The organism is Deltaproteobacteria bacterium (genome assembly GCA_028818775.1).
In the GTDB taxonomy this organism is placed as follows: Bacteria; Desulfobacterota; Binatia; order UBA9968; family JAJDTQ01; genus JAJDTQ01.
In genome coordinates this window covers 1-55,719 of record JAPPNE010000048.1, presented here as the reverse complement: position 1 = coordinate 55,719, position 55,719 = coordinate 1, and the positions used below count along the sequence as shown (strand labels likewise).

51 protein-coding genes, 3 tRNA genes, 1 other RNA gene and 1 pseudogene (1 of these 56 only partly in view) are annotated in these 55,719 nt (G+C 66.8%); 37 read left to right on the top strand and 19 right to left on the bottom strand.

The features are described from left to right. A protein-coding gene (locus OXU42_04985) for an aminomethyltransferase family protein (GenBank protein ID MDE0028744.1) crosses the window boundary here: on the bottom strand, positions 1-638 show its 5' portion. Its footprint begins 424 nt before the window's first position; only the first 638 of its 1,062 coding nucleotides appear in the window; its start codon is at positions 636-638; its stop codon lies beyond the left edge, outside the window. Positions 639-740: 102 nt separating this feature from the next. On the opposite strand from OXU42_04985, the gene OXU42_04980 reads away from it, so the two are divergent. From OXU42_04980 to phnE (OXU42_04960), 5 genes are all read left to right on the top strand, one after another. Next, complete coding sequence (locus tag OXU42_04980) at positions 741-1,688, top strand: selenium metabolism-associated LysR family transcriptional regulator (protein ID MDE0028743.1); 948 nt, start codon at positions 741-743, stop codon at positions 1,686-1,688. Between the two features lie 67 nt (positions 1,689-1,755). Beyond that, positions 1,756-2,619 (top strand): putative selenate ABC transporter substrate-binding protein, encoded by an 864-nt coding sequence (locus OXU42_04975; protein ID MDE0028742.1) that lies wholly within the window; start codon positions 1,756-1,758, stop codon positions 2,617-2,619. After that, positions 2,616-3,434, top strand: coding sequence for a phosphonate ABC transporter ATP-binding protein (locus OXU42_04970; protein MDE0028741.1), 819 nt, complete (start codon positions 2,616-2,618; stop codon positions 3,432-3,434). Before OXU42_04975 ends, OXU42_04970 begins: the two co-directional genes overlap by 4 nt. A gap of 4 nt (positions 3,435-3,438) precedes the next feature. Further along, entirely contained in the window at positions 3,439-4,290 is an 852-nt protein-coding gene (phnE, locus tag OXU42_04965) for a phosphonate ABC transporter, permease protein PhnE (GenBank protein ID MDE0028740.1), read from the top strand. Between the two features lie 26 nt (positions 4,291-4,316). After that, positions 4,317-5,171, top strand: coding sequence for a phosphonate ABC transporter, permease protein PhnE (phnE, locus tag OXU42_04960; GenBank protein MDE0028739.1), 855 nt, complete (start codon positions 4,317-4,319; stop codon positions 5,169-5,171). Positions 5,172-5,193: 22 nt separating this feature from the next. Here the strand turns inward: phnE (OXU42_04960) and OXU42_04955 are convergent, their stop codons facing one another. Then, positions 5,194-6,228: an alcohol dehydrogenase catalytic domain-containing protein gene (locus OXU42_04955; protein ID MDE0028738.1), complete on the bottom strand. Its 1,035-nt coding sequence runs from the start codon at positions 6,226-6,228 to the stop codon at positions 5,194-5,196. Positions 6,229-6,395: 167 nt separating this feature from the next. Between OXU42_04955 and OXU42_04950 the strand changes: the two genes are divergently transcribed. Both OXU42_04950 and OXU42_04945 read left to right on the top strand, forming a co-directional pair. Next, positions 6,396-6,485: transfer RNA gene (locus tag OXU42_04950), tRNA-Ser, on the top strand. Between the two features lie 120 nt (positions 6,486-6,605). After that, positions 6,606-7,745: a DUF1295 domain-containing protein gene (locus OXU42_04945; protein MDE0028737.1), complete on the top strand. Its 1,140-nt coding sequence runs from the start codon at positions 6,606-6,608 to the stop codon at positions 7,743-7,745. Between the two features lie 54 nt (positions 7,746-7,799). On the opposite strand, the gene OXU42_04940 is transcribed toward OXU42_04945, so the two are convergent. Next, positions 7,800-8,036 carry a hypothetical protein gene (locus OXU42_04940; GenBank protein MDE0028736.1) on the bottom strand — a complete coding sequence of 79 codons (237 nt, stop codon included), beginning with the start codon at positions 8,034-8,036 and terminating at the stop codon, positions 7,800-7,802. A 240-nt stretch (positions 8,037-8,276) separates the two neighbouring features. On the opposite strand from OXU42_04940, the gene ffs reads away from it, so the two are divergent. The 4 genes from ffs to recR all read left to right on the top strand — a co-directional run bounded on the left by ffs (position 8,277) and on the right by recR (position 11,215). After that, positions 8,277-8,374: signal recognition particle sRNA small type (gene ffs / locus OXU42_04935), an RNA gene on the top strand. A gap of 116 nt (positions 8,375-8,490) precedes the next feature. Further along, complete coding sequence (gene dnaX / locus OXU42_04930; GenBank protein MDE0028735.1) at positions 8,491-10,248, top strand: DNA polymerase III subunit gamma/tau; 1,758 nt, start codon at positions 8,491-8,493, stop codon at positions 10,246-10,248. Between the two features lie 23 nt (positions 10,249-10,271). Next, positions 10,272-10,598 carry a YbaB/EbfC family nucleoid-associated protein gene (locus OXU42_04925; GenBank protein MDE0028734.1) on the top strand — a complete coding sequence of 109 codons (327 nt, stop codon included), beginning with the start codon at positions 10,272-10,274 and terminating at the stop codon, positions 10,596-10,598. Beyond that, on the top strand, positions 10,595-11,215 hold the full coding sequence (gene recR, locus OXU42_04920; GenBank protein ID MDE0028733.1) for a recombination mediator RecR: 621 nt from the start codon (positions 10,595-10,597) through the stop codon (positions 11,213-11,215). The genes OXU42_04925 and recR overlap by 4 nt, the downstream gene beginning before the upstream one ends. 305 nt (positions 11,216-11,520) lie before the next feature. Here the strand turns inward: recR and OXU42_04915 are convergent. The 5 genes and pseudogenes from OXU42_04915 to OXU42_04895 form a co-directional block, all read right to left on the bottom strand. After that, positions 11,521-12,462, bottom strand: a pseudogene (locus tag OXU42_04915) (GTP-binding protein). 62 nt (positions 12,463-12,524) lie between these two features. After that, positions 12,525-14,825 carry a xanthine dehydrogenase family protein molybdopterin-binding subunit gene (locus OXU42_04910; protein MDE0028732.1) on the bottom strand — a complete coding sequence of 767 codons (2,301 nt, stop codon included), beginning with the start codon at positions 14,823-14,825 and terminating at the stop codon, positions 12,525-12,527. Further along, a complete protein-coding gene (locus OXU42_04905; GenBank protein MDE0028731.1) occupies positions 14,818-15,315 on the bottom strand; it encodes a (2Fe-2S)-binding protein in 498 nt (165 codons plus the stop codon). Before OXU42_04905 ends, OXU42_04910 begins: the two co-directional genes overlap by 8 nt. Before the next feature lie 24 nt (positions 15,316-15,339). Continuing rightward, a complete protein-coding gene (locus OXU42_04900; GenBank protein MDE0028730.1) occupies positions 15,340-16,254 on the bottom strand; it encodes a xanthine dehydrogenase family protein subunit M in 915 nt (304 codons plus the stop codon). A gap of 19 nt (positions 16,255-16,273) precedes the next feature. Beyond that, positions 16,274-17,647 (bottom strand): dihydroorotase family protein, encoded by a 1,374-nt coding sequence (locus tag OXU42_04895; protein MDE0028729.1) that lies wholly within the window; start codon positions 17,645-17,647, stop codon positions 16,274-16,276. Between the two features lie 232 nt (positions 17,648-17,879). On the opposite strand from OXU42_04895, the gene OXU42_04890 reads away from it, so the two are divergent. Both OXU42_04890 and OXU42_04885 read left to right on the top strand, forming a co-directional pair. Further along, positions 17,880-19,028, top strand: coding sequence for an ABC transporter ATP-binding protein (locus OXU42_04890; protein MDE0028728.1), 1,149 nt, complete (start codon positions 17,880-17,882; stop codon positions 19,026-19,028). A gap of 94 nt (positions 19,029-19,122) precedes the next feature. Continuing rightward, entirely contained in the window at positions 19,123-20,610 is a 1,488-nt protein-coding gene (locus OXU42_04885) for a UbiD family decarboxylase (protein MDE0028727.1), read from the top strand. Positions 20,611-20,749: 139 nt separating this feature from the next. On the opposite strand, the gene OXU42_04880 is transcribed toward OXU42_04885, so the two are convergent. From OXU42_04880 to OXU42_04860, 5 genes are all read right to left on the bottom strand, one after another. After that, positions 20,750-21,253 (bottom strand): hypothetical protein, encoded by a 504-nt coding sequence (locus tag OXU42_04880; protein MDE0028726.1) that lies wholly within the window; start codon positions 21,251-21,253, stop codon positions 20,750-20,752. Positions 21,254-21,513: 260 nt separating this feature from the next. Next, on the bottom strand, positions 21,514-22,380 hold the full coding sequence (gene metF / locus OXU42_04875; protein ID MDE0028725.1) for a methylenetetrahydrofolate reductase [NAD(P)H]: 867 nt from the start codon (positions 22,378-22,380) through the stop codon (positions 21,514-21,516). Beyond that, a complete protein-coding gene (locus tag OXU42_04870; protein MDE0028724.1) occupies positions 22,377-24,599 on the bottom strand; it encodes a xanthine dehydrogenase family protein molybdopterin-binding subunit in 2,223 nt (740 codons plus the stop codon). Before OXU42_04870 ends, metF begins: the two co-directional genes overlap by 4 nt. A 20-nt stretch (positions 24,600-24,619) precedes the next feature. Then, positions 24,620-25,648 carry an amidohydrolase family protein gene (locus OXU42_04865; GenBank protein ID MDE0028723.1) on the bottom strand — a complete coding sequence of 343 codons (1,029 nt, stop codon included), beginning with the start codon at positions 25,646-25,648 and terminating at the stop codon, positions 24,620-24,622. Positions 25,649-25,687: 39 nt separating this feature from the next. Next, entirely contained in the window at positions 25,688-26,404 is a 717-nt protein-coding gene (locus OXU42_04860) for an HAD-IA family hydrolase (protein MDE0028722.1), read from the bottom strand. A gap of 123 nt (positions 26,405-26,527) precedes the next feature. Between OXU42_04860 and OXU42_04855 the strand changes: the two genes are divergently transcribed. The 6 genes from OXU42_04855 to efp are packed head-to-tail and all read left to right on the top strand — an operon-like array spanning position 26,528 to position 29,565. After that, positions 26,528-27,328: a 3'(2'),5'-bisphosphate nucleotidase CysQ gene (locus OXU42_04855; protein MDE0028721.1), complete on the top strand. Its 801-nt coding sequence runs from the start codon at positions 26,528-26,530 to the stop codon at positions 27,326-27,328. 1 nt (position 27,329) lies between these two features. After that, positions 27,330-27,674 carry a hypothetical protein gene (locus OXU42_04850; protein MDE0028720.1) on the top strand — a complete coding sequence of 115 codons (345 nt, stop codon included), beginning with the start codon at positions 27,330-27,332 and terminating at the stop codon, positions 27,672-27,674. A 39-nt stretch (positions 27,675-27,713) separates the two neighbouring features. Continuing rightward, a complete protein-coding gene (locus tag OXU42_04845) occupies positions 27,714-28,202 on the top strand; it encodes a Rieske 2Fe-2S domain-containing protein (GenBank protein MDE0028719.1) in 489 nt (162 codons plus the stop codon). Positions 28,203-28,223: 21 nt separating this feature from the next. Beyond that, on the top strand, positions 28,224-28,583 hold the full coding sequence (locus tag OXU42_04840) for a Rieske 2Fe-2S domain-containing protein (GenBank protein ID MDE0028718.1): 360 nt from the start codon (positions 28,224-28,226) through the stop codon (positions 28,581-28,583). Positions 28,584-28,599: 16 nt separating this feature from the next. Beyond that, the gene (locus OXU42_04835; GenBank protein MDE0028717.1) at positions 28,600-28,944 is read left to right on the top strand and encodes a histidine triad nucleotide-binding protein; all 345 of its coding nucleotides are present in this window, start codon (positions 28,600-28,602) and stop codon (positions 28,942-28,944) included. 60 nt (positions 28,945-29,004) lie between these two features. Continuing rightward, positions 29,005-29,565: an elongation factor P gene (gene efp, locus OXU42_04830; protein MDE0028716.1), complete on the top strand. Its 561-nt coding sequence runs from the start codon at positions 29,005-29,007 to the stop codon at positions 29,563-29,565. Here efp and coaE read toward each other — a convergent pair. Then, positions 29,498-30,151, bottom strand: coding sequence for a dephospho-CoA kinase (coaE, locus tag OXU42_04825; GenBank protein MDE0028715.1), 654 nt, complete (start codon positions 30,149-30,151; stop codon positions 29,498-29,500). The two genes, efp and coaE, sit on opposite strands and share 68 nt — an antisense overlap. Positions 30,152-30,255: 104 nt before the next feature. On the opposite strand from coaE, the gene OXU42_04820 reads away from it, so the two are divergent. Together OXU42_04820 and OXU42_04815 are read left to right on the top strand one after the other, a co-directional pair. Then, positions 30,256-31,368 carry a DegT/DnrJ/EryC1/StrS family aminotransferase gene (locus tag OXU42_04820; GenBank protein MDE0028714.1) on the top strand — a complete coding sequence of 371 codons (1,113 nt, stop codon included), beginning with the start codon at positions 30,256-30,258 and terminating at the stop codon, positions 31,366-31,368. A gap of 15 nt (positions 31,369-31,383) precedes the next feature. Then, entirely contained in the window at positions 31,384-33,204 is a 1,821-nt protein-coding gene (locus OXU42_04815; protein ID MDE0028713.1) for a long-chain fatty acid--CoA ligase, read from the top strand. A gap of 2 nt (positions 33,205-33,206) precedes the next feature. On the opposite strand, the gene OXU42_04810 is transcribed toward OXU42_04815, so the two are convergent. Beyond that, a tRNA-Cys gene (locus OXU42_04810) sits at positions 33,207-33,282 on the bottom strand. 188 nt (positions 33,283-33,470) lie between these two features. On the opposite strand from OXU42_04810, the gene OXU42_04805 reads away from it, so the two are divergent. The 4 genes from OXU42_04805 to ispD all read left to right on the top strand — a co-directional run bounded on the left by OXU42_04805 (position 33,471) and on the right by ispD (position 36,901). Then, entirely contained in the window at positions 33,471-34,844 is a 1,374-nt protein-coding gene (locus tag OXU42_04805) for a YfhL family 4Fe-4S dicluster ferredoxin (protein MDE0028712.1), read from the top strand. 61 nt (positions 34,845-34,905) lie between these two features. Continuing rightward, a complete protein-coding gene (rimI, locus tag OXU42_04800) occupies positions 34,906-35,325 on the top strand; it encodes a ribosomal protein S18-alanine N-acetyltransferase (GenBank protein MDE0028711.1) in 420 nt (139 codons plus the stop codon). Positions 35,326-35,592: 267 nt separating this feature from the next. Next, positions 35,593-36,078, top strand: a complete 486-nt coding sequence (locus OXU42_04795) for a CarD family transcriptional regulator (protein MDE0028710.1) — start codon at positions 35,593-35,595, stop codon at positions 36,076-36,078. Between the two features lie 133 nt (positions 36,079-36,211). Continuing rightward, complete coding sequence (gene ispD, locus OXU42_04790) at positions 36,212-36,901, top strand: 2-C-methyl-D-erythritol 4-phosphate cytidylyltransferase (protein MDE0028709.1); 690 nt, start codon at positions 36,212-36,214, stop codon at positions 36,899-36,901. Positions 36,902-36,924: 23 nt separating this feature from the next. Here ispD and OXU42_04785 read toward each other — a convergent pair. After that, a tRNA-Glu gene (locus tag OXU42_04785) sits at positions 36,925-37,002 on the bottom strand. 65 nt (positions 37,003-37,067) lie between these two features. Continuing rightward, positions 37,068-37,988 (bottom strand): cysteine synthase A, encoded by a 921-nt coding sequence (gene cysK / locus OXU42_04780; GenBank protein MDE0028708.1) that lies wholly within the window; start codon positions 37,986-37,988, stop codon positions 37,068-37,070. Between the two features lie 255 nt (positions 37,989-38,243). Here cysK and OXU42_04775 point away from each other — a divergent pair, with 255 nt between their 5' ends. From OXU42_04775 to mutM, 7 genes are all read left to right on the top strand, one after another. Further along, positions 38,244-38,675, top strand: coding sequence for a DUF1844 domain-containing protein (locus OXU42_04775; GenBank protein MDE0028707.1), 432 nt, complete (start codon positions 38,244-38,246; stop codon positions 38,673-38,675). After that, positions 38,672-40,075, top strand: coding sequence for a DegQ family serine endoprotease (locus OXU42_04770; protein MDE0028706.1), 1,404 nt, complete (start codon positions 38,672-38,674; stop codon positions 40,073-40,075). Before OXU42_04775 ends, OXU42_04770 begins: the two co-directional genes overlap by 4 nt. A 12-nt stretch (positions 40,076-40,087) precedes the next feature. Further along, on the top strand, positions 40,088-42,349 hold the full coding sequence (locus tag OXU42_04765; protein MDE0028705.1) for a PBP1A family penicillin-binding protein: 2,262 nt from the start codon (positions 40,088-40,090) through the stop codon (positions 42,347-42,349). 29 nt (positions 42,350-42,378) lie between these two features. Next, the gene (locus OXU42_04760) at positions 42,379-43,035 is read left to right on the top strand and encodes a tetratricopeptide repeat protein (GenBank protein ID MDE0028704.1); all 657 of its coding nucleotides are present in this window, start codon (positions 42,379-42,381) and stop codon (positions 43,033-43,035) included. A 91-nt stretch (positions 43,036-43,126) separates the two neighbouring features. Next, entirely contained in the window at positions 43,127-44,122 is a 996-nt protein-coding gene (gene tsaD, locus OXU42_04755) for a tRNA (adenosine(37)-N6)-threonylcarbamoyltransferase complex transferase subunit TsaD (protein MDE0028703.1), read from the top strand. Positions 44,123-44,174: 52 nt separating this feature from the next. Further along, entirely contained in the window at positions 44,175-44,981 is an 807-nt protein-coding gene (rsmA, locus tag OXU42_04750) for a 16S rRNA (adenine(1518)-N(6)/adenine(1519)-N(6))-dimethyltransferase RsmA (GenBank protein MDE0028702.1), read from the top strand. A 102-nt stretch (positions 44,982-45,083) separates the two neighbouring features. Beyond that, a complete protein-coding gene (gene mutM / locus OXU42_04745; protein MDE0028701.1) occupies positions 45,084-45,905 on the top strand; it encodes a bifunctional DNA-formamidopyrimidine glycosylase/DNA-(apurinic or apyrimidinic site) lyase in 822 nt (273 codons plus the stop codon). A gap of 10 nt (positions 45,906-45,915) precedes the next feature. On the opposite strand, the gene OXU42_04740 is transcribed toward mutM, so the two are convergent. Together OXU42_04740 and lhgO are read right to left on the bottom strand one after the other, a co-directional pair. After that, a complete protein-coding gene (locus tag OXU42_04740) occupies positions 45,916-46,548 on the bottom strand; it encodes a gamma carbonic anhydrase family protein (GenBank protein MDE0028700.1) in 633 nt (210 codons plus the stop codon). 7 nt (positions 46,549-46,555) lie between these two features. Next, on the bottom strand, positions 46,556-47,788 hold the full coding sequence (gene lhgO, locus OXU42_04735) for an L-2-hydroxyglutarate oxidase (GenBank protein ID MDE0028699.1): 1,233 nt from the start codon (positions 47,786-47,788) through the stop codon (positions 46,556-46,558). Positions 47,789-47,942: 154 nt separating this feature from the next. On the opposite strand from lhgO, the gene uvrB reads away from it, so the two are divergent. From uvrB to OXU42_04710, 5 genes are all read left to right on the top strand, one after another. Then, positions 47,943-49,973, top strand: coding sequence for an excinuclease ABC subunit UvrB (gene uvrB, locus OXU42_04730; protein MDE0028698.1), 2,031 nt, complete (start codon positions 47,943-47,945; stop codon positions 49,971-49,973). Between the two features lie 154 nt (positions 49,974-50,127). Next, positions 50,128-51,975 (top strand): excinuclease ABC subunit UvrC, encoded by a 1,848-nt coding sequence (gene uvrC / locus OXU42_04725; protein ID MDE0028697.1) that lies wholly within the window; start codon positions 50,128-50,130, stop codon positions 51,973-51,975. 12 nt (positions 51,976-51,987) lie between these two features. After that, complete coding sequence (locus tag OXU42_04720; protein MDE0028696.1) at positions 51,988-53,583, top strand: ComEC/Rec2 family competence protein; 1,596 nt, start codon at positions 51,988-51,990, stop codon at positions 53,581-53,583. Positions 53,584-53,710: 127 nt separating this feature from the next. After that, positions 53,711-54,964 carry a histidine--tRNA ligase gene (gene hisS, locus OXU42_04715; GenBank protein ID MDE0028695.1) on the top strand — a complete coding sequence of 418 codons (1,254 nt, stop codon included), beginning with the start codon at positions 53,711-53,713 and terminating at the stop codon, positions 54,962-54,964. Positions 54,965-54,992: 28 nt separating this feature from the next. Beyond that, the coding region (locus OXU42_04710; protein MDE0028694.1) for an OB-fold nucleic acid binding domain-containing protein at positions 54,993-55,719 on the top strand (727 nt) is incomplete at its 3' end.

Below are 55,719 nucleotides of genomic sequence, written 5' to 3'. Positions count from 1 at the left end.
GCGCGGGCCGCGGGCAGCTCGGCCAAACCCTGGAGATGGTCCTTCGGCACCATGAGGTCGAACCCGGGCTCGCCCGTGTGCGATGCCTGGATGACGCGGAGGCGTCCGCCTGCGTGCGCCACTTCCGCGTGGGACAGCTTTTCCGCCGGCGCCGCGTCGAGGCCCAGAACGCCCGCCAAGCCTGTGGCGGCCTCCGGACCCTGGAGGGATACCACCGAAGCCGAGGCGGAGAGATCGACGATCTCCACCTCGTCCGCGATCAGGTAGCGGTTCAAGTGCTCCACCACGCCCGACGCCAAGGGTTCGTCCAGCATCACCAGGAACCCGTTCTCCGTGCGCAGCACGCTCACGTCCGCCAGGATCTTCCCCTGGATGTTCAGCACGGCCGCGGGCACGCCGGTGCCGGGTTTCAGGTCCTGGACGTCATTGGAGAGCATCCCCTGGAGCCACTCCACGCTGTCGGGTCCGGTCACTTCGAGGACCGCGCGGTCCGCCAGGTCCAGCCAGCCCGCGTGCGTGCGCACGGCGTCGTACTCCGCGGCGGGGTCGCCGAAGTGGTCCGGCAGGGTCCAGCCTTCTCTTTCGACGAAGCGTGCGCGGTTCTCTTTGTGGAAGTCGGCGAGGGGCGATATCTTCATGGCGAGACTACACTAACCGGGTTGGTTGTGCATGGCAACGGGCTCCGACTTTCGAATATGCCTGGCTCCGACGGGGCGCGCGAGACACGGGGGAGAGAGAGTATGGCCAAGACTTCCAGAGACCTGGACCTGCGCAAGCTCGAGGTCTTCTACTGGGTGGCGGAGCTGCGCAGCTTTTCACTCGCGGCGGAGCATTTTTCCCTCAGGCAGCCCACGGTGACCGCGCACGTCCAGTCCCTCGAGCAGCAACTGGGCTGCAAGCTCTTCAGGCGCTCCGGCGGCAGGTTCGACCTGACTTCCACGGGATGGATGCTGTACGAGCAGGCCGGCGCCGTGCTGAAGCTCAAGAACCAGGCGCTGGCGGCGCTGGACCGCATCCAGGGGAAGGTGGAAGGGGAGTTGCGGCTGGGCGGCAGCAACGTCCCGGGGGAATACATCCTGCCGGGCGTGCTGGGAAGCTTCGTGGCGCGCTTTCCGGACGTGCGTCCGGTGCTCCGCATCGGCGATTCGGCGGCCATCGTGGCGGCGATCCTCGACGGCACGCTGGAGCTGGGCTTCACGGGCTTCCGTACGCGCGACGAGCGGCTCAGGTATCGCAAGACGTGGCAGGACGAGATGATCGTGGCGGTGCCCGCGAACCACCGCTGGGCGGGCCTGAAACAGGTGGCGCTCCAGGACCTCGGCAAGGAGCCGTTCATTTCCCGGGAGGGCGGGTCCGGGACCCTGCGCTCGTTCCTGCAGCTCGTGGTCAGGCGCGGCGAGGAGCCAGAGCGGTTCCTCAAGGTGGGAATGGAGCTCGGCAGCACCGCCGCGGTCAAGGAGGCGCTCATGGAGGGGTTCGGGTTCTCCGTCCTTTCCCGCGCCGCCATCAGGCGCGAAGTCCAGCAGGGCCTGATCAAGGAGGTGCGCGTCAAGGGCCTGGACCTGGTGCGCCCCTTCTACCAGGTGACCCACCGCGAACGCCCGCTGGCGCCGGTGCCGCGGGCGTTCGTGCAGTTCCTGAACCGTGCGCCACGGACCCGTCTATGGGAACCCGTGGCTCATAGCTAACGTCTATTTGACATATAGGTCATCTTGATATCCACTCAACCGAAACAATACTCCGGGAGGTATCGCGATGAGAAGTAAGTTGGCGCGGCTGCTGGCCGTGATGGTTCTGGTTGTCTGGACGGTATGCGGGATTGCCGCGGCGGACACGCTGCGGGTGTCGGCGATCCCGGACGAGGATCCGCAGGAGCTGTTGCGCAAGTACAAGCCCTTCACCGACTATATCGCAAAGGAAGTGGGCGTGGAGGTCAAGTTCGTTCCGGTGGTGGACTACGCGGCCACCGTGGAAGGGTTGGCGGCGAACCGCCTCGACATCGTCTGGTACGGCGGCTTCACCTCGGTCCAGGCAGTTGAGCGCGCCCAGGGGGCCACACGGCTGGCCATGCGCGAGGAGGACGCGAGCTTCAAGAGCGTGTTCGTCACGCGTACGGACTCCGGCATCAAGGAACTGGCCGACCTCAAGGGCAAGACCTTCGCTTTCGGCAGCGTCAGCTCCACCTCCGGGCACCTGATGCCGCGTCACTTCCTCAAGGCGGCCGGCGTGGAGCCCGAGCGGGATTTCAACAAGTTCGGCTTCAGCGGTGCGCATGACGCCACCGCCGCCTGGGTCGCGGCGGGCCGGGTAGACGCCGGCGCCCTCAACTTCCTGGTGTGGAAGAAGCTGGTCGACAACAAGAAGATCGACACCGGAAAGGTCCACGTGTTCTGGACTACGCCGCCGTACGTCGACTACGTGTGGGTGGCCCGGGGCGGCGTTTCCGAGGAGGTCCGCGAGAAGTTCAAGCAGGCGCTCCTGAAGCTCGACTACGCCAAACCCGCACACAAGGAGATCATGGACCTGCAGCGCACCCGCAAGTTCATTCCCGCCAAGGATTCGGACTGGGACGGCATCAGGAAGGCGGCCATCGCGGCCGGCATGCTGAAGGTGAATTGACGGCGCCGCACCAATACCACCTGGAGAGCGTCCGCAAGGAATTCGGACGCCGCCAGGTGGCCCTGGAAGGGTTCGACCTGACGGTGGCCCAGGGCGAGCGGGTCGCCCTCATCGGACCCAGCGGGGCGGGGAAGACCACGCTCTTCCGCATGCTCAACTGCACCATCCGGCCCACCTCGGGCCGGCTGCGCATCGACGGCGAGGAGGTGCGCGAGCTGTACGGCCGCCGTCTGCGGGAGATGCGCCGGCGCATCGGCACCATCTACCAGCAGCACAACCTGGTGCCGCGCCTGCGCGTGGTCCACAACGTGCTTTCCGGGCGGCTGGGGAGCTGGTCGCTGCTAGGCTCCCTGGCGTCCCTGGTGCGCCCCGCTCACCTGGAGGCCGCCCACCGGGCGCTCGCCGACGTGGGCATCGCCGAGAAGCTCTTCAGCCGCACGGACGAGCTGTCCGGCGGGCAGCAGCAGCGCGTGGCCATCGCCCGCGTGCTGATGCAGGACCCCGAGGTGATCCTGGCCGACGAGCCCGTGTCGTCGGTGGACCCGTCCCTGGCCGAGACCATCATCAAGCTGCTCATCGCCATCAGCGAGCAGACACGCAAGACCCTGATGGTGAACCTGCACAGCACAGACCTCGCCCTGTCCTACTTCCCCAGGGTCGTGGGCATGAAGCAGGGCGTGAAGCTCTTCGATACCGCTACGGCCGACGTGACCCCCGAGCTTTTGCAGGAGCTTTACTCCGGCCACGCACCGGCAAACGGCGCCAACGGCCGCGCGTATGGACCGGAAGAGGAACATCCGCGCGTCGAGATCTGACTCGGTGTCCACCAGCGCTCTTTCCCGGACCTTGGGGTCCCGATCCGTCTTCCCCTACGTATTCGGCGGTCTTTTCCTGATTTTGCTGGCGGATAGCTGGCGCCGGGCCGAAGTCGACCTGGGAATCTTCTTCGAGGCCGAGGGCCGCGAGCACTTGTGGCGGTTCGTCACCGGCATGTATCCGCCGGAGCTGTCCTGGGAGTTCCTGGAACTCATGGTGCGGCCGACCATCGAGACCATCCAGATCTCGGTCATGGGAACGCTGATCGCGGTGCTGATCGGCTTTCCGCTGGGCCTGCTGGCCACCAGCACCTTCAGCTTCCAGGGCATCCTCCATGAGACCGAGTTCCGCAACGCCGGCCTGAGACACGGCCTCAAGGTCTGCCTCTACGGCTTGGCGCGGGCATTGCTGAGCCTGTTCCGCTGCATCCCGGAGTTCGTCTGGGCCTTCATGTTCGTGCGCGCGGTGGGCCTGGGGCCGTTCCCCGGCGTGCTCGCCATCGGCGTGGCCTACGGCGGCATGCTCGGCAAGGTGTATTCCGAGATTTTCGAATCGGTGAACGAGCGGCCGCTGGAAGCCATCCAGTCCACGGGCGCGGGGCGCCTGCAGATCTTCTTCTACGGCTGGTTCCCGCAGGTGCTGCCCAACATCACCTCGTACACCCTGTACCGCTGGGAGTGCGCCGTGCGGACCTCGGCCATCCTGGGCCTCGTGGGCGCGGGCGGCATCGGCCAGCAGATCCAGATCTCCATCCGCATGTTCAACTTCCACGAGGTCACGACCCTGCTGCTCATCCTCTTCGCGCTGGTGGCGGGAGCGGACTACGTGAGCGCGAAGGTGAGGTCGCTGCTGTGACGCCGTCGCATCAAACCGCGGCGACGATGGACGAGGTGCGGGCGCTCAGGGCCGGAGCGCGCGAGCGCTCGCGCGTCTCCACCTATGTGATGCTGGGCCTCCTGGCGGCTCTCTTCGTATGGAGCTATCAGGGATCGGAGATCAACCTCGGCATGCTCTTCAGCGCCGACGGCGGCGGCGCCATCGCCGAGTACGTGCAGCGGCTCTTCCCACCAGACCTCTCGTCCAAGGTGGTGGCCGATGCCGTGGCCGGGGCGTGGGAAACCCTGGCCATCTCCCTGGTCGGCACCGTGCTGTCGGCGGTCATCGCACTGTCGCTGGCCTTCTTCGGCGCGCGCAACCTCGTGTACGCGGGCCTGCTCTACGAGATGGAGCCCCGGCGGAGCTTCGGTGCACTGCGGCGTATTCCGTACCTCGCGGCCAAGGCGATCCTGAACTTCCTGCGCACCATCCCGGAAATGCTGTGGGCGCTGGTCTTCGTCTTTCTTGTGGGACTGGGCCCGTTTCCGGGCGTGCTGGCTCTCGGCGTGCACACCGGCGGGGTGCTCGGGAAGCTCTTCGCCGAAGTGCTGGAGGACGTGGACCTGCAACCCGTCGAGTCGCTCCAGTCCACCGGCGCCGGCAAGATACAGATCCTGTTCTACGGCATCCTGCCCCAGGTGTTGCCGCAGTTCATCTCCTACACGCTCTACCGCTGGGAGGTGAACATCCGCGTCGCCGCCGTGCTGGGCTTCGTCGGCGCCGGCGGCCTCGGCCAGCGCATCCACATCGCCATGAGCCTGTTCCTGGAACAGCAGCTCCTGACGCTGCTCATCGCCCTGTACGTGCTGGTGACGGGGGTGGACTACCTGAGCGCGTATCTGCGGCGGCGGGTCGTGTGACACGCGCCAACGGCGAGCCGCGTCAAGGCCGCACCACTACCTTGAGCGCCTCCCGCGCCATCATCGACCGCAAAGCCTTCTCCAGGTCCTGGAGCGGCACCTCCGCGGACAGAAGGGGACGCGGGTCCAGCGTCTTCCGGCTCAGCATCTCCAGGGCTTGAGCGACCGTGGCCGGCCGATGATGATATGAGCCCATGACGGTAAGCTCGTTGTAGTGGACCGAAGCCGTGTCCAAGGGAATCGTCGTCCCCGGCGCGCAGCCGCCGAACAGGTTGACCACGCCTCCGGGGCGCACGCAGGCCACCGCGTCCTGCCACACCTCGGGTATGCCGGTGGCGTCTATGGCACAGTCGAAGCCGTCGCCATGCCGTGAACGGGCTCGCAGGAGGTCGGCCGCGCCGCCGCCACGGGCCACCGCCACCGTGTCCCGCGCGCCAAGGGTCCGCGCCACGTCGAGCCGGTGCGGGTTGGGGTCAGCCGCCACCACGCCGTGGCCGCGGACCGCTAGCACCGCGGTAAGCAACAGCCCGATGGGTCCCGCTCCGTGGACGAGGACGTCGGCGCCGTCGTCCAGCCTGCTGGCGTCGACCCCATGGATCACGCAGGCTAACGGCTCCACCAGCGCCGCTATCTCGTAGGGAAGGGCCGGATCAAGACGGTACGTGCTGACCTCGACGAACCGCCTGGAAATCCGGATGTACTCCGCGTAGGCGCCGTTGATATACTCAAGGTGGCGGCAAAGGTTCTCCCGCCCCGCCTCGCAGTACGCACAGCGCCCGCACGGCGCCGAGTTGGCCACCACCACCCGGTCGCCCGTCTCGTAACCGGACACGCCGGCACCCAGCGCCTCCACCGACCCCGCGAATTCATGCCCGAACGGCGTCGGCGCCCGCAACATCCGCGGATGCCCGCCCCGCCGAAACACCTTCACATCCGTCCCGCACGTGGTCGCCGCTCGAATTCGCACCAACAACTCCCCCTCGTCGGGCGCAGGTACGGGTTCTTCGCGCACTTCGATACGCTCGGGACCGAGCAGGTATACGACCCTGTGTTTCATGGCAGTGAAGGACGCGCGAGGCCTCCCCACGGCCTAGCACCGATGAGGCGGGGAGGCAATCCGGGAGGGGAAGGGCAGGCGGAAGCGTGCCGCTCGGTGAACGCCCCGTCAAACCGCGGCTGAGTTCCCAACCGACAAACGCCATGCTACGCTAGAGATCCAACCGCGGAGAGGTGGCCGAGTCCGGTTGAAGGCGCCTGACTCGAAATCAGGTTTACCTACGGGTAACGGGGGTTCGAATCCCTCCCTCTCCGCCAACAATTATCACGTTCAACCGCAAACCCCGCTTTCCACAGCTGCACCGTGTTCACTTGGTCGTGCTACTTGGCTACGTACGGGTTTCTGAACTGGGAAAATGGAGGATGAGACATTCCCTCATGATTGAATGGCTCGGCATTGGCCACCTCTTCGAGCTTTCCCGAACGGAAGCGACTGCCGGGTTCCTCACCCCGCTGGCGGTCTTCGCCGTGTTCTTCCTGGCGCAGCTCGTGCTGCCGGGAAGGCGGGTTCCGGGCTATGTCATCAATCCGGAGACCGGTGAGCCCCGCAACTACCGGCTGAACGGCCTCCTGGTGTTTGCCATCGCGCTGATCGTGTGGGCTTTCGAGCTCACCGGGATGCCGCGAGACTGGTTCTACCGCTCCTCGATCTATGCCGTGGCCGGCGGGTCGGTCTTCGCCACCATCGTTACCGTCATTGCGGTGCTCAGCCAGCCGCAAGGCAAGGTGAAGAACCCCATCCTGGCGCTGTGGTTTGGCCGGGCCCAGGAGTTGTCGTTCTTCAAGGAACGCTTCGACGTAAAGATGTATCTCTATGTCGTGGGCGGGACGATGTTGTCGCTCAACGCCCTGTCCGGGGCCGTGTACCACTACGAGCTCTTTGGCGAAGACGCCAATCCGGGCGTTTTCCTGTACGCGGCATTCTTCACGTTCTACATACTGGACTACTGCATCTTCGAGCGCGTCCAGCTCTATACCTACGACCTGATCCACGAGAATCTCGGGTTCAAGTTGTTCTGGGGCTGCTTCGTGGTTTACGGATGGCTGTTCATCCTCCCTTTGTGGGGCATGGCCGCTTATCCGGACCCCGGATTCTCGCCGGCGTGGACGTATGTCTGGCTCATCGGAACGGCCGCGCTGTTCCTGTTCGGCTGGGGCATCTCACGCGGCGCCAACATGCAGAAATACACGTTCAAGCGATGGCCCGATCGCCGGTTTCTCGGCTTCATAGAGCCCGAGTACATCCAGGCCGGTGACCGCAAGATCCTGTGCAGCGGCCTGTGGGGCGTCGCCCGCCACTTCAACTACCTGGGCGAGGGGTTCCTTGCCCTGTCGATCGCCCTGTCGTTCGGCTACTTCACCAATCCGTGGGCCTGGACCTACTTCGTCTTCATCGTCTCGCTGTTCACCTACCGTCAACTCGATGACGACAAGCACTGCGCCGAGAAATACGGCGCCGACAAGTGGGCGGAGTACCAGGCACGGGTGAAGTACCGGATCGTTCCCGGCGTTTACTGAGGGACGTCCCGCGCCGCGGTTTGCGCGTTGATTGTTCGCGCAAGGGGAGTTCGCCTAAGCCCGATTCTTGACAGCTTCCTCGACCCTCGCCAACCGAACGTCGATGGAATGCACGTCCTTACGGAGTGAATGCACGTCCTGACGAACTGCATTCAAGTCGTCACGCAGGGCGTTCAGGTCGTCACGTAGCGGCCTCAGACTGTGCAACATGATCTGGTAGAAGAGTGCGGCCACGGCGACCAACGGAACGGAAAATGCACCTGCCATCTTGGCAATGTCGATGTATTCCATTTGATGCAAGCCCTCTTTGAAAGGTCAGGAGCAGGCCAAATTTGAATGTAGCGTATAGAACCAGGTCCCGTCAAACAGTTGGAGAAACCTGCCTGCGATTCGCCGGGAACACTTGACGGTACCCAGGGCCGGGATGTATTGACGTGGCCGGGTTTTCGTTGGCCGTGCGAGGCAAAATCTGTTAGATACAGGTTCCCCTCGGGGCGACGGAAGTGGTTGCCCAGGATGTTGATTGCTGGCAGTCGGGTCCCGTGCAAGTGGGTCCCGCAAACCCCGTCAGGTCCGGAAGGAAGCAGCGGTAGCGGACCGCCCCTGTGCCACGGGGAAGCCTGGCTGTCGGCAATGAGCATCCAGCCGCGCAAGCGGGAGCCGTCGCGGAGGCGCGGCGGATCGGTCACTTTCTGAGGGGTGCCTCGAAAGCCTGCCGCGGGCACCCGGAGCGGTCCTTAGGGTCATGTCCTACCTTGTCCTGGCGCGCAAGTGGCGTCCGCAGAGCCTCGCGGACATGGTGGGACAACAGCACATCGCGCGCGTCCTCACCAACGCCATCCAGAGCGAACGCATCGCCCATTGCTATCTGTTCACCGGAGTGCGCGGCGTGGGCAAGACCAGCGCCGCGCGCATCCTGGCCAAGGCATTGAACTGCGTGAACGGACCTACGCCGACGCCGTGCAACGAGTGTCCGAGTTGCCGGGAGATCGCGGACGGGGGCTCCCTCGACGTCTACGAGATCGACGGCGCATCGAACCGAGGCATCGACGAGGTCCGGCAAATCATCGAGAACGTGCGCTATAAGCCCGCCGCTGCACGCTTCAAGGTCTACATCATCGACGAGGTGCACCAGGTCACCAGGGACGCCTTCAACGCGCTCTTAAAGACCCTGGAGGAGCCACCGGACTTCGCCAAGTTCATCCTCGCCACCACCGAGGTGCACCGCCTTCCGGAGACCATCCTGTCGCGCTGCCAGCGCTTCGACTTCCGGCGCATCGGAGTTCAGGACATCCACGAGCGCTTGCGGCAAATCGCGGAGGTGGAGGGGCTGAACATCACGGACGGAGCGTTGACGCTCCTGAGCCGCGCGGCCCAGGGCAGCATGCGCGACGCCCAGTCGCTATTGGAGCAGGTGCTCTCGTTCGCGGACCCGGAAGCGGACGGTACCGTGGACGAGCCGCTGCTTCGGGACATCCTGGGAGTGGCCGAGCGGCGCGTGCTGTACGAGGTTTCCGCGGCGATCATCGCCGGGAACCCCGCGGCGTGTCTCGACCTGGTGGCGGAGGTGGCTACCCACGGGGTGGACCTGGCCGCTCTGTCGCGGGAGCTGGTGGAGCATTTCCGCAACCTCCTGGTGCTGCGCCTGATGGATGCGCGGACCGCGACGCCGGGCGCAGGTCCGGATACGGGGTCCCGACGGCTCATGGACCTGACCGCCGAGGAAATGGCCTTGCTGCGCGAGCAGGCTCGGGACGTCGACCCCGAGACCCTCATCAACTTCTACCGCTTCGTGGTGCAGGGCGACGACATCGTGTCCCGTTCACCCTATCCGCGGTTCGATCTCGAAGTAGCGCTGGTGCGGGTGGCGACGCTTCCGCGCACCGTGAACATCACCGACGCCATCGACGAGTTGCGACGGCTGGAACGGAAGCTCGACGCCGGCGCGTCCGACGAGCCCGGGGGGGCGGCTGAGCGGGAGCAGAGGTCAATGGGAGTCGACATGCGGCCGGGCAGGGCAGCGTTTCGCGAGGAGGCCCCGCGCCCCGCCGTGGCAGCCCCCCAGGATGCGATGCCGCCCCAAGCCGACCCGGCGACACCGCCGGACCGTAGCGCGGAAGACACGAGGACACCCGCGCCGCCGCTCGCGGACGAGCCCACCGAACCGACCCCCGCCGGCTGGAACGGGTTCGTGGAATTCGTCAACGGCGAGAAGCCCATGCTGGGCTCCTCCCTGCAACAAGCCAGGTTGCTGGAACTCTCGGGCGACAACGTGAGGCTGGGACTCGAAGAGGGCTTTCATCTAAGGTATCTTGCAGACAGGGAGACGGTAGCGTTGCTCGAAGGGTTCCTTGCACGCTACTTCAAACGCCCGATGACCGTCGCCGTGGCGGCGGATTCGGGCGGGCAGGGCGGCACCGGGACGGCCCAGGACGGTGACGACGACGGCACGGTGGACATCGTCGACGAGGCACAGCGGATCTTCGGGGGTTCGGTCAAGTAGCGTACCGTGAAGGGAGTGGTTTCATGAGTGAGGGTTTCGGCGGCATGGGCGGGCTGATGAAGCAGGCCCAGGAAATGCAGGCGAAGCTTGCGAAGATCCAGGAGGACCTGGCCAAGAAGACCGTGGAGGCCACCTCCGGCGGCGGCATGGTGCGGGTCACGGTCAACGGGCAGTTCATGCTCTCCTCCATCAAGGTGGACCCCGCGGTCATCGATCCCGAGGAAGTGGAGATGCTGGAGGACCTGGTGCGGGCGGCGGTCAACGAGGGACTCAGGCGCGCCCGCGAGATGGCCTCCGAAGAGATGAGCAAGCTCACCGGAGGGTTCAAGATTCCCGGGATCACTCCATGAACGGTTACCCGGCACCGCTGGCCCGGGTCATCGAGCAGTTGTCCAAGCTGCCCGGCATCGGCGAGAAGACGGCCGGCAGGCTCGCCTTCCACCTGCTGAAGGAGCGCAAGGAAGCGGTGCTGGCGCTGTCGGGCAGCATGGAGAAGCTCAAGCAGGAGATGGGCCTCTGTCCCCAGTGCTTCGGGCTGAGTGAGATCCCGCCGGGAAGGGAAGAGGTGGTCCCGTGCAAGGTCTGCCGCGACCCGGCCCGGGACACCTCCACCATCTGCGTCGTCGAGGAGCCCTCGGACCTTATGGCGGTGGAACGCTCCGCCGAATACAAGGGCCTCTACCACGTGCTCCACGGAGCCATCTTCCCGCTGAACGGCGTCGGCCCGGACGCCCTCAAGATCAAGGAGTTGATGACGCGGCTCCGCGCCAACCCGCCCGCCGAAGTCATCGCCGCCACCAACGCCACCCGGGCAGGCGACGCCACCGCCCTCTACCTCGCCAAGATGATCAAGCCCCTGGGCATCCGCATCACCCGCATCGCCCGCGGCCTCCCCATGGGAGGCGAGATCGAGTACACCGACGCAGGCACCCTGGGCGAAGCCCTGGACGGCAGGCGCGACCTGTAGCGGCCGCGCTAGCAGCACGGCATCGGGTTCGCGATAAGGTTGTAGACGCTGTCGAAGTTGACCTCGTTGATGGTCTTCTGGATCTTGTAGAAGCGCGGCGGCTCGTTCTCCAGGAAAACCATGATGGCCGTTTCGATGGGAGGGCAGTCCGGCAGGACGCAGGGGACCTCCTTGATGGTGATGGGAGTCCTGGACGGGAACTCCAGGGCCTGCCGTACCCACACGCGGATTTGGTCGAGGGTGAAGGACGAGACGTCGCGGTAGATGTCCAGCCCGCCGTCGGCGGCGGCCTCGTCCTCGGAGCGGAGGCACGTCTTGAGGCCGCCCTGCAGCTCTTCTCCGTCCAGGTTCCGGCCGATGAACACAAGCCGGTTGAGGCGTTCCTCGCCGTCCTCCCACTCCCGGCCGAGCTTTCCCTGGAACAGACTGTGCACCCCGTGGAACACGAACTGGTGGGAGTCGCCATACATGTTGAGGATGCCCTTCATGCGCAGGATGTCGGGTCCCTTCTCGGCCAGCACCGAGCGGAACCAGTGGCTCAGGCGGGTCTTGTTGAGGTCTCCGGCCTGCACGAAGGAGACGGTTTTGACCGAGGGCTGGTGCTCGTGGTGATGGTCGTCCCGCAGCGCCTCCCGTTTGGCCTCGAGATCGAAGGCGTGCATCTCGAGTAGCTCGCCGATATCCACTTCGGCGTTGAGGGTGGGGGTCAAGCGGGCCGTGGGATTCATTCCCCCGAGCTTGGCCGTCAGGTCGTCCGCTTCCTCCGGCGTGATGAGGTCGGTCTTGTTGAGCAGGATGGCGTCGGCGCAGGCGACCTGCTCGCGGGCCTCTATCTGGGCGGCGAGCTGCTGCTCGATGTGCATGCCGTCCACCACGGTGACGACCGCCTGCAGCTCGAAGTCCAGCCGGATCCGTTCGTCCAGCAGCAGCGTCTGCACGATGACCGTGGGGTCGGCGAGGCCCGAGGTCTCCACCACCAGATAGTCGAAGGTGTCGCGCCGCTCCAGTAGTTGCAGCAGCACCCGCAGCAGGTCACCCTGAACCGTGCAGCAGATGCAGCCGTTGTTCATCTGGAAGATCTCTTCGTCCGAGGCGACGATGAGATGGTGGTCGATGCCCACCTCGCCGAATTCGTTGATGACCACGGCGATGCGGTGGCCGTGGGGCGCGGTGAGGATGCGGTTCAGGAGGGTGGTCTTGCCCGCTCCGAGAAAGCCCGTGAGGATGACTACGGGGATCTTGGCCATGGCTCCCGTTTGACGGCTACCGAGCGTCTCGAGACCCGTCATGACGATGGTCCCGACCGTTTCTACTTCCGGTCGCGTTCCTCCAGCGCCCAGAACACCCGCTCCGGCGTCAGCGGCAGATCGCGGATACGGGACTTGATGGCGTCCGCCACCGCGTTGCCGATGGCCGCGGGGGTGGGCGCCAGGCCCGGCTCGCCCAGTCCCTTGGCGCCGTAGGGGCCCTCGGGCTCGGCGCACTCGACGACGATGGGAATGATCTCGGGCACGTCCAGCGACGTCACCAGGTGGTAGTCCAGGAACGACGGGTTCCGCACTTTTCCGTTCTCGTCGATGACCAGGTTCTCGTGGAGGGCGGAGCCGATGCCCATGGCCACGCCGCCCTCGATCTGAGCCACGCAGTTGAGCGGGTTGATGGCCTTGCCCACGTCGTGGGCGGCGGACAGCCGGTGCAGCCGGACCCGGCCGGTCTCCTCGTCCACCGAGACCTCGGCGGCCTGGGTGGCGTACATGTAGAAGGCCGACGCGTGGTCGCTGTGGCCGGTCTCCAGGTCCAGGTCCTTGCCGATCTCGTAGGTGTAGGAGCCGTCGCCCCGGAGCACCGCCTCGCCCCCGAGCCCGCGCCGGACCAGTTCGCCATAGGTCAGGGCCATGTCCTCGTGGTCCTGGAGGTGGATCTTGCCGCCGGCCACCACCAGCTCCTCCCGCTTGCCTTCGAGCGCGGGAGCGGCCATCTCCAGGAGCTGTTCCCGGGCGTGGATGGCGGCCCGGCGCACGGCGTTGCCCATGTGGTAGGTGCTCCGGCTGGAGGTGGTGGAGGCGTCGAAGGGGATCACGTCGGTGTCCAGCGGCGCCACCTTGATCTGCTCGATGGGCACCCGCATCTCTTCGGCGGCCACCTGGGCCAGGATCGTGTTGCACCCTTGGCCGATCTCCACCGTGCCCGCAAGCACGGTTATCTCGCCGTCGGCGTCCACCAGCACCCCGGCGTTGGAGGTGGTGGGCGAGCGGGTTGGCTTGGAGATGCAGGCCAGGCCGCGGCCGACTCCCGGCGGCTTGGGCTTGCCCCAGTCGATGGCCGCCGCCGCCTTGGTCAGGGTCTCGGTGAGGCCGACGTTGTGCAGTTGCTCGCCCCAGTAGGCCATGTCGCCGTCCACGAAGACGTTCTTGAGGCGGAAGTCCAGCGGGTCCATGGCCAGCCGGCGCGCCAGCTCGTCCATGTGCTGCTCGGTGGCCCAGGCGCCCTGGGGGATGCCGTAGCCGCGAAACGCTCCGGCCACGGGTTTGTTGGTGTAGACCGCGTAGCCGTCCACGTGTACGTGGGGGATGCGGTAGGGGCCGGGGGAGGGGAGGCTGCCGCGGATGCACACCGTGGGGCTCTTCTCGGCGTATGCGCCGCCGCCCCAGTAGAGCGTCATATGACGGGCCATGAGCGTGCCGTCCTTCTTGACCCCGCTCTTGATGTGCACGGTGGCCTCGTGGCGCACCAGCGTCGAGATGAAGGTCTCCTCGCGGTTGAATTTCACCCGCACCGGCCGCCCGCCGGTCTGGAACGCCAGGCCCATGGCGATGGGCTCGAGCTTGAGCCCGCCCTTGGAGCCGAAGCCGCCGCCCTGGAGCGGGTTGATGAGGCGGATCTGTTCCTGCGGCAGCCCCAGGGCCTCGGACACTTCCGTGAGCGCCCGGAAGGGCGCGTCGTTGGCCACCCACACGGTGACCCGTCCGCTGTCCGGGTCCACCTGGGCATGGGCCGAATGGGGCTCCATGGCGGCGTGCTGGATGATCGGCACGTAGTACTTTTCCTCCAGCACCATGTCCGACTGCCTGAAACCCTCGGCGGTATCGCCGGTGCGCAGCTTGAAGTGCTCGCACACGTTGGGCATGGGCGCGCCGACGATGAAGGGCGCCTTGCGATAGCTCTCGAACTCCTCGTGGATGGCCACGGCACCGGGCTGGCAGGCGTCCTCGGGGGTGAAGTAGGCGGGCAGGTCCTCGTACTCGACCTCGATGAGCTTGAGCGCCGCCTGGGCCGTGTCCTCGTCCACCGCGGCCACCGCGGCCACGGGCTCGCCGATGTATCGCACCTTGCCCTGGGCCAGGAACGGCTTGTCCTTGACGGACTCGCCGTGGGTCCAGGGCGTGTCGGCGCCGGAGATGGCCGCCACCACGCCGGGATGCCTGCGGGCCTTCTCCAGGTCGATCCTGACGATACGCGCGTGCGCCCGGGTGCTGAACAGGACCTTCCCGTGCAGCATGTCCGGCAGCACCAGGTCGTACCCGTAGGTGGCCGTCCCGGTGACCTTCTCGTCGACGTCGATGCGGGTGACCGGATGGCCGACCACCTTGAGATCGTTGAGATCACTCATGGGCCTGTCCCTTGCCGGCGCGGCGCCGGAGTTCGGCGGCGGCGTCCTGGACCGCCTCGACGATCTTCACGTATCCGGTGCAGCGGCACAGGTTGCCCGAAAGGGCAAAGCGGATGTCGTCGTCCGTGGGGTCCGGGTTTTCCTCGAGGAAAGACGCGGCCATCATCAGCATGCCCGGGGTGCAGTAACCGCACTGGGCGCCGCCGTCCTCGATGAAGGCGGCCTGGATGGGATGGTAGGCGTCGCCGTCCTTGAGCCCCTCGACGGTGACGACATCGGTGCCCGCCAACTCGCCCGTGAGCACCAGGCACGAGTTCACCGGCTTGCCGTCGAGGTACACCGTGCACGCGCCGCAGTCGCCGGTGCCGCAGCCCTCCTTCGTGCCGGTCATGCCGATCTCGTCCCGCAACAGGTCCAGCAGCAGCCTGTGCGCCGGCGCGTCCACCGACGTGGCCTTGCCGTTCAAAGTGAATTCAATGGGTTGGCTCATGGAATCTGAAGCTCCTTCTAGTCCCTAGCCATAGCGCCGGTCGCGCCGGCTGGTCCACGGCACCGGGCCGCCGCCCGCGGCGGCATTGAGCAGCGCGCGCTTGGTGTTCACCCGTACCATGGCCCGGCGGTAGTCGGCGGACGAGCGCACGTCGCTGATGGGGCTGCATTCCTCGGCGGCCTTGCGGCCTGCTTCCTCCGCCAACTCCTCGGTGAGCACCTGCCCCCGGAGCACGGCTTCGGCCCGCGGTGCGCGCATGGGAGTAGGGGAGACCGCGCCGAGGGCGATGGCCACGGATTCGCAGCGCCGGTCGCTCTCCGCCAGCACCAGCGTCACTGCCACGCCGATGTAGGCCAAGTCCATCATGTCCCTCGGCGAGAACTTGATGTACTCGCCCACGAGACGCGGGTCCCTCGGCGGAATCACCAGCTCGGTGAGGATCTCTCCGGGCTCGGCCACCGTCTGCCCCGGCCCCCGAAAGAAATCCTTGAGGTCCATGGTCCGCTCACCGCCGCTGCCCGCCAGCCTGGCCCTGGCGTCCAGGGCCAGCAACGCCGGCGCCACGTCCGCCGAAGGCGTGGCGTTGGCCATGTTGCCGCCGATGGTGGCGCGGTTGCGGATCTGGATGGAACCCACCTCGGCGGCGCTCTGGGCCAGGAACGGGTAGCGTCCGGCGATGAGCGGGGAGATCTCCACCTCGCGCAGGGTGGTGAGGGCGCCGATGGTAATGCCGTCGCCGTCCTCGCGGATCCCCGAGAGCGACGGGATGCGCTTCAGGTCCACCACGTACCTGGGCACGAGCCCCTTTTCCTTCATGGCGATGATCAGGTCGGTGCCGCCCGCCAGGAAGTGGCCCCCGGGACCGCCGTCGAGCATGATCCGGGTGGCCTCCGCGAGGCTCGTGGGTTGGTGGAATTCGAGTGGCTCGGTGCGCTTCATGCTTCTCCTTGTCCCTGCATCAGTCCGGTACCGGGTACACCATGCGGCCGATGGGCCCGCCCACCGGCTCGCCGTCCTGCATCTGCACGTGGCCGCGCACGATGGCCGTCACGGGCATGCCCTTGACCTTCCAGCCGTGCCACGGCGAGGGGTTGTTCTTGCTGTGAAGCTTGTGGATGTCGATGGCGCCTTCCTTGTCCATGTCGACGATGGTGACGTCGCCGTCGGAGCCTACCCGGAGAGCGCCCTTTTGGGGATAGATTTGCCACACTTTAGCGGGGTTTTCCGATGCTAACTTCACGTAATGGTTGAGGCTCATGCGGCCCTTGTTGACCTCCGTCAGGATCAGCGGGACGGCGGTTTCCACGCCGCAGAACCCGGAGATGCACTCCCAGATGGCGGGCTTCAGCATGTTGCCGTCGACGTCCGCGCCCTTCTCCTCCAGGGTGTGGGGAGAGTGGTCGGTGGCGATCATGTCCACGTAGCCGTTGAGCAGGCCGTCCCACAGTGCCTCGCCGTGGTCCCGGGTCCGCACCGGCGGGTTCATCTTGAGCAGCGGCCCCACCTTTTCCATGTCCTTGGGCTCCCGCAGCAGGTAGTGAGGCCCGGTCTCGGCCGTGATCCGGAGCCCGCGCGCCTTGGCGTCACGGACCATGCCGGCGGCCTGCTTGGAGCTCATGTGCAGCACGTGCATCTTGGTGCCGAAGGTCTCGGCGAAGAAGATGGCGTGGTGAACAGACTCGGCCTCGCAGATGGCCGGACGGGTGGATTCCCAGTTCACCGGGTCGGTCTTGCCCTCCTCCTTGATGCGGTTCAGATGGTGGTACATGATCTGCCGGTTCTCGGCGTGGATGCACAGCGGCAGCCGGGACTCGGTGATGTTCTGGAACACGTCCTGGCAGACTCCGTCGTCGGGGAAGGGCAGGTTGCCGATGGTCTCGCCGAAGAAGATCTTGTAGCCTACCGCGCCGGCCCGTGCCATGGGGAGGATCTGGTCGGCGTTGGTCTGCACGATCACTCCGAGGAGCGCGAAGTCCACCAGCGACTTCTCCTCCGCCAGACGCTTCTTCTCCTCCACCTGCTCGGGATGAGTCACCGGGGGGATCGTGTTGGGCATCTCCACGACACAGGTGATGCCGCCGGCGATGGCCGAGCGGGAGCCGGTGCCGAAGTCTTCCTTGTGGGTCATGCCGGGCTCGCGGAAGTGCACGTGGCCGTCGATCAGTCCGGGCAGGATGTGCTTGCCCTTGGCATCGATCTCCCGGACACCCTCCGGGAGCGAGTCGTTGGTGCCGATGGCGACGAACTTCTCGTCGTGTATGGCCACCCCGCCGTCGAACGTGTTCTCGGGCGTCACCACGGTGCCGTTCTTGATCACCAGATCTGCCTTCATGGATGCTCCCTTCGCGTCGGATGAACGGATGCCCCGCACACGGCTTGCAGCATGTCGGACGGGCGTCCGCGCGACAGGTTTGTTGTTAGGAAAAAACCGCCCTGAAAGCAACCCTGCCGCCGCCGCGTTCAAGTTGAAATCCGGTGTCGTGTGTGCAATAGGTGGCTCATCCCAGTGCCGGGCGAGCGCCCGCGCCAGGCGGTTCTCCATTGCCGGCAGCACGGAGGTTACGGTGAACGACGACAGAGTCATGGTCGATATCAGGAGCCTCGAGAAGTACTTCGGGGAAGGCACCGAGAGGGTCCATGTCCTCAAGGGGGTTTCTTTGAGCATCCCCGAGGGCTCGCTGTACACCTTCCTGGGCCCCAGCGGCTGCGGCAAGACCACCACGCTGCGCTGCGTGGCCGGGCTGGAGCGGCCGGAGAGCGGGGTCATCGACATCGATGACAAGGCGGTTTTCAACTCCGCGGGCGGCGCCTACGTGCCCCCCAACCACCGTCCCATCGGCATGGTGTTCCAGTCCTACGCCATCTGGCCGCACATGACGGTGGCGGAGAACGTGGGCTATCCCCTGACCATCCAGCGCCGGCCCAGGGCGGAAATCCGCAGCCGCGTGGAAGACGTGCTCAAGATCGTCGGCTTGGCCGGCCTGGAAGACCGGCCGGCCCCCAAGCTGTCCGGCGGCCAGCAGCAGCGGGTGGCCTTCGCCCGGGCGCTGATCAACGAGCCCAAGGTGATGCTCCTGGACGAACCCCTCAGCAACCTGGACGCCAAGCTGCGTGAGCAGATGCGTTACGAGATCAAGGCGCTGCAGCGGCGCGTGAACATCACCACCATCTACGTCACCCACGACCAGGCCGAGGCGCTGGCCATCTCCGACCAGATCGCGGTCATGCACGGCGGCAAGCTCATCGAAGTAGGGGACCCGCACCAGCTCTACGCCAAGCCCAAGCGGAAGTTCACCGCCACGTTCCTGGGGCTGACCAACCTCATCACCGGCAAGGTGGCGGAGGCCGGCGCCAACTCCCATCCCAGCCGCCTCGACACCGAGTTCGGCATGCTCACGTTCAGTCCCGCCGTGCCCATGGAGAGAGGTACCGAGGCGGTGATCTCGATCCGGCCTGAAAACATCACCGTGTCGAGGGAGGCGCCGGCCAGCATGGACAACGTGCTGCAGGGGACGCTTCACGACGCCGTGTTCATGGGCGACGCCTACCATTGCCAGGTCAAGGTCCGGGAGCAGCTCATCCGCGTGCATACGCATCCCGCCAACGCCGTGGCCGTGGGCACCGACGTCTACCTCGCCCTCGACCCCGAGAGCTGCAACGGATTGCCGGCGGACGACACCGAAGGCATGGACGACACCATGATGGGGGACTAGCGCGCGCTGGAAATGTGCGCCGCCGTCCGCTATAAACACCAGGTTATCGCCTTGAAATGACGAGAGAATATCCAAGGAAGGAGCCCGCACACCTATGGCAGCAGTAGAGGCAACCAAGATATCCGAGAAGGAACTCAAGGCCGGGGAAACCCCCAGCTATACCGACCTGCGCGAGTGGCTGGAGATCGTCGACAGCTTCGGGCAGTTGAAGCGGGTCGACGGGGTCGACTGGAACCTGGAGATGGGGACCCTGTCGGAGCTCATCGCCCAGGGGAGCAACGGACCCGTGCCCGCTGTCCTCTACGACAAGATCAAGGACTATCCCGAGGGATTCCGGGTGCTGTTCGCCCAGAACGCTTCGTTCAAGCGCATGGCGCTGGCCCTGGGGTTGCCCCTCGACTACACCGACCTCGACCTGGTCCGTGCCACCCGCGACAAGATCTCGCAGCACAACCCGATTCCGCACCGCGTGGTGGACACCGGGCCGGTGATGGAGAACGTGCTCAAGGGCGACGACATCAACCTCTTGAAGTTCCCGGTGCCGTTCGTCCACGAACTGGACGGCGGACGCTACATCGGCACCGGCTGCCTCGTGGTCACCAAGGACCCGGACGAGGGGTGGGTGAACTTCGGCACGTACCGCGGCATGGTGCAGGACGAGAAGAGCATGAACGTGTACATCTCGCCCGGCAAGCACGGCCGCATCCAGCGCGACAAGTGGTTCGACCGGGGCGAGAAGTGCCCGGTCATCGTCTGCGTCGGCCAGGACCCGGTGCTGTTCATGGTGTCCGGCAACGAGGTGGACTACGGCGTGTCCGAGTACGATTACGCCGGCGGGCTCAAGGGCGGTCCCATCGACGTGATCCACGGCGAAGTGACCGGGCTGCCGTTCCCGGCCCATGCCGAGATCGTCATCGAGGGCTTCATGGATCCCGACGAGCGGCGCACGGAAGGGCCGTTCGGCGAGTGGACCGGCTACTACGCCAGCAACAGCCGCCCGGAGCCGCTGATCCGCGTGCAGCGCATCTATCACCGCAACGATCCCATCCTCACCGCCGCCCGGCCCGGGCGTCCGCCTTCGGACTACTCCATCGCCAAGTGCATGGTGAAGGCCTCTCTGATCTGGGACCAGGTGGAGAAGGCCGGCGTGCCCGACGTCAAGGGCGTGTGGTGCCACGAGGCGGGCGGCGGCCGTCTGCTCAACATCATCTCCATCAAGCAGCGCTATCCGGGCCATGCGCGCCAGGCCGGCTTCGTGGCCTCGCAGGTGCACGCGGGCGCGTACCTCGGACGCTACGTCATCGTGGTGGACGAGGACATCGATCCCACCAAGACCTTCGACGTGCTCTGGGCGCTGGCCACCCGTTCCGATCCGGTGGACTCCATCGACATCCTGCGGCGCTGCTGGAGCGGCCCCCTCGACCCGCGCATCCAGCCGGGCAAGAAGGGCTTCAACTCCCGCGCCATCATCGACGCCACCCGGCCCTTCGAGTGGATGAAGGACTTCCCGCCCGTGGCCGAGTCCACGCCGGAGCTCAAGAAGAAGGTGTACGACAAGTGGCGCCACGTCATCGAGGCGTAGCGCTTCGTTTCGGGACTAATGACACGAAGGGCCGGGGGCATCTTGCTCCCGGCCCTTTGCAATCGGGAGGCATACACGAGGGGGCAGGGGTCGCTTTTGTTGTCCGGGTTGGCGGCAAACGGGGTTAACAGACAACAGATTATTGGTCATCGGTCGCCGCCAAGCGCTTCTTGAGGTCTTGGAAAGAGGCTTCGTTCAGGCCAGTGGCAGCTTCGATTACGTCCCACGTCACACCCACCCGCAACAGGTTTTCGACTGTATTCACGCGCCCTTTGGCTTCGCCCCTCGCTTCACCCTCGGCGCGGCCTTGTTCCCTGCCTTCTTCTCTGCCTTCCTCCCTGCCTTGTTCAATGAGTTGCTGGGCGTAGGACATGATTCCTCCTTCGGGGCTTCCGCGGAGCCGCTGCCAGTGGTCCTGCAGGAGCTGGATTTCCTTGTCGTCCTGGGTGTTCAACAGGTAGTGGCCGACCGTGCCAGCATATTCCCCTTCGCCCGCGCTGCGCAACTCCAACAACAACTGCGCCACCATCTCGATGGCCGCATGGAGTTCCTGCCGGCACGCCGCCATCATGGCCAGCCGCGCAATCCGTCCCTTCAGGTCCCCGCCCACCTCTCCGGGTCCGAGCCGGGTCTGGTCCAGCATGTGGTGCTCGAAGCGCACCATCCACGGCAGGCGGCGCTGGAGATGCCGTTCCGGCAATCCGCTCCCCTCCTGCATACTTCGGCGCTGTACGGAGGAACTTTAGTGAAGTCGACCCGAAGGATGATCGACAAGGGAATTGGCGCAGCAGCAACGGGGATGATGGTGAGAGGAGAATCCCGCAGGGGTCATCCGCGGGTCGCCCATTAGCGACGCCCTTCGGCGCGTGGTTCTCACACCCCACGCATAAAGCGCTACGTACGTCAGCGTCCTCGCAGGTTGGCGACGATCCGCCGCGTCGAGAGGGAGCGGTTGAGGGTGTAGAAGTGGATGCCGGGGGCGCCGCCGTCGAGCAGGGCGCGGCACTGGTGCGTGGCGTGCTCGACGCCCACCTGGGCGACCGCCTGAGCGTCCCCGGCCGCCGCCTCGAGCCTCGCCAGCAACGGCGCGGGGATGGTGGCGCCGCACATCTGGGTGAAGCGCTTGATCTGGGCGGTGTTGGTGACGGGCATGATGCCGGGGACGATGGGGGTGTCGATGCCCGCCGCCCGGGCGCGCGCGACGAAGTCGAAGTAGTCGTGCTCGTCGAAGAAGAGCTGGGTGACGACGAAGTCGCAGCCGGCGTCGATCTTGCGCTTGAGGTTTTGCAGGTCGGCCTCCGGGCTCGGCGCTTCCGGATGCATCTCCGGATAGCCGGCGCCGCCAAGGCAGAAGTCCTTGCGGTCCCGGATGAAGGACATGAGTTCGTTGGCGTGGGAGAAGCCTTCGGGATGGGGTGTGAAGGCCGTTTCCCCGCGCGGCGGGTCGCCGCGCAGCGCCATGATGTTCTCGATGCCCGCGGCTTCGTATTCGTCCAGCAGCGCGGCGATCTCGTCGCGCCCGTGGCCGACGCAGGTGAGGTGCGCCATGGCCTCGATGCCGGTCTCGCGCTTGATGCGCCGGGTGATGGCCACGGTCTTCTCGCGCGTGCTGCCGCCGGCGCCGTAGGTGACGGACACGAAGGCCGGTCCCAGGGGCCTGAGGTTGGCGACGGTCTCGAACAGCGCGTCCACGCCCTGGTCGTCCTTGGGCGGGAAGAACTCGAAGGAGAAGAGCGGGCTTTCCTGGCCGAAACGATCCCGTATCCTCATGTCCCGTCCGTGCCTCCGGCGGTGCGCAGCGCGCGCCAGACGCGCTCGGGGGTGAGCGGCAGGTCGCAGAACTGCACCCCGGTGGCGTGAGCCAGCGCGCCGGTGATGGCCGGCGCCACCGAGAAGATGCCGCCTTCGCCCATGCCGCGGCTGCCGTAGGGGCCGAGACCGTCGCCGTTCTCCACCAGCACCGTGTGGAATCCCCGGGGCATGTCGGTGAAGGAGGGGACCCGGTAGTCCACCAGGTTCGAGTTCACGAGCTGGCCGCCCTCGTAGATCATCTCCTCGAACAGTGCGTGTCCCAGGCCCATCATGGCGGCGCCTTCTTCCTGGCCTTCGCACTGGATGGGGTTGATGGCCTTGCCCACGTCGGCCACGGACAGGTAGTCGGCCACCGAGACGGCGCCGGTGTCGCGGTCGATGTCCAGCTCCACCGTGCCCATGCCCACTTCCCACACCACCGGCAGGACGTCCTTGATGATCTCCGGTCCGACGGTGCCGGTGCCGATCAACTCGCCGGCGGCGGCGCCGAAACGCTTCTCCAGCGCTTCGGCGAAGGACATGCGCGCCTCGCCGCACACCAGCGCCCCGTCCATCAACTTGATCTCGTTGGCGCGCACGCCGAACGCCGTGGCGCCGATCTTGAGGAGCTGGCGCTTGACGTCGCGAGCGGCCTGCTGCACCGCCCGTCCCATGAGCGTGGTGGAGCGGCTGGAGCCGGTGGAGCGGTCGTAGGGGGTGAGGGCCGTGTCCGCTCCGGACATGCGGATGCGCTCCAGCGGCATTTGCAGCTCCTCGCCCACGAACTGGGACAGCACCGTGCGCACCCCCTGTCCCATCTCCGTGCTGCCGGCCATGATGGTGGCGGCGCCGTCGGCCTGGAGCCGCACCATGGCCACGGTGATGGGCTGGCCGCCGGCGTTGGTCATGCCGCAGGCCAGGCCCACGGGCGCGCCGTCCTTCCTCGAGCGCGTCTTCCAGCGGCTGGCGCTCACCAGGCGCTTCAGGGTCCCGGCCAGGTTCACGTCCAGGGGCCGCAGACCCGGCCGCAGCACCTCGCCGCGTTTGAGCAGGTTCTTGTGGCGCAGCTCCGCCGGGTCCATGCCCAGGCTGGCCGCGATCATGTTCATCTGGCTCTCGCCCGCGAAGATGGACTGCGGGCCGCCGATGGAACGGAACGAGCCGGCGCCGCCGGCGTGGGTGTAGACCGCGTAGGCGTCGGTGTGGATGTGCGGGATGCGGTAGGGGCCGAGGACACGGGTGGCGGCGCGCCCGGCCACCTGCGGGCCGTTGTCCATGTAGGCGCCGGTGTCCAGGTAGATCTCCGCCTCCCGTGCCATGAGGGTGCCGTCGTCCTTCACTCCGGTCTTCACGCGCACCCTGGCGCTGTGCCGCCGCACCGTCACCATCGCTTCGGAAACGGACAGGCACACCCGCACCGGGCGCCGCACCTTGCGCGACGCCGCCACCACCAGCGGCTCGATCTTGGCGTAGGACTTGCCGCCGAAGCCGCCCCCCAGGTAGGGCACGTTGAGGCTCACCTTGCTGTCGGGAAACCCGAAGATGCGCCCCAGGTCTGCCTGCACCAGGAACGGGTGCTGCGCCGACGACCACAGGGTGATGCCGTCGTCCCGGTAGTCGGCGATGACGCCGTGGGGCTCCATCGAGTAGTGGTAGATCATCGGGAACGTGAAGTGGTGCTCGAAGATCCGGTCCGACTCGGCGAACCCTTGGGCGACGTCGCCGCGCCGCACCTTCTCGTGGCCGCAGATGTTGCCTTCCCGGTCCTCGTGCACGCGCGGCGCGTCCGGCGCCAGCGCCGCGTCGAGCCCCACCGCCGCGGGCAGCTCCTCGTACTCCACGGCCACCAACCCCGCCGCCTGCTCGGCGGTCAGCGGATCGTCCGCGGCCACCACCGCCACGGGCTCGCCCACGTAGCGCACGCGCTCCAGCGCGATGAGCGGACGGCCGCCGTAGTGGGGGTCTAGGTCGCCCACGTCCCGTCCGGTGAGCACCCCGGCCACGCCCGGCAGCCGCTCCGCCGCGCTCGTGTCGATGCCCGCGATGCGCGCGTGCGCATGGTGGCTGCGCAGCACGTGGCCGTACAGCATGCCGGGGATTTCCAGGTCGCCGGTGTACTTGGCCCGGCCCGTGACCTTATCGTAGCCGTCCACCCGGCGGGTGTTGGCGCCGACGTACTTCAATTGACGATCCGCCATGGTCCCGAAGCCCGCCGATCCTAGAACCCGTACAGCGCCCGGGGGTTGTCGTCGAGGATCTTGGTCACGGACTCGGGGCTCACCTTGCCGTCGTCCTGGAGCTTCTGCAGCGCCTCGATCTCGCTGGAGGTGTCGTGGTGGCCGTAGTCGGTGCCGATGACGATGGTGTCGTCGCCCGTGTACTCGAGCACGTAGTCCAGGTCGTCGTCGGTCTGGCAGGCTACGAAGATGCGGTTGTCCTTCATGAAGCTGCGCGACAGCTCGATGCCGCGCTTCTGGCGGAAGCGCTTGGCGAGGTCGTGGAACACGTACGGGACCCATTGGGCGCTCACTTCGATGAAGCCGATGCGCATTCTCGGGAACCGTTCCGGAATCCGGTCCCAGATTACCGTGTGGAACGAGCCCACCACCGCGAGCTTGAACTTGTTGAAGCCGGGCTCGTCGTAGAAGAGGTCGTGCTGGGTGAAGCTGCCGGTGGCGGAGTGCACGCACAGGGGGATGTCGGCATCGCTCAGCGCCTCGTAGAGCGGCGTGAAGTAAGGGTCGCTGAGGCGCCGGTCGCCGATGAGGCCGGGCACGTACACGCCGCAGGCGCCGTATTGGAGCACGAACTCCAGCTCCTTCAACGCCTCGTCCATGCTCAGCAGCGGCATGGTCGCGACCCAGCGCAGGCGGTCCTGGCCCTGCTTCCAGATGTCGCATAGCCAGCGGTTGTAGCTCTTGAACAGCGCCAGCTCCACCTCGGGCTTGTCCGTGACCGGGCGCAGGAAGATGGTGGGGTAGAGCACCTGGATCGCAACCCCCATCTCGTCCATGTGGCGCAGCCGGGAGGACACGTCCGCCATCTCGCGGGACTCTTCGGGCGTGTCCTTGCCGACGTTGTCCGACTTGATGTACAGCCGTCCGTCCACCAGCCAGTATTCGCCTTCGTCGCCGGTGCCGTTCTGGGCCGTCACGATCTGGGGACGGTAGGCCTTCTCCGCGCCCTCCATGTACTCCCAGGTCTTGTTGGTCTCCAGCACGTGTGCGTCCGCGTCGATGATCGCCATGATCCTACCTCCGGTCGTGTGTCAGACGTTATTAGACGACTAAAGCAGACTCATCAACTCGCCGAGGACGCGGATGCGCGCGATGCCGTCGCTTTCGAGCCCGCCGCTCCGGTCCAGCAGCACGGGGCGGACACCGGCGTTGCGCGCACCCTCCACGTCGGTCTCGGGGCTGTCGCCCACGTGCACGGCCTCGTGCGCGGCGATGCCGTGGCGCTCCAGCGCCAGCCGGAAGATGCCGGCCTCGGGCTTGGCGAAACCGGCGCTGCTGGAGATGAACACCGAGTCGAAGTAGTCCGCGATGCCCAGCCCACGGACGATCTTCAGCACCCGCGAGTCGAAGTTCGAGATCATCACGAGGATGAGGCCGCGCGCCTTGAGCCCTTTCAGGACCGTCTCGGTATCATCGAACAGCGCCCACGAATCGGCGCGGGCAAAGTAGGCGAACAGCGCGCCGAAATAGTCGTCGAAGCGCGGGAACGGGCCCGTGGACTCGAACACGTTCCAGACCACGTCGCGCCACCAGCCCCGCTCCAGCGCCACCAGGCGCGCGCCGTCGGTTTCCGGGAACGCCATGGGCGGGGCGCCGGCGAAGCACTCGCGGAAGCGCCGCGACACCTCCTCGAAGGGCACGTCCTTGCCGTACTGCCGCGCCAGCTCCGCGTAGGTCATGGCGACGGGCTTGACGGACTCGAACAGGGTTCCGGCGGCGTCCAGGAAGACAGCCTTGGTTGTCGGGGCCGGGTCGGGGGGTGTCATGGATGGCACTGCTTTCGCGTCTTTTCCGGGTATTCTGTTATAGTTCAGACAATGGCGGAACCTCATTATGGACCCTCGGGACGAGCTTTGTCCAGCACGCGGTCCCGCGCCCTGGACGGACCCGTGGCGCTCGGGAGGGAGTACGAGGCAGCTTCGGAGGCGGCGCGGGAGGCGGGAGGCATCATCGCCCGGCTCTATCGCGGCGAGTACCAGGTGACGGAAAAATCCCGCGGCAACCCGGTGACCACCGCCGACCTCATGGCCAACCGGACCATCCGCGAGATCCTCGGAACACGCTTTCCGGACGACGCGTGGCTCTCGGAGGAGGACGCGGACAATCCCGACCGGCTGGGCAAGCGCCGGGTGTGGATCGTGGACCCGCTGGACGGCACGCGCGAGTTCATCCGCGGCATCCCCGAGTTCTGCGTTTCCATCGGCTTGGCGGTGGACGGAGCCGCGGTCCTGGGAGTGATCTACCATCCGCTGCACGAGGAGCTTTTCGGCGCGGTGGCGGGAGGCGGTGCATGGTTGAATACGGGGGGCTCCCCTGCGCCGCTCAGCGTGGCGAGCAACGGCGATGACCGGCGCCTGTCCTTGCTCATCAGCCGGTCGGAGCCGCGCCGGCGCCTGGACGAGCTGGCGCGGGAGTTCGAGCTGGAGCCCATGGGCAGCATCGCCTACCGTCTCGCCGCGGTGGCCCGGGGCCGCGCCGATGCGACCCTGACGTTTCGTCGGGTCAAGGAGTGGGACGTGTGCGCTGGCATCGTCCTCGTCGAGGAGGCCGGGGGCCGAACCGCCACCGGGGAGGGGGAGCGGCCCGTGTTCAACCGGCCGGAGCCGGTGTTGCAGCAGCTCGTGGCCGGGAGCAAGTCATCCAACGACAGGATTCGGACGCTGCTCGCCCGATTGCCGGGCAAGGCTTGAGATGGCGGTCTGCATCTACTGTGGCGAACGCGCCGGCCTGCTGGCCCGGAGCTGCAAGGAATGCCGGCGGCTGGCGGAGACTACTCAGGCTTGTGCCGGCCAGGTGGGTTTCAGCGAGTTGCTGGACCGTCTGGAGGAGACCGGCGTCCACCCGGAAAAGATCATGCGCTTTCTCAAGGCCAACCCCCACGGGCGCGGCAGCGTGCGCGACCGCCTTACGGCCGACATGACCAACGAACTCTTGCAGATCATGGGCATCAACGAACGCCAGAGCCCCGACGACGTCCAGCGCATTCGCAAGACAACGGAGAAGCCGCCGGGGTCGAACCAGGGAAACGCCGATTAATCGCCGCGGGCCGCGCCCGTGTCCCGGAACTGACTCGTCATGGAACTGACCCTCTATGCATCGGCCGTGTTCCTGGCCGTGTATCTCGTGGCGTTGACCGTGCGGCGGCTGCGCTTCCGGCGCGACCGCGTGCGCATGCGAAGCGAGGCGCGGGCGGGCGGAAAGGTGGTGGCGGCCGTGGACGAGCTGCCGGCGGGGACGGTGAAGAAGTTCTGGCTCATCTGCGGCAAGTACCGGATCGATTGCTTCGTGATCAATCACGCCGGGCGGTTCCATGCCTACATCAACAGTTGCCGCCATCTTGTGACGCCGCTGGACTTCGTCCGCTACCAGTTCTTCACCGAGGACGGCCGGCACCTGATCTGCGCCACCCACGGCGCCCTCTATGATCCCGCGACGGGGCTTTGCGTGGACGGTCCGTGCGAGGGACTCTCGCTTTATTCCCTGCCGGTGGTTGTGGACCGGGGCGAGATCGTTGTACGTTGTCCGGCCGGGGACTTTTCCTTTCTGCACGAGGTGGCGGACTGAACCGGGTCCTCGACCGGCATCATGGCGCGACGACCTGTGGGCAAGCGGGTCGGCCGCCGGGAGGACTTTCCCGACGGCGCGGCCCGGAAATTTTCGCTCCGCTGCCGCGGAGAGAGCCTCGAAGGATTCGTTTTCGGGTTCCAGGGTGAGCTGTTCGCCTATGTGAACCGCTGCCGGCACGTGTCCTTGCCGTTGGATTGGGTGGACAGCGAGTTCTTCACCGAGGATGAACGCTACCTGATCTGCGCCAACCACGGTGCGCTGTACGAGCCCACCACGGGAGAGTGTCTTTGGGGGCCGTGCCACGGGGAGTGGCTGCGGAGGGTCCCGCTCAAGGTGGAGGCGGGCACCGTTCGAGCCTTCTGCCCGGAAGACGACTGACGGAGGTGAACGGAACGTGGCAGACTGCCTGTTCTGCGGCATCGCGAGCGGGGAAATCCCCGCCGGCATCGTGTACCGGGACGACTCGGTGCTTGCGTTCAGGGACATCGACCCCAAGGCGCCGGTGCACATCCTGATCATCCCCCTCAGGCACATCGGCAGCCTGGCGGAACTTGAGCCGGGGGACGGCGAGGTGCTGGGGCACGCGACGGAGGTAGCCCGGCAGGTTGCGGTGGACCAGGGCGTGGCCGAGAGCGGGTTCCGCCTGGTGGTGAACACCGGCCGGGACGCGGCCCAAAGCGTCCATCACGTTCATTTGCACCTGTTGGGCGGCCGGTCGCTGGCGTGGCCGCCGGGGTGAGGGAACCGGCACCCCGACCGGCGCGGTCGAGGCGTGCCGCACGAAAGGACAAGCGACGACATGATCAACGCGACAGCGCTGCGACCCGGCATGATCATCATCTACGACGACGACCTCTACCGGGTTACCGCCGTAAAGCATCTCACCCCCGGCAAGGGCCACGGCTTCATGCAGACCAAGCTCAAGAACCTGCGCAGCGGCGTGGGCACCGAGCACAAGTTCCGCTCCGACGATCGGGTCGACCGGGCCACCCTTGAGAGCCGTGAGATGCAGTACCTCTACGCCGAGGACGACCGTCACAACTTCATGGACACCGAGAGCTACGAGCAGACGGAACTCTCGTCCGAGGAGGTGGGGGACATCCTGCCTTTCCTCCTGCCCAACCAGGTGGTGAACGTGGAGTTGTACGAGGGCAGTCCCGTGGGAGTGAGCCTTGCCTCGGCCGTGGAGCTGGAGGTGGTGGAGACGGAGCCGTCCATGAAGGGAGCTACCGCGTCCGCATCCTACAAGCCCGCCCGGCTGGAGACCGGCGTGACGGTGCAGGTGCCGCCGTTCATCCAGGTGGGTGATCGGATTCGGGTGGATCCGTCAGAAGGAAAATATATCGAGCGGGCGAAGTAGCCAGGACGGCTTGCCAGACCCGCGCAACGTTCCGTTCGAGTTCCGCCAGGGTGCCGTCGTTCTCGACGACGAAGTCGGCCATCCGGCGTTTCTCCTCCATGGACATTTGCGCCTTCAGGTGCCTTGCGACGTCCGCCTCGGCAAGCCCGTCGCGTTGGCGCAGCCGTTGCTCCTGGGTCGCGCGCGAGCACGCCACCAACAGGACCGGACGGAGCCAGTGATGAATTTTGGCCTCGAAGAGAAGCGGCGCATCGTAGATGACGAAGTCGTGGTCACGCGATCGTTCCACGATGCGCTGCCGGGCCAGGGCGCGGATTCGCGGGTGGGTGATCTCCTCCAGGCGCCGGCGCAGCGCGGGTTCCTTGAAGACGATTCCGCGCAGGTACGCCCGGTCCAGGGTCTCGTCCTTGCGCAGCGCCTCGCGGCCGAACAACGCGACGATCTCGCGCCAGGCTTCCTGGCCGGGCTCGACGATCTCGCGCGCCAGCCTGTCGGCGTCGACGATGGCGGCGCGATCGCTCAGGATCCGCGATACGGTGCTCTTGCCGGTGGCGATGCCGCCGGTCAATCCGATGACTTTGGCCATGGTCCTGCTCCGGGGACGGCGCGCCGGCGCGCCGTTGGCTGGTTGGTACCAAGTTCCCGTATCCGTGGCAACACGAACCCGTGCGGAACGGTGGAATGACGCGCATGGAACTGCCGTTGCTGGATCTGAAAGCGCAGTACGAGACCATCCGGGAGGAGATCCAGGAGGCGGTGCTGCGGGTGTGCGCGTCGCAGCGGTTCATCCTCGGGCCGGAGGTGACCGCTCTTGAGGAGGAGGTGGCGGCCTGCACGGGCGCGCGCTTCGCCGTGGGCGTCTCGTCCGGCACCGACGCGCTGCTGGCTTCGCTGATGGCGCTGGACGTGGGTCCGGGGGACGAAATCATCACCACCGCCTATTCCTTCTTCGCCAGCGCCGGCGTCATCGCGCGGCTTGGAGCGCGGCCGGTGTTCGTCGACATCGACCCCGACACCTTCAACATGGACCCGGAGGCGATGGCGGCGCGCCTGGGCCCGCGCACCCGCGCGGTCATGCCCGTGCATCTGTTCGGCCGCTGCATGGAGCTGGATTCCATCCTGGAAGCGTGCAGCGAGCGCGGCATCGCCGTGGTCGAGGACGCGGCGCAATCCTTCGGCGCGGTCGATTCACGGGGCCGGAACGCCGGCACCGTCGGCGCCCTGGGCTGCTTCTCCTTCTACCCGAGCAAGAACCTGGGCGCCTTCGGCGACGGCGGCATGGTGATCACCGACGACGAGGCGCTGGCCCGGCGCATCCGGCTGCTTCGGGTCCACGGTGAGGAGCCCAAGTACCATCACCGCCTGGTGGGCGGGAACTTCCGGCTGGACAGCCTCCAGGCCGCCGTGCTGCGGGTGAAGCTGAAGCATCTCGCGGCATGGGTCGAGGGGCGGCGGCGCAATGCGCGGCGATACCGGGAACTCCTGGAACCGGTGGCGTCGGAGAACCGGCTGATTCTTCCCGGCGACTGTCCCGGTCACGTCTACAACCAGTTCGTGATCCGCGCGCCGGAGCGCGACCGCCTGCGGGCTTACCTGGACGAGCGCGGGGTTGCCACCGAGATCTACTATCCGCTGCCGCTGCATCAGCAGGAATGCTTCCAGACCCTGGGCTACGGCGCCGGTGACTTCCCCGAGTCCGAGGCGGCGGCCCGATCCTCCCTGGCGCTGCCCATCTACTCGGAGTTGACCGCGGCGCAACAGCAATACGTCGGCACACACATCCGCGCATTTTACGGAAGCTGAAACGGGGGGTACGCCATGAGTCCCTTGTGTTATAGTCCGGCCATGGATTACCGGAGTCTTGCCGACCTGTTCCTGTCCCAGGCCGACGCGCAGGGGGAACGCGTGCTGTACCGCTTCTGGCGTGAAGGGGAGTGGCGCAGCCAGACGTGGGCGGAGGTCGCCGCCGAGGTGGAGGAGATCGCCCTGGGGCTGGTGGCCGCGGGAGTGAAGAAGGGCGACCGGGTGGCCCTCTTCGCCAACAACCGCGTGGAGTGGTGCCTGCTGGACTGGGCCGGCATCTGCATCGGCGCCCTCACCGTGCCCGTCTACCCGTCGAGCACCCCGGCGCAGGTGGAGTACATCGTCGCTCATTCCGGGGCGACGGTGCTGGTGGTGGACTCGCCCGCGGCGCTGGAGCGGCTGGACCGGTCGGGGGCGGGCATGGCGGCGCTGCGGACCGTCGTCCTGCTGGACGGCGACGGCGCACCGGACGATTCGGCGCTCACCCTCGAACGCCTGAAGGAGATGGGCCGGGAGTACGGGCGCGCCCATCCCGGCGCCCTGCGCGAGCTGGCCGGGGCTCTCGGACCCGACGACGACCTCACCATCATCTACACCTCGGGCACCACCGGCGAGCCCAAGGGGGTCCTGACCACCCACGGCCACTACCTGTTCATCATGACGTCCGCCCTCGCCTCCATATCGGTGAGCGAGGACGACGTGGCGCTCCAGTTCCTTCCGCTGGCGCACTCCTTCGGGCGCCTGGAGCATTTCATCGTGGTGGGCCGGGGCTACGAGTGCGCGTTCGCGCGCGCCATCGAGACCCTGTCCGCCGACCTGCAGACGGTCCGCCCCACCATGCTGTTCTCGGTGCCGCGGGTCTACGAGAACGCTCACCGGCGCATCCTCAACCGGGTGGAGAGCGCCAGCCCGCTGCGCCGGCGCCTGTTCCGCTGGGCGGTGTCCGTGGGCAAGCGCTACAACGACCGGGCGCGCCCGGGCGAGCCGTGCGGCCCGTGGCTGCGGCTGTGCCACCGGCTGGCGGATTCCCTGGTGCTGTCGAAGGTCCGGGCCGGTATGGGCGGGCGGCTGCGCATGGCCATCTCCGGCGGCGCGCCGCTGTCGGACACCCATGCCGATTTCTTTCAGGCCCTGGGGGTGTGGATCGTGGAGGGATACGGCCTTACCGAGACCTCCACCGTGACGCACGTGAACCGCATCGACCGCTACCGCATCGGCACGGTGGGTCTCGCCATGGACGGAGTCGAGTGCCGCATCGCCGACGACGGCGAGATCCTGATCCGCGGCGCCAACGTGATGAAGGGCTACTACAAGGATTCCGCCGCGACGCGCGAAGCCATCGACGAGGACGGCTGGTTCCACACCGGCGACGTGGGGTGCATCGAGGACGGCGGCTTCCTGCGCATCACCGACCGCAAGAAGGACCTGATCGTGACCTCCGGCGGCAAGAACGTCGCGCCGCAGATGATCGAGAACCACCTGCGTCAGGAACCGCTCATCAGCCAGGCCATGGTGTGGGGCGACAAGACCAGCCACTTGGTGGCGCTGGTGACGCTGGACGCGGACGAGGCCGGTCGCTGGGCGGAGAAGGAAGGCATCGAGTGGGACAAGCCCGAGGACGCGGCCGCCGACGCGCGGCTCGCCGACCACCTCCGCCAGCGCATCCGCGAGCGCAACCGGGAACTGGCGCCGTTCGAGGCGGTGCGGGACTTCCGCGTCCTGCCGGGGGACTTCTCCACCGGCACCGGGGAGCTGACCCCGAGCCTCAAGCTCAAGCGCCGGATCGTGATGGAGCGCTACGGCGGCCTGCTCGACGAGATGCTGAAGCGGAACTGAGGTGGAGGCGGCGGGCGGATTCGAACCGCCGCATGGAGGTTTTGCAGACCTCTCCCTTAACCACTTGGGTACGCCGCCCGAATCATAACGTGTAACATACGGCTTCGGGGTTGTTCAAGGTGAAGCCCGGACGTTGAGGAAACTCGAAAAATCAACTATTTTGACAGGTAGAGGCTGCAAGGTGCCGGTTCCCGGAACGGACGGCTGCGGATCCGTCGTCCGGCGGCCGGATACGATTCGAGAGCGTTTTCAGGAGCGTTGTTTCCATGGCGACGATGATAACCAGCGACTGCATCAACTGCGGTGCTTGCGAGCCGGAGTGTCCCAACGAAGCCATCACCCAGAACGATGAGATCTACGTCATCGACCCGGTGCTGTGCACCGAATGCGTCGGGTTCCACGACTACGAGGCATGCGCCGCGGTCTGTCCCGTGGACTGCTGCGTGACCGACCCCAACAACGTCGAGTCGGAGACCGTGCTGATCGACCGGGCGCGGGAGCTGCACACGGACGTGGATTTCGGTGAAGAGTTCGAATCCCGCTTCCGCACCGGGGAGGGGGCAGGCGAGGCGGCTGCCCCGGCCGCCGCCCCGGCCGCGCCCGCCGACGCGGCCAACGGCACCACGGCCCCGGCCGCCGCCCCCGTGCCGGCCGCCGCGCCCGCCGCGGCTCCGGCTCCCGCGCCCGTACCCGTGGTCGCGGCGCCGGCTCCCGTCGAAGAGCCCGAAGAGGAACCGGAGCCGCCGCGTGCTCCAAAGGTTTTCCCGGGCCAGTTGCCCATGGGCTTCGACGAGCTGGTGCAGCGCATCCAGACCAGCGAGTCGAGCGTGCTGCGCATCGCGGTGATGCTGTTGCAGCCGCTTCTCGGCGCCTTGCCGCCGGAGTCGCGCGACGATGTGGCGGAGCTGGCCGGGTGGCCCTACTTCATCGGCTCCGCCGCCACGGCTCTCAACATGATGCTGAACCTGCTCCTCTACCCGGTGGTGTTCATCGTCATCGGCGTCTCGGTGGAGGGGCTCGGGCTGGCGTTTGGCAAGGGCGTCAACATGTACATCCTGGTGGGTTTCCTGGTGGCGCTGGGGGAAGTGCTCTATCGCCTGCGTCACAGTGTCTTCAGCGCGGTGCCGGTGGAGGAGGTGACGGTAGGCGGGGCGCTTTACGGCGTACCGCTGGCATTGGCGTTGCGGCCGGTCCTGTCACGCAAGGGCAAGCTCCTGCGCCGGATACCGGTCCCCGTCGAGGGCTTCTACGATGCACGGTTCGTGGAGAAGCTGGAACGTGAGCGCCGTTACGGCCACGCCTACACCGTGCAGGATCTGGGCAAGGCCTATCACCTGCGGCTGGAGTTTCCCACGCAGGTACCGCGCCTCGGCATCGCCATTCCGTCCAAGTTGCCCCGGCGCATGCCCGACTACGACTACGACCTGCTGCTCAAGGAAGGCCAACTGATCGTCAGAGGCCGCCTGCTGGACGACCGGGTGCGCAATATCTCGTCTAGTATCGGCGCCTTCCCCCCGGAGTTCACCACCGTCATTCCGCTTCAGGACCGTGTCTACGGCTTCGCTCACCAGCTTGGGAGCAAGGTCCTGGACGTCCTCCTCCTCAAGGAAAGCGCGGCGAGACTGGGCTGGGTCAGCTAGAACCCTCCTTGGGGATATGCCCGCGAGCGCCAGCGGAAAGCTCGAATTCCGGTCGGTGACCGTGGCGGATATCGACGCCGTCATGGTCATCGAGCGCGCATCGTTCGCCAGTCCGTGGAGCCGGCAGTTCTTCCTCCAGGAGTTGCAGGCGGCGAATTCGCGGTCCGTCCTGTGCTACTCCGACGGCGAGCCCATCGGTTACGTCATCTACTGGGAGCTTGTCGATGAGCTGGACATCCACAACGTCGCCGTGCATCCGGGACACCGCCGCCGCGGTGTCGGGCGGGCCATGCTCGAAGGCCTTATCGGCAGCGCCGCGGAGCGCGGGTTCCGGCGCATGACACTGGAAGTCCGGAAGTCGAACGACGCGGCTCAAGCGCTTTACCGTTCGCTCGGATTCGAGTTCTGCGGCCTGCGGCGCGGGTATTACTCGGACAACGGCGAGGATGCCTGGCTGATGGAGCGAAGGCTCCACGCTTAGGATCGCCGTTCACCCAATAATCTAAACTTTCATATTAAATCATCCACTATAACTCCATGACTTTACACGGGATTAATTTGTTCGTGCATCCCTTGACGTTCTCCTGCCCTCCGATGTATAAAGAGGGAGCCATTGATTATGAAAGAGAACGTCGTTGAGCCGTACATTTCAAATCCTGGCCCACCCCTCTGGAAGCACCTTCCTCCGGATTAGCCGGACTTCTTGCCCCTGTTCCGCATACGGGTTCTGACACTCAAGGAGGAATGAATGTTCAAGGTCGGAGAGAAGGTTGTCTATCCTGCACATGGAGTCGGTGAGATCGAAGCGGTTCGCAGTCAGGTGATATCCGGCACAGAGAAGAAGTTCTACATGCTGCGCATTCTCGATACGGATATGAAGATCATGGTTCCGGTGGACAACGCCGTTGCCGTGGGCCTGAGAAAGATCATCGACAAGACAACCGTATCACGCGTTTACCGCATCTTGCGTGAAAAGAAGAAGGCGCCCGTCGACCAGCAGACATGGAACCGCCGCTATCGCGAGTATACCGAGAAGATCAAGACCGGCTCGGTCATAGAGATTGCCGCCGTGCTCCGGGACCTGTTCCTGTTGAAGGGCGACAAGGAGCTTTCCTTCGGCGAAAGGAAAGTGCTGGACACCGCCAGAAACCTTCTGGTCAAGGAACTGTCCATCGCGCGGTCGCACACCGAGGAGAAGATCATGGAGGAGCTGAGCCACATCTTTACTCAATAACTTCCGTTTCCAGTTGGGGTGAAAAAGAGCTGGGGGATTCCTCCAGCTCTTTTTTGTGGTTCGGTCTTCGGCGCGTGCCGCGTTGTTCTCGGGCCTGTCGGTCAACGTGCGGCAGGGCCCTGTCGGGAGAGCCATGGAGGTCAACGCCATCATCCTGGCCGCGGGCCGCGGGACCCGCGTGGGAGGCCGCGAGCCGAAGGTTCTGCTGTCGGTGGCGGGGCGGCCGCTCATTCTCCATACCCTTGAGCGTTTCCGCCGCGCCCGCGAGGTGAAGAAGGCCGTTCTCGTGGTGCCGCCGGAAGCGGTCGGCGACTACGAGGCGATGCTGGCGCCGGCGCCGGAGGCCTCCCTGGAGATCACGCTGCACCGCGGAGGGGCGCGCAGGCAGGACTCGGTGCGCGCCGGGCTCGCGGCACTGGACCCCGACTGCGACGCCGTGGTGGTTCACGACGGCGCGCGCCCCTTCGCCGCGCCCGAGCTCATCGACCGTTGCGCGCGGGAGGCGTGCGCGGGCCGTTCGGTCACGGTCGCGGTGCCGGCGCGCAATACCATCAAGAGGGTGCTGCGCGGACAGGTCCGGGAGACACTTCAGCGGCAGAGCCTGTGGGAGGTCCAGACTCCGCAGGCGTTCCCCTTGCGCCTGCTCCTCGACGCCTATGCAAAGGCGGAGCGCGACGGGGTGGAAGCGACCGACGACGCCATGCTGGTGGAACGCCTGGGCGTTCCGGTCGGCGTCGTCGAGGGCAGCACCACGAACCTCAAGGTCACCTATCCCGAGGATCTCCTCTACGCCGAGGCGCTGGTGTCCAACGGCGTTGTATGAGGACGGCGGAAGAGTGACGGGAGTGGCGTCCCCGACGGGATTTGAACCCGTGTTGCCGGCGTGAAAGGCCGGTGTCCTGGGCCAGGCTAGACGACGGGGACGTGCTCGGATCGGAAGTTGGCAGGGCTGTTGTTTTATAACAGAAACGCGGACGCCTGTGTAGGTCTCAGTCCTGCGTGCTCAGATAACGCTCACCGCTGTCGCACAGCATGGTGACGACCCGGCTGCCCTTGCCCATGGTCCGGGCGACCTTCATGGCGGCGAAGCAGTTGGCGCCGGACGAGACACCCACGAAGAGACCCTCGTCCACCGCGAGCCGGTGCATGGTGGCGGCCGCGTCCTCGTCGCTGACGGTGATGATCTCGTCGTAGATGGCGGTGTTGAGGATGGGCGGTATGAAGCCCGCGCCGATGCCCTGGATCTTGTGGAATCCGGGCTCTCCGCCGGACAGCACCGGGGAGGCGGCCGGCTCGACGGCGTAGATGCGAATGGAAGGAAACTCTTGCCGCAGGACTTCGCCCACGCCGGTGATGGTGCCGCCGGTGCCCACCCCGCAGACGAACGCGTCCATGTGTCCGAGCTGGCTCAGAAGCTCCGGCGCGGTCGTCCTTCTGTGGGCCTCCGGGTTGGCGGGATTGGTGAACTGTTGCGGCATGAAGAAGTCGGGATGCTCGTTGGCCAGTTCTTCGGCCCGGCGAATGGCTCCGCCCATCCCCCTGGTGTCGGGCGTGAGGATCAGGCGCGCGCCGTAGGCGGCCAGCAGGCTGCGGCGCTCCTCGCTCATGGTGTCGGGCATGGTGAGGACCAGGCGGTATCCCTTGACCGCCGCCGCCAGCGCCAGACCGATGCCGGTGTTGCCGCTGGTGGGCTCGACGATGGTGCCGCCGGGCTCCAGCAAGCCCTTGCGCTCGGCGTCCTCGATCATGGCGCGGCAGATGCGGTCTTTCACCGAACCGCCGGGGTTGAGGGACTCCAGCTTGCCCCAGACTTCCGCGCCGTCCTCCCCGGGGAGCCTCGTGAGACGCACCACGGGGGTGGCGCCGATGAGGTCGAGGATGGATCTTGCGCATCGGGGAGGGGTCGCCATGGGTTTGCCGGGGGTGGGGAGTCGGTGCAACGGGAACAAGGGGTATGATAGGGGGGCACGGCGGCCAAGTCAACGCGGTTTGGCGGACATGGGGCGCCGCGCCCTTTGGAGCGGCCCGTGCGTGCGCCCGCCAACCACGACCTGAGCCGCTTGGCGGCGGATGCCGCGCCACCTTGACACCCCGGTTGGGCGCATCAATAATTGTATGGACGGCCGGATGCGGCAGGTCCGGCAAAGCACAGCGGAGGAGCGTCCATGGCGGAGGAATCCGAAACGCCGAGAGGGTTCAAGGTTCACGACAAGCGCCGGTTTACCGACGAAGGCGAGGCGCGTGAACAGCAGGAAGGCCGCGCCGAGGCCGCGGACGCCGGCCGGCCGGAAGCGCCGGCGGAAACGCCGGGCGAGCCTCCAGGGCAAGCGTCCGCCGCGCAGGAGCTCCCGCCCATCGACTTTTCCACGTTCATCATGAGCCTGAGCACCCAGGCATTGATGCAGCTCGGCGAGATAGGCAACCCGGCGACGGGCCAGGTGGAGAAGGACGTGGCCGTGGCCAAGCAGACCATCGACATCATCGGGATGCTAAGCGAGAAGAGCAAGGGGAATCTCGACGAGACCGAGGAGCGGCTCGTGCAGGAGATTCTCTACAACCTCAGGATGCGCTACGTGGAGGCGGTGCGGAACGCATGACGCCTGTTACGCGAACACGCCGGCGCGCGCGGCCTCTGGCCTGTCTGGCGGCCGCCCTGCTGCTGACCGGAGCCGGGCATGCGTCCGCCAGGCTCAACCTGCCGGATTTCGTCACGCTGTCGAAAGAGGTGCGGCCGATGGTGGTGCACATCTCCGCGTCGGCGTCGGCCACGTCGAGTTCCGGTCCCTTTCGGGAAGGCGATCCCTTCGCCGACTTCTGGCGGCGCTTCTTCGGCGAGCGCTTCCCGCAGAACCCGACGCCGGGCCCGTCCCGGAGCGTGGGCTCCGGTTTCATCGTCGATGCCACGGGCTACATCCTCACCAACGACCACGTGGTCGAGGAGGGCCAGGACATCACCGTGAAGCTGGCGGACGGGTCGGAGCATCGGGCGCGCGTTGCCGGGCGCGATCCCAAGACCGATATCGCGCTGGTCAAGATCGACACCGAACGCAACCTGCCCGTGGCCCGACTGGGGGATTCGGCGTCCCTGGAGGTGGGCGAGTGGGTGCTGGCCATCGGTAATCCGTTCGGCCTCGAGCATACGGTGACTTCGGGTATCGTAAGCGCCAAGGGGCGGCGCATCGGCGCGGGCCCGTACGACAATTTCATCCAGACCGACGCCTCCATCAACCCGGGCAATTCGGGCGGTCCGCTCGTCAACCTGCGCGGCGAGGTGGTGGGGGTCAACACCGCGATCTTCAGTCGTGGCGGGGGCAACATCGGAATCGGCTTTGCGATACCCATCAACCTCGTGAAGCAACTGCTGTTCCAGCTCCGGGATGAAGGCAAGGTGACCCGCGGCTGGCTGGGGGTCGTCATCCAGGACGTCAACGCCGAGATGGCCGAGGCGCTGGGCATGGACGAGGCCCGGGGAGCCCTGGTCACCAACGTGTCGCAGGGGAGCCCGGCCGAGGCCGGCGGAATGCAGGTGGGTGACGTCATCGTGACCTTCGACGGCTCCCCGGTGACCGCTTCCGGCGAGCTTCCGCTGATCGTCGCCCGCACGCCGGTGGGGAAGACCGTGGACGTCGTGATCCAGCGCGACGGCCGTCCGGCGTCGTTGCGCGTGACGGTGGCGAAGCTGGGCGACGACGAAGTCGCCGCGGCGTTGGAGGACGACAACGATCTGGGCCTCACCGTGAGAGACGCGCAGGCGCCGTCAAGGCGCGGCTCACCGAACCGCCGGGGGGTCGTGGTGACCGCGGTGGAGTCGGGCGGTCCGGCGGATACGGCGGGCATTCAAGCGGGCGACGTCATCCTGGAGATCGATCGCAAGCGCATCGACAGCGTGCAGGACTTCAGGCGGGTGGTCGGCGGTCTGGACAAGGGGACCGGGATTCTGTTTCTGGTGCGGCGCGAGGATACAACGCTGTTCCTGGCGTTGCGGCTTCCTCGCTGAAGAACGCCATTCATGAAACGCGGCTTCAAGCGATTCCTCATACGCTTTCTCAAGATCGTGGCGGCGCTGTTCGTCGTGCTGGGTCTGGCGGGGGCCGGGCTGGGCGCCTGGTACGTCTCGCATTTGAGCGGCGTGGTCAAGGCCAAGTTCGAGGGGCGCAAGTGGGAGTTCCCCTCCAAGATCTACGCCGACAGCAAGATCATCTATCCGGGCATGTACCTCTCCATGGACGAGGTGCGCGACAAGCTGCGCCGGCTGGGCTACCGAATCTCCAAGGCCCGGCCCCGGACCAAGGGCGAGTACCGGATCCTCGGCAAGAATGCCGTCATCGAGGTGTATCTGCACGACTTCCGCTACCCGCTGCGCGATTTCCGCGGCTTCCCCGTGCGCATTTCCCTCAAGTCCGGCACCATCCATCGCATTCAGCGGCTGGACGACAACGAGGTGTTGCCCTCTCTCGAGCTGGAGCCCGAGGTGGTGACCGGCTTCTACGACCGGGTGCGGGAACAGCGGCGGGTGGTGCGCCTGGACGAGGTGCCGGCGCGGGTGCGCAAGACGGTGCTGGCGGTGGAGGACGAGCGTTTCTACTACCACCGGGGCGTGGACCCGGTGGCGGTGATGCGCGCCTTCCTGGCCAACGTGCGCCGCGGCGGCGTGGTGCAGGGGGGCAGTACGCTGACGCAGCAGTTGATGAAGAACTTCTTCCTGGGCAGCGAGCGCACCCTGGAGCGCAAGGTGAAGGAAGCGCTGATGGCGCTCATCACCGAGTGGCTGTACACCAAGGACCAGATTCTGGAGAACTACCTCAACGAGATCTATCTCGGCCAGAACGGCGCCCAGGGCATCTTCGGAATATGGGAGGCGGCGCGGTTCTACTTCGTCAAGGAGCCGGAGCAGCTCACCGTCGGCGAGACCGCCCTGCTGGCCGGGCTGATCCGCGCGCCCAACCGCTACTCTCCCTACCGGAGCGCCGGGGAGGCCACGCGGCGGCGCAACGTGGTCCTGGCCAAGCTGGTGAGCGACGGCATCATCACGCGCCGGGCCTACGAGCACGCACGGCAGGAAGTCTTCGAAAAGCGCGAGCCCGTCCGGCTCACCAACAGCGCGCCTTACTTCACCGACTACGTCAAGAAGGAGCTGGCCGAACACTACAGCGAGGACACGTTGACCGCCGAGGGCCTGCGCATCTTCACGAGCCTCGACCTGGAGATTCAGCAGGCGGCGGAGAAGGCTCTGTCCGAGGGGCTCGCCAGGCTGGAGAAGGACTACCGCCATCTCCGGAAGACGGCCAAGCAGGACGATCTCGAAGGCGCCCTGGTGGTGATCAAGCCGCAGACCGGCGAGATCAAGGCCATGGTGGGCGGGCGCGACTACGGCAAGTCCCAGTTCAACCGGGTGGCCCAGGCCAAGCGGCAACCGGGCTCGGTGTTCAAGCCTTTCGTCTATCTGGCGGCACTGACCCACGGGTCCGCGCAGGGGTCGGGTTCCTATGACAGCACCACGTACGTCGAGGACACGCCGTTCACGTGGAGCTACGGCGAAAAGGAATGGGCACCGCAGAACTACAACCGCTCGTATGAGGGTTGGGTCACCCTGCGCGAGGCCATGGAGAAGTCCCTCAACGCCGCCACCGCGCGCATCGCCCAGGACGTGGGCATCAAGAAGGTGCGCGAGATGGCCTATCGGATGGGCATCCAGAGCCGTCTGCCGTTGCTGCCGTCGTTGTCGCTGGGCGCCGTGGAAGTGACGCCCCTGGAGATGGCCGGCGCCTACTCCGCGCTGGCGAACAACGGCGTGCGCACCCATCTCCTTTCCATCAAGAACGTGCTGGACCGTGATGCGGAAGTGCTGGAGAAGCGCAACATCCGGGTGAAGCGCGTCCTTTCCCCGCGGGTGGCCTTCGACATGCACAACATGCTCCGGGGGGTAGTGGAGCGGGGCACCGCCCAGCGCGTGCGCGAGCTGGGCTTCACCCGTCCGGCGGCGGGCAAGACCGGCACTACCAACGACTCGCGCGACGCGTGGTTCGCCGGATACACACCCGACCTGCTGGCGCTGGTCTGGGTCGGCTTCGACCGCCAGTCCGAGTTGGGCCTGTCCGGCTCGCGCGCGGCCCTGCCCATCTGGACGGACTTCATGAAGCACGCCACCAGCCGGTTGCCGGTCACGGACTTCATCACCCCTCCCGGAACGTCGGCCCGGAGCGTGCATCCGCGCACCAAAGCGGTTCCCGGCCCGCCCCGGAACGCGCTCGCGCGGGCGGTGGCCCGGTGAGGACAGGTTGAACGGAGCGGACCTTGCCCATGACCACGCACTGGCCGCACGCGGCCGCCTGGCTGTCGCTCGCCGCCCTGCTGGCGGGGTGCGGTGTCCCGGCGGCAAGCGTTCCGCCGAGCCGGGTGGAACGCCCGCCGGCGCCGCGGCCCGGGACCGGCCCTTCCACGGCGCCGGCGCCCGCGGAGCCCGGGTCGGGAACCGGCCTTTCCACGGTGCCGTCCCCATTGCCCCCGGCACCGCCCGCCGCACGCGTCCCGCGGCCCGAGTTGCCGATGTACCGGGGCTCGTCGCCCCGGCGCGTGGCTTCCGTGAGCCGCACGGAACGCGCCCGTGAGCTGCTCCGGTCCGGTCAATACGCGCTGGCCTTGATGGAGTTGGAGAGGAGCCTGTCCCTGGACGGCTCCAACCCGTACGCGCACTACTACCTCGCGGTGAGCCACTACCGGTTGCGCAATTTCAAGGCCTCGCTGGACTTCCTGGAGGTGGCCGAGGCGGTTCTGGCGTCCAACCGTCCCTGGCTCGCGCAGACCCTGGTCCTGCGCGGCGACAACCTGCGGGCCTTGGGACGTTTCAAGCGCGCTCTCTCCGCCTACCGCAAGGCGCTGTCCCTCGACCCCGCCAACCCGTCGGCGCATCGCGGGCTTCTGTGGGCGCGGCAGCGCTCCAAGGCCGTGTCGTGGTAGCCTGTCGCATGGCGCCGCGCCGGAAGCCGGCGGTCCGGGACAGGGCGCGACAAGCAGACCGGACACTTCCGGGAATTGATGGAGGTTCATCGTGATCGTGCTGGGGGTTGAGACATCGTGTGACGACACGGCCGCGGCCGTGCTTGAAGACGGCAGGGTGGTGCGGGCCAATCTGGTTTCGTCCCAGGACGCGGTGCATGCACCCTATGGCGGCATCGTCCCGGAGATGGCGTCGCGGCAGCACATCCACGCCATCCAGCCCATGGTGGACAAGGCGCTGACCGAGGCCGGCGTTGAGGCCGCGGACCTCGACGGCCTCGCCGTCACCTGCGGCCCCGGGCTGACCGGTTCGCTGCTGGTGGGCCTGTCGTTCGTGAAGGCGTGGTCCTTCCGCTCGGGCATACCCTACGTCGGAGTCAACCATCTGGAAGCGCACGTGATGTCCATCTTCCTGGAGAGGGAGGTGAGCTTCCCGTATCTGGCGCTGGTGGCCTCCGGGGGGCACACGCTGCTCTACCTCGTGCGCTCGTTCGGCGACTACGAGCATCTGGGCGGCACCCTGGACGACGCCGCCGGAGAAGCGTACGACAAGGTGGCCAAGATGATGGGCCTGGGGTTCCCCGGCGGCCGCGTCATCGACGACCTCGCCAAGCAGGGCGACCCGCGCGCCGTGGCCTTTCCGCGGGCGCGCCTGCGCACCCCCTACGACTTCAGCTTTAGCGGCCTCAAGACCTCCGTGTGGCATTATCTGACGCGCAAGCGGAAGGACGACTGGCGCGACGATATGGCGGACATCGCGGCGAGCTTTCAGGAAGCCGTGGTCGACATGCTGATCGCGCCCACCCTGAGAGCGGTGGAGGACACCGGCATCCGCCGCATCGTGCTCGGCGGCGGCGTGTCCGCCAACAGCCGCCTGCGCGGCAAGATGACCGAGAAGGCCGAGGAGGCCGGCGCCGAGCTGCACTATCCGTCGCTGCGCTTTTGCACCGACAATGGCGCCATGGTGGCCCTGGTGGGGAGCCATCGGCTGGGGGAGGGCGATCGCGACGGCCCCCGGCTCAACGCGGACCCCGCCCTGACCCTCTGAGGACAGCTCCATCGCGACGCTGTATCAGGAAGCCAGGGCAGCCTGGCGCGAGCTGGGGTTTGCGCCCAGCAAGGCGCGGGGCCAGAACTTTCTCGTCCATGAGCACGTCATCGATGCCATCCTCCGGCTCGTGCAGCCGGGCGAGCAGGACCGTATCCTGGAAGTGGGGCCCGGCCTGGGTTTCGTCACGCGCCGGCTGATCGGTGCCGAGCGCCGGGTGTGGGCGGTCGAGGTGGATTCCCGGCTGGTGCAGTGGCTGGGCGACGGTCCTCTGGGGTCGCACGCGGGCTTTCAACTGGTGCACGACGACGTGCTGAAGATCGACTTCGACGGCTTTCTGCCAGACGGCAAGATCAAGGTGGTGGCGAACCTGCCCTACAGCGTGGCAGCGCCGGTGCTGCTGCGATTGTTCGAGGAAGGGCGGCGTTTCTCGCTTCTCGTGGTCATGTTGCAGAAGGAAGTGGCGCGCCGGTTGACGGCCGCGCCGGGGACGCCCTCGTACGGTGCGCTGTCCGTGTGGTCGCGGCTGTATGGTCGCGTGACCGAAAGGGTGCCGGTGGCGCCGGAGGCGTTCACCCCCAAGCCCAAGGTCGATTCGACGCTGCTGCGCATCGAACTGCTGGACCCGCCGGCGCTTCCCCCGGCTGAGATCCCGGGGTTGCGCGCGGTGGTGCGGGCCGGTTTCGGCCAAAGGCGGAAGATGCTCGGCAACGCCTTGGCCGGCCTTTTCGGAAGCACGGCCGAAGCGGTCTTCGAAACGGCCGCCGTGGATCCCCGCCGTCGCGCCGAGACCCTGAACCTGGACGAGTTCGGCCGGTTGGCCCGGGCCTTCAGGGACGCACGGGAGGCGGTTCGTTGAGACCGGTCGCGTTCGGCGTTCGGCGGCGTGCCGGGATCGGAGTCCAGGGGAGCATCCGGGCCGCCGGCGTTGCCGGAGAGCGTGCGCGGAGGAGCGGCGGAGATGCCTGAACTGCCCGAGGTCGAGACCGTCTGCCGCACCCTGAACGAGCGGCTCCGCGGCGTCCGCATCCTGGAGGTCCGGGTCATCGAGGCCCGGCTGCGGCGGCCGGTGGCCGCGGACTTCGGTTCCCGGTTGGAAGGCCGGACGGTGGAATCCGTGAACCGGCGGGGAAAGTACATCCTCGCGACGCTGGACGGCGGCTCTACCTGGGTGTCCCATCTCGGGATGTCGGGCAAGCTTGTGTTCCGGCCGCGCGGCGCGTCCCTGGAGAAGCACGATCACATCGTCTTCGGATTGAGTGACGGGGGCGAGTTGCGCTACCACGACCCGCGCCGCTTCGGCATGTGCGTGGTCCTGCCGGACCGGGAGGTGGCGGCGTGGCCGCCCCTGGCCAGTCTCGGAATCGATCCCCTGGACCCGCGTTTCACCGCCGGTTACCTGTACCCGCTGCTGCACCGCTCGCGCCGGAGCATCCGCGACCTGTTGCTCGACCAGCGCATCGTCTGCGGCCTCGGCAACATCTACATCAACGAGGTGCTGCACCGCACGCGGGTGCGGCCTACCCGCAGGGGGCACCGCGTCTCGCGCGCGCTCGCGGAGGAACTGGCGCGCGCCATTCCCGCGCTCCTGCGCGAAGCCATCCGCTGGCGCGGCAGCTCGGTGTCGGACTACCGCGACGGCAACGACCATCGCGGCGGCTTCCAATGGCGCCTGCAGGTCTACGATCGCAAGGGCGCGCCCTGCGCGACGTGCGCGACGCCCATCAAGCGCATCGGACTGGGCAACCGCGGGGTGTTCTACTGCCCGACGTGCCAGAGGTAGGGCGCCGCCCTCATCCCACCACCTTGTAGTCGCCGCCCAGGTAGCTCCGGCACAGCTCGGTGTAGGTGGAAGAGCCCATCTTGATCCAGTTGAGGGCTTCGCCGCTAATCTCCTTCTTGACCTTGGCCGGGCTGCCGGCCGCCAGGCAGCGCGGCGGGATGCGGGTGTGCGGCACCACCACGCTGCCCGCGGCGATGAGGGACTCCTCGCCGATCTCGGTATCCTCCAGCAGCGTCGCGTTCATGCCGATGATGGCCGCTCGCCGGATGGTGGCCCCCTCCATGATGGCGGCGTGCCCTATGGTCACGTCTTCTTCGATGATCACCGCGCCCTCGCCCGAATGCATCACACAGTTGTCCTGGACGTTGCTCCTGGCGCCGATGACGATGGGGTTCTGGTTCTCGTCGGAACGGAGCACGGCGCCGAACCAGATGCTGGCGCCGGCCTCCACCGTGACGTCGCCGATGAGCACTGCGGTGGGAGCGATGAACGCCTCCGGCGAAACCCTGGGGCGCTGCCCCTTGTACTGGATGAGCATGGATATCTCCTTGGAGTGGGATAGTGCCTCAATGAACATGTTCTTCCGTTCGTCCTGAGCGTAGCGCCGCGTCAGCGGCGCGAAGTCGAAGGACGCCGTCTTCACCGGGGTCTCACGATGCCAGATGCCGCGACGCGGTTTGGCAGATGGTGTCGGCGATGCCCAGGGACGAGGTGGCGCCGGGGGAGGGCGCGTTGAGCACGTGCACGGCGCCCTCGGACTCGGCGATGACGAAGTCGTCCACCAGCTTGCCGCTGGCCGACACCGCCTGGGCGCGCACGCCCGCGCCGCTGTAAACCAGGTCGTCCGACTGGATGGCGGGGATCAGGCGCTGCAGTTCGCGTGTGAAGGCGCGCTTGTCGAAGGAGCGTCGCAGCTCCGGCAGCGAGGTCTTCCAGTGCTTCCGCGCCATGGCCCAGAAACCGCCGTAGGTGAAGACTTGGTACAGGTCCCGCAGGTTGACGTCGCTCTGCCGGTAGCCCTGGCGCGCGAACGCCAGCACCGCGTTGGGACCCACCTCCACGCGGCCGTGCACCGTGGGCGTGAAGTGAACCCCGAGGAAGGGAAACTGGGGGTCGGGCACCGGGTACACGAGCCCTTTCACGAAACCTTGCTTCTCCGGCTTGAGGCGGTGGTACTCGCCCCGGAACGGGACGATGCGCACCGGCTCCTCGATGCCGCCGCCGACGCTTTCCGCGAACCCCGGGGTCATGGCCGCCACCCGGTCGACGAAGAGCCCGGCGCAGTTGATGAGCGTGCGCGTCTCCAGCGCGTCACGCGAGGTTTCGATGACGAACCCGTTGCCCGACCGGGTCATGCCGGTCACCTCGCACGAGGTGCGGATGGCGCCCCCGGCGGCCTGGAACAGGCGCGCGTAGGCTCGCGCCACGTCGCCGAAGTCGATGATGCCGGTGAACGGGGCGTGCAGCGCCTTGAGGCCGGTGCAGTGGGGCTCGATCTCCCGCAGTTCCTCGGGGCCGATCATGCGCACGCCCTCGACGCCGTTGGCCTCGGCGCGCCGGTTCAGCTCGTCCAGGCGCGGAAGCTCCTCCGGGTGGGTAGCGACGATGACCTTGCCGCAGAGGTCGTAGTGGATGCGGTGCTCGTCGCAGAACTCCAGCAGCGCCTTCTTCCCGGCAACGCACGTCCGCGCCTTCACCGAGCCCGGCCGGTAGTAGATGCCCGAGTGGAGCACGCCGCTGTTGTGGCCGGTCTGATGCATGCCCAGCTCCGGCTCCTTCTCCAGCAGGGCGCAACGCAGCCCGGGATGCTCGCGTGCCATGCGCATGGCCGTGGCCAGTCCTACGATGCCGCCGCCGATGATGGTGAGATCGAACTTTTCCATGGGAAAGGGAGGGGCAACCGCCGGGTACTCGAGGCGGCGGCTGTCCGCGACAGCAGACCTTAACAGCTTCCTCGCTGACGTGTCCAGGGAACGTCGAGTCGGCAGGGGCGCCGCGGTTTTGCGTACCCCACGCCAGCGGTGTTATTCCTTTGACATGCTGAAAGAGCGGAAACCCGGCTGGTTTCGCCTGGTGGCGGATTTCCAGCCCCAAGGGGACCAGCCCCGAGCCATCGAAGAGCTGGTGGAAGGCCTGGAGAGCGGGCGCCGGCACCAGGTGCTGTTGGGCGTGACGGGTTCGGGCAAGACCTTCACCATGGCCAACGTCATCAGCCGCATCAACCGGCCGACGCTGGTGATCGCGCCCAACAAGACCCTGGCGGCGCAGCTCTACAACGAGTTCCGGCTGCTGCTGCCGGACAACGCGGTGCGCTACTTCATCAGCTACTACGACTACTACCAGCCCGAGGCCTACGTTCCCGCCACCGACACCTACATCGCCAAGGACGCCTCCATCAACGACGAGATCGACAAGCTGCGCCACGCCGCCACCATGGCCCTCCTGGAGCGCCGTGACGTGGTCATCGTCGCCAGCGTCTCCTGCATCTACGGCCTGGGCTCGCCGGAAGCCTACTTCGACCTGATGGTCTACCTGGAAGAGGGCATGCGCATCGACCGCGACCGCATGCTGCGCAAGCTGGTGGACATCCAGTACGAGCGGGTGGACTACGACTTCCATCGCGGCACGTTCCGGGTGCGGGGGGACACGGTGGAGATCTTCCCGGCCTACGAGGACAGGTCGGCGCTGCGCGTGGAGTTCTTCGACGACGTGGTGGAGTCGCTGCTGGAGGTGGACCCGGTGCGCGGCAAGGTGCGCCGGCGCGTGGACAAGGCTACGGTGTATCCGGCCAGCCACTACGTCACCACCGCCGAACGCATGAAGGCGGCGGTGACCGCGATCCGCGAAGAGCTCCGGGAGCGGCTGGCCGAGCTCAAGCGGGAGAACAAGCTGCTGGAGGCGCAGCGCCTGCGGCAGCGGACCCTCTACGACCTGGAACTGCTGGAGGAGATGGGGTACTGTCCGGGCCTCGAGAACTACTCCCGCCACCTCACCGGCCGGCGCCCCGGTGAGCCGCCGCCCACGCTGCTGAACTACTTCCCCGACGACTTCGTCCTGTTCGTGGACGAGAGCCACGTCACCGTGCCGCAGATCGGCGGCATGTACCGCGGCGACCGCTCCCGCAAGGAGACGCTAGTGGAGTTCGGCTTCCGGCTGCCCTCGGCGCTGGACAACCGGCCGTTGAACTTCGAGGAGTTCGAGGAAATTCTGCACCAGACCATTTATGTTTCGGCGACTCCCGCCGATTATGAGATCATGAAGAGCGGGCACGTCCGGGTGGAGCAGTTGATCCGTCCCACCGGCCTCACGGATCCCGAGATCGTGGTGAGGCCCGCGGCCACCCAGGTGGACGACCTGCTGGAGGAGATCCGCAAGCGCACGGCGGTGAACGCACGGGTGCTGGTGACCACCCTGACCAAGCGCATGGCCGAGGACCTTACCGACTACTACCAGGACCTCAACGTGAAGGTCCGCTACCTGCACTCGGACATCGACGCCATCGAGCGGGTGGAAATCATCCGGGACCTGCGCAAGGGGGTGTTCGACGTGCTGGTGGGCATCAACCTCCTGCGGGAAGGGCTGGACCTGCCGGAAGTGTCGCTGGTGGCCATCCTCGACGCGGACAAGGAGGGGTTCTTGCGCTCGGAGCGTTCGCTGATCCAGACCATCGGCCGCGCCGCGCGCAACGTGGACGGCACCGTGGTCCTGTACGCCGACGTCATGACCGATTCCATGAAGCTGGCCATCGGCGAGACCGAGCGCCGGCGCGGGGTCCAGAAGGCGTTCAACGACGCGCACGGCATCGTGCCCCGGAGCGTGGTCAAGCAGATCGACGAGCCGCTGATCCAGGCCTACGAAGCGGACTACGTGGACGTGCCGCTGGTGGCCGACGACGGCCCGGCGCCGAGCGACATCCCGCGCATGGTGGAGAAGCTCAGGAAGGAAATGAAACAGGCTTCGGACCGGCTGGAGTTCGAGAAGGCCGCGGAGTTGCGGGACCGCATCCGCGGGCTGCAGGAGAAGGAGCTGTCCGGCCCGTACCGTTCGCGCGCGGCCGGGCGGGCGTGAGGTTTGCAGCCCTTCGACTTCGCTGCGCTACGCTCAGGGCGAACGGGTGAATCACACCACCGTTCGCGCTGAGCGTAGCGAGTCCTGAGCTTGTCGAAGGGCGAGCGAAGTCGAAGGGCGCCATCTTGTGCGGGGCGATTGAACGGGGTCCTCCATGAACGTCGAGGAACTGAAAGACCATCTCGACACACTGCCCACCGGGCCCGGCGTCTACCTGATGCGGGACGGCGGCGGCAAGGTCGTCTACGTGGGCAAGGCCAAGGAGCTGCGCGCGCGGGTGCGCGCGTACCTGCGGGGCGGCGACGGCCGCCCGCACGTGGCGTTCCTGATGCGGCAAGTGGCGGACATCGAGACCCTGGTCACGAGCAACGAGAAGGAAGCGCTGATCCTCGAGAACAACCTCATCAAGCAGTACAAGCCGCGCTACAACATCCGCCTCAAGGACGACAAGAGCTACCTGAGCATCAAGGTCACCGCCGGCGACTGGCCGCGCATCCTCGCCACCCGCAGCATCGTCAAGGACGGCAGCCGCTACTTCGGCCCCTACGCTTCCGCCGTCGCCGTGCGCGAGACCCTGGAGGTGATCGAGAAGCACTTCCTGCTGCGGAGCTGTACCGACTACAACTTCCGCAACCGCGACCGCCCGTGCCTGCAGTACCAGATCAAGCGCTGCCCGGCGCCCTGCGTCTATCCCGTGGCTCCGGAGGAGTACGCCGGCAACCTGCGACAGGCGGTGCTGTTCATCGAGGGCAAGAGCGCCGATCTGCTGCGGCAGTTGCGCACGCGCATGCGGGAGCGCGCCGACGCGCTGGAGTTCGAGCAGGCGGCCAAGCTGCGGGATCGCATCCGGGCGGTGGAGAAGACCCTGGAGAAGCAGCGCATGGTGTCCCACTGGGGCGCCGACCAGGACATCTTCGGACTCTACCGGGAGGGCGGTTTCATCGAGGCCCAGGTCATCTTCGTGCGCCAGGGCAAGCTCACCGGCAACCAGGCCTATTCCCTGGAGGACCACCACTTCGACGACGAAGAGATCGTCGCCGCCCTGTTGACCCAGTTCTACCAGGGCAACCGCTTCGTTCCCGAGGAGATCCTGGTGCCGGTGGATCTGGAGGACCGGAACGTGCACGAGGAGTACCTGGAGGAGCGCAAGGGACGGCGGGTAACGGTGCACCAGCCCCAGCGGGGCGAGAAGCGCAAGCTTCTGGAGATGGCCATGAACAACGCCCGCCAGGGCTTCAGCGAGCGCCACGACCAGGAGCGGGAACGGGAGAAGATGCTCCTCGAGCTGCAGTCCAGGCTCCGGCTGCGGCGGTATCCGCAGCGGATCGAGTGCTACGACATCTCCATGATCCAGGGCACCCATGCGGTGGGTTCGCGGGTGTCGTTCTTCGACGGCGAGCCCGACAAGCAGAACTACCGGCGCTACCGCGTGCGCACCGTCGCCCCCGAGACCCGCGGCGACGACTTCGCCATGATGTACGAAGTCATCAAGCGGCGCTTCCAGCGCGGTCTCCAGGAGACCGACCTGCCGGACCTCATGGTGGTGGACGGCGGCAAGGGGCAGTTGCAGGTGGCGCTCACGGCGCTGGCGGATCTGCGGGTCACCGACGTGGACGTGGTGGCCATGGCCAAGATGCGCGTCACCGCGTCGCCGCGCCTGGCCGAGATAGAGCGCTCCGAGGAGCGCCTCTTCCTGCCCTACCGCAGCAACCCCGTGGTGCTGCGGCGCAACTCCAACGCCCTGTTCCTGCTCCAGCGCATCCGCGACGAGGCGCACCGCTTCGCCATCACCTTCCACCGGAGCGTCCGCAAGCGCGAGACCCTGCGCTCGGGCCTCGACGGCATCCCCGGCGTGGGCCCGTCGCGCCGCAAGGCCCTGCTGCGCCGCTTCGGCAGCATGAAGCGGCTGCGGGACGCTTCGCTGGAGGAACTGCTGGAGGTCCCGTCCATGAGCCGCCCGGTGGCCGAGCGCATCCTGGAATCGTTCCAAGGCGTGGAGTGAACTTTTTTCAACATGGCAATCGGACACCCCACGGGCGTGCTGGTGCTGCCGCTGTTGGCTTTGCTCGCCGGTCAGGCCACGGCGATCATGGCCGATGCTGCCGGCGTGTGGCCGTTCACTGCGCTGTTGGCGGCGTTCTCGCTGGCCCTCTGCTTCCTGAGACCTCGATGGGGGCTTCTCGGCTTCGTCTGCGCACTCGCGTTTCACTGGGGTTTCTCCGCGCATTACAAGTTGCTCCATCCGCGGCTGCCCGCCGACCACGTTCAGCATCTCGCCGGGCGGAAGGGGACCGTGCTCCTTGAAGGTCGCCTCTACCGCGAGCCGGAAGGGCAGGGCGGACGCAGCCGCTGGCATCTCGCCGTGGAACGGGAATGGACGCCGGAGGGCGCGCGCCCGGCCACCGGCAACGTGAGGGTAACCGTGCGCAACGCCTACCGGCACTGGCGCTACGGGGATGTGATACGGGCGCCGTTGCGCATGCGCGCGCCGATGAATTGGGACGAGCGGTTCGACTACACGGCCTATTTGGCGCGCCGCGAGATCTACCACGTGGCGTACCTGCACAACGACTGGGATGTGCGCCTGGTGCGGCGTGACGGCGGCGGTGTCCGCGGCTGGGTCGAGACCGGGCGCCGGCGCATCGGCCGGTTCGTGGATCGCGTGTTCGAGCCGGATACCGGCGGTCTGCTCAAGGCACTGGTGGTGGGCGACCGCGGCGGCCTCACCGCCGAGGCGCGGGACCGCTTCGTCGCCGTGGGCATGTCCCACGTGCTGTCCATTTCGGGGCTGCACGTCGGCATGCTGAGCCTCGCCGTCTATTATCTGTGCCGTTTGCTGGCGGGTCGCAGCACCTGGCTGCTGCTGCGCTTCCCCGTGCACAAGCTGGCGGCCCTGGGCTCGCTGGCGCCGGTGCTCCTCTACGCCGCCGTGGCCGGGGCACGGATACCCACCGTGCGCGCCGCCATCATGATCGGCTTGTACCAACTGGCGGTGCTGAGCGGGCGCAACGCAAGCCTGTTCAGAAGTCTCGCGCTGGCCGCTCTCATCGCCGCCCTGGTGTGGCCGGGAGCCGTCATGGAGGCCTCCTTCCAACTCTCTTTCCTGGCAGTGCTCTTCATCGCCGGAGGCATACGAATCTGCCGCGGAATGCCGTTCATGCGGCCGTCCGAGGCCCCGCGCGAGGGCTGGCTGCAACGCTACCGCCCAGCCATTCTCCTCTCCGTCCTCGTCCCCGTGTTCGCCACCCTTGGCACCGGACCGGTGGTGGCGCACCACTTCGGCATCCTCTCCCTGGCCGGCTTCATCGCCAACCCGCTGCTGGTGCCGCTGGTGGGCTTCTTCATCGTGCCCGCGGGCCTCCTCACGGGCTTCCTGTGCCTGTTCGCCCCCGCGGTCTCGACGCTCCCGGCACGCGTGGTCGAGCCCGTAGCCGCTCTCTTTCTGTGGAGCGTCGATCTCCTGGCCGCTCTCCCCATGGCCGCGTTCTCCCTCCCTCGTCCGGGTTGGGTGATGGTGGGGGTGAGCTACGCAGTAATCGCAACTGCCGCCGGCTGCATCCATGCGCTCCTCCGGCGGTTGCCGCGAGGTTCAAGCATGCCCTTTGTTTGACTTTCCACCGTGCCTCTGTTAGCTCCTATCCATCCTGGCAGCATGTGCTTGAATCCTCCTGCCATCGAACACCGACTCCCCTCAGGACAATGATGATCGCGGCTTGGGCGCCCGTTTGGTGGTGCATATGAACCTGACACGCATCAAGGGCTTCGCCGACGTTCTACCCGGCGATGTGGAGACGTGGCAGCGGATCGAAAGGGCCGCGGAACGGGTATTTGCGAGCTATAACTTCAAGGAGATTCGCATACCCGTGCTGGAGAAGTCGGAGCTCTTTTCCCGTTCCCTCGGCGAGTCCACCGACGTCATCGAGAAGGAGATGTACACGTTCGCCGACCGGGACTCCAAGGCGACGCTCCTGAGTCTGCGGCCGGAGGGCACCGCCGGCGTGGTGCGGGCGTACGGTGAAGGAAAGCTCCACCAGGTGGAGCCCGTGCGCAAGCTCTACTACCTAGGCCCCATGTTCCGCCGGGAGCGGCCTCAGAAGGGGAGGCTGCGCCAGTTCAACCAGATCGGCGCCGAGGTATTCGGCCGCACGGACCCCTACGTCGACGCCGAGCTGCTGCTGCTGCTGCGGGACCTGTGGGCCGAACTGGGGGTGGCCGATACGGTCCTGGAGGTGAACTCCATCGGCTGCGCCGAGTGCCGCCCGGGCTACCGCGCGGCGCTGGTGGCGTTCCTGGAGGAGCGCCGGGCCGACCTGTGCGCCGACTGCGACCGTCGCCTGGGGACCAATCCCCTGCGCGTGCTGGACTGCAAGCGGCCGTCCTGCGGCGAAATCGTGAGCGCGGCGCCGTCGATCCTTTCCCACCTTTGTGACGACTGCCGGAGCCACTTCGACACGGTGCTGGAGTTGCTCCGGGATCTCCAGCCGGAGCCGGTGGTGAACCCGCGCCTGGTGCGCGGCCTGGACTACTATTGCCGGACCACCTTCGAGTGGAAGGCCGGCACCGGCTTGGGCAGCCAGAACACGGTGGCCGCGGGCGGACGCTACGACGGGCTGATGCAGTCCCTGGGGGGGCCGCCGGTGGCCGGCGTGGGCTTCGCCCTGGGGGTGGAGCGCCTGGCGCTGCTCCTGTCGGAAGGGGACACGGACGAAAGCGGCGCGCCGCTGCTCTATCTCGCCTGGATGGGCGAGGCGGCCCAGCGCTGGACGTTCGCCCTGGCACACCGGTTGCGCCGGCGCGGGCGCCGGGTGGACCTCGATGGCGAGGCCCGGAGCCTCAAGAGCCAGATGCGGCGCGCCGACAAGCAGGGGGCGAGCGTGGTGCTCATCGTCGGCCCCGACGAAATGGAGAGGGGCAGGGCGCTGGTGCGCCACATGGCGACCAAGGAACAGACCGAGGTGGATTTCGCGGACGTTGAGGAAAGTCTCGGGTGAACACGTGAACAAGCGGAATGTGGACTTGATGGGCGACTGGCAGCGGAGTTGCCCCTGCGGCGAGCCGGGCGCGGGCGACGTGGGCCGGGAGCTGACCCTGATGGGCTGGACCCAGTCCGTGCGGGACCACGGCGGTCTTCTCTTCATCGACCTCAGGGACCGCTCCGGCGTGGTCCAGGTGGTGCTGAACCCCGAGGTGACGCCCGAGGCCCACGACAAGGCCAAGCGGGTGCGCTCCGAGGACGTGCTGGCGGTGCGCGGAACCCTGGTGCACCGGACCGAGGAAAACGTGAACCCCAACATCTCCACCGGCGCGGTAGAGCTGATGGCGCGGGAGTTGCGGGTCCTCAACCCTTCGCGCGTACCGCCGTTCCCCATCGATGATGAAGTCGAGCCCACCGAGACCAGCCGCTTTCGCTACCGCTACCTCGACCTGCGGCGTCCGCGCAGCCTGCGCCCCCTGGAGATCCGCCACCGCATGCTGTCCGCCATCCGCGATCACCTGAACGGCCTGTCGTTCATGGAGGTGGAGACGCCCGTGCTCACCAAGAGCACGCCCGAGGGTGCGCGCGACTACCTGGTGCCCAGCCGCATGCACCCGGGCAAGTTCTACGCGCTGCCCCAGTCGCCCCAGCTCTTCAAGCAGATCCTCATGGTGGGAGGGGTGGACCGGTATTTCCAGATCGTGCGCTGCTTCCGGGACGAGGACCTGCGCATGGACCGGCAGCCCGAGTTCACCCAGCTCGACATCGAGA

Excerpts from the sequence above, each read along its gene's own strand:
- OXU42_04980 (MDE0028743.1), top strand. The coding sequence starts at position 741 with ATGGCCAAGACTTCCAGAGACCTGGACCTGCGCAAGCTCGAGGTCTTC.
- OXU42_04975 (MDE0028742.1), top strand. The coding sequence starts at position 1,756 with ATGAGAAGTAAGTTGGCGCGGCTGCTGGCCGTGATGGTTCTGGTTGTC.
- phnE (MDE0028739.1), top strand. The coding sequence starts at position 4,317 with ATGGACGAGGTGCGGGCGCTCAGGGCCGGAGCGCGCGAGCGCTCGCGC.
- OXU42_04955 (MDE0028738.1), bottom strand. The coding sequence starts at position 6,228 with ATGAAACACAGGGTCGTATACCTGCTCGGTCCCGAGCGTATCGAAGTG.
- OXU42_04945 (MDE0028737.1), top strand. The coding sequence starts at position 6,606 with ATGATTGAATGGCTCGGCATTGGCCACCTCTTCGAGCTTTCCCGAACG.
- OXU42_04940 (MDE0028736.1), bottom strand. The coding sequence starts at position 8,036 with ATGGAATACATCGACATTGCCAAGATGGCAGGTGCATTTTCCGTTCCG.
- dnaX (MDE0028735.1), top strand. The coding sequence starts at position 8,491 with ATGTCCTACCTTGTCCTGGCGCGCAAGTGGCGTCCGCAGAGCCTCGCG.
- OXU42_04925 (MDE0028734.1), top strand. The coding sequence starts at position 10,272 with ATGAGTGAGGGTTTCGGCGGCATGGGCGGGCTGATGAAGCAGGCCCAG.
- recR (MDE0028733.1), top strand. The coding sequence starts at position 10,595 with ATGAACGGTTACCCGGCACCGCTGGCCCGGGTCATCGAGCAGTTGTCC.
- OXU42_04910 (MDE0028732.1), bottom strand. The coding sequence starts at position 14,825 with ATGAGTGATCTCAACGATCTCAAGGTGGTCGGCCATCCGGTCACCCGC.
- OXU42_04905 (MDE0028731.1), bottom strand. The coding sequence starts at position 15,315 with ATGAGCCAACCCATTGAATTCACTTTGAACGGCAAGGCCACGTCGGTG.
- OXU42_04900 (MDE0028730.1), bottom strand. The coding sequence starts at position 16,254 with ATGAAGCGCACCGAGCCACTCGAATTCCACCAACCCACGAGCCTCGCG.
- OXU42_04895 (MDE0028729.1), bottom strand. The coding sequence starts at position 17,647 with ATGAAGGCAGATCTGGTGATCAAGAACGGCACCGTGGTGACGCCCGAG.
- OXU42_04885 (MDE0028727.1), top strand. The coding sequence starts at position 19,123 with ATGGCAGCAGTAGAGGCAACCAAGATATCCGAGAAGGAACTCAAGGCC.
- OXU42_04880 (MDE0028726.1), bottom strand. The coding sequence starts at position 21,253 with ATGCTGGACCAGACCCGGCTCGGACCCGGAGAGGTGGGCGGGGACCTG.
- metF (MDE0028725.1), bottom strand. The coding sequence starts at position 22,380 with ATGAGGATACGGGATCGTTTCGGCCAGGAAAGCCCGCTCTTCTCCTTC.
- OXU42_04870 (MDE0028724.1), bottom strand. The coding sequence starts at position 24,599 with ATGGCGGATCGTCAATTGAAGTACGTCGGCGCCAACACCCGCCGGGTG.
- OXU42_04865 (MDE0028723.1), bottom strand. The coding sequence starts at position 25,648 with ATGGCGATCATCGACGCGGACGCACACGTGCTGGAGACCAACAAGACC.
- OXU42_04860 (MDE0028722.1), bottom strand. The coding sequence starts at position 26,404 with ATGACACCCCCCGACCCGGCCCCGACAACCAAGGCTGTCTTCCTGGAC.
- OXU42_04850 (MDE0028720.1), top strand. The coding sequence starts at position 27,330 with ATGGCGGTCTGCATCTACTGTGGCGAACGCGCCGGCCTGCTGGCCCGG.
- OXU42_04845 (MDE0028719.1), top strand. The coding sequence starts at position 27,714 with ATGGAACTGACCCTCTATGCATCGGCCGTGTTCCTGGCCGTGTATCTC.
- OXU42_04840 (MDE0028718.1), top strand. The coding sequence starts at position 28,224 with ATGGCGCGACGACCTGTGGGCAAGCGGGTCGGCCGCCGGGAGGACTTT.
- efp (MDE0028716.1), top strand. The coding sequence starts at position 29,005 with ATGATCAACGCGACAGCGCTGCGACCCGGCATGATCATCATCTACGAC.
- coaE (MDE0028715.1), bottom strand. The coding sequence starts at position 30,151 with ATGGCCAAAGTCATCGGATTGACCGGCGGCATCGCCACCGGCAAGAGC.
- OXU42_04820 (MDE0028714.1), top strand. The coding sequence starts at position 30,256 with ATGGAACTGCCGTTGCTGGATCTGAAAGCGCAGTACGAGACCATCCGG.
- OXU42_04815 (MDE0028713.1), top strand. The coding sequence starts at position 31,384 with ATGAGTCCCTTGTGTTATAGTCCGGCCATGGATTACCGGAGTCTTGCC.
- OXU42_04805 (MDE0028712.1), top strand. The coding sequence starts at position 33,471 with ATGGCGACGATGATAACCAGCGACTGCATCAACTGCGGTGCTTGCGAG.
- OXU42_04795 (MDE0028710.1), top strand. The coding sequence starts at position 35,593 with ATGTTCAAGGTCGGAGAGAAGGTTGTCTATCCTGCACATGGAGTCGGT.
- ispD (MDE0028709.1), top strand. The coding sequence starts at position 36,212 with ATGGAGGTCAACGCCATCATCCTGGCCGCGGGCCGCGGGACCCGCGTG.
- cysK (MDE0028708.1), bottom strand. The coding sequence starts at position 37,988 with ATGGCGACCCCTCCCCGATGCGCAAGATCCATCCTCGACCTCATCGGC.
- OXU42_04775 (MDE0028707.1), top strand. The coding sequence starts at position 38,244 with ATGGCGGAGGAATCCGAAACGCCGAGAGGGTTCAAGGTTCACGACAAG.
- OXU42_04770 (MDE0028706.1), top strand. The coding sequence starts at position 38,672 with ATGACGCCTGTTACGCGAACACGCCGGCGCGCGCGGCCTCTGGCCTGT.
- OXU42_04765 (MDE0028705.1), top strand. The coding sequence starts at position 40,088 with ATGAAACGCGGCTTCAAGCGATTCCTCATACGCTTTCTCAAGATCGTG.
- OXU42_04760 (MDE0028704.1), top strand. The coding sequence starts at position 42,379 with ATGACCACGCACTGGCCGCACGCGGCCGCCTGGCTGTCGCTCGCCGCC.
- mutM (MDE0028701.1), top strand. The coding sequence starts at position 45,084 with ATGCCTGAACTGCCCGAGGTCGAGACCGTCTGCCGCACCCTGAACGAG.
- lhgO (MDE0028699.1), bottom strand. The coding sequence starts at position 47,788 with ATGGAAAAGTTCGATCTCACCATCATCGGCGGCGGCATCGTAGGACTG.
- uvrB (MDE0028698.1), top strand. The coding sequence starts at position 47,943 with ATGCTGAAAGAGCGGAAACCCGGCTGGTTTCGCCTGGTGGCGGATTTC.
- uvrC (MDE0028697.1), top strand. The coding sequence starts at position 50,128 with ATGAACGTCGAGGAACTGAAAGACCATCTCGACACACTGCCCACCGGG.
- OXU42_04720 (MDE0028696.1), top strand. The coding sequence starts at position 51,988 with ATGGCAATCGGACACCCCACGGGCGTGCTGGTGCTGCCGCTGTTGGCT.
- hisS (MDE0028695.1), top strand. The coding sequence starts at position 53,711 with ATGAACCTGACACGCATCAAGGGCTTCGCCGACGTTCTACCCGGCGAT.